This is a genomic window from Pseudomonas sp. PIC25 (assembly GCF_002286785.1).
GTDB lineage: Bacteria > Pseudomonadota > Gammaproteobacteria > Pseudomonadales > Pseudomonadaceae > Pseudomonas_M.
This window is the reverse complement of the sequence record NZ_MUJY01000108.1, coordinates 1-55,815: the sequence shown is the minus strand read 5'-3', so window position 1 is coordinate 55,815 and position 55,815 is coordinate 1. Positions and strand designations below refer to the sequence as shown.

At 65.0% G+C, this 55,815-nt stretch carries 56 protein-coding genes and 1 pseudogene (1 of these 57 only partly in view); 19 read left to right on the top strand and 38 right to left on the bottom strand.

Annotated features, from left to right (window positions below):
- The 3 genes from BZL41_RS13035 to cmoB all read left to right on the top strand — a co-directional run.
- Window positions 1–281: the end of a hypothetical protein gene (locus BZL41_RS13035; RefSeq protein WP_095599691.1), read on the top strand. 292 nt of this gene lie to the left of the window's left edge; the window shows 281 of its 573 coding nt (coding positions 293–573); its start codon lies off the left edge, out of view; its stop codon occupies window positions 279–281.
- Window positions 282–380: 99 nt separating this feature from the next.
- Entirely contained in the window at window positions 381–1,124 is a 744-nt protein-coding gene (gene cmoA / locus BZL41_RS13030) for a carboxy-S-adenosyl-L-methionine synthase CmoA (protein ID WP_095599690.1), read from the top strand.
- Complete coding sequence (gene cmoB / locus BZL41_RS13025) at window positions 1,121–2,080, top strand: tRNA 5-methoxyuridine(34)/uridine 5-oxyacetic acid(34) synthase CmoB (protein ID WP_095599689.1); 960 nt, start codon at window positions 1,121–1,123, stop codon at window positions 2,078–2,080. Before cmoA ends, cmoB begins: the two co-directional genes overlap by 4 nt.
- Window positions 2,081–2,199: 119 nt before the next feature.
- Here the strand turns inward: cmoB and pdxJ are convergent, their stop codons facing one another.
- The 12 genes from pdxJ to rpoE all read right to left on the bottom strand — a co-directional run bounded on the left by pdxJ (window position 2,200) and on the right by rpoE (window position 12,655).
- Window positions 2,200–2,946, bottom strand: coding sequence for a pyridoxine 5'-phosphate synthase (gene pdxJ, locus BZL41_RS13020; RefSeq protein ID WP_084336373.1), 747 nt, complete (start codon window positions 2,944–2,946; stop codon window positions 2,200–2,202).
- Window positions 2,939–3,628 (bottom strand): DNA repair protein RecO, encoded by a 690-nt coding sequence (gene recO / locus BZL41_RS13015; RefSeq protein WP_095599688.1) that lies wholly within the window; start codon window positions 3,626–3,628, stop codon window positions 2,939–2,941. The genes pdxJ and recO overlap by 8 nt, the downstream gene beginning before the upstream one ends.
- A 40-nt stretch (window positions 3,629–3,668) precedes the next feature.
- Window positions 3,669–4,577 (bottom strand): GTPase Era, encoded by a 909-nt coding sequence (era, locus tag BZL41_RS13010; protein ID WP_095599687.1) that lies wholly within the window; start codon window positions 4,575–4,577, stop codon window positions 3,669–3,671.
- Window positions 4,570–5,259 (bottom strand): ribonuclease III, encoded by a 690-nt coding sequence (gene rnc / locus BZL41_RS13005; protein WP_084336376.1) that lies wholly within the window; start codon window positions 5,257–5,259, stop codon window positions 4,570–4,572. The genes era and rnc overlap by 8 nt, the downstream gene beginning before the upstream one ends.
- Window positions 5,256–5,633, bottom strand: coding sequence for a DUF4845 domain-containing protein (locus BZL41_RS13000; RefSeq protein ID WP_095599686.1), 378 nt, complete (start codon window positions 5,631–5,633; stop codon window positions 5,256–5,258). Before BZL41_RS13000 ends, rnc begins: the two co-directional genes overlap by 4 nt.
- Window positions 5,634–5,735: 102 nt before the next feature.
- Window positions 5,736–6,590, bottom strand: coding sequence for a signal peptidase I (lepB, locus tag BZL41_RS12995; protein ID WP_095599685.1), 855 nt, complete (start codon window positions 6,588–6,590; stop codon window positions 5,736–5,738).
- A gap of 5 nt (window positions 6,591–6,595) precedes the next feature.
- On the bottom strand, window positions 6,596–8,395 hold the full coding sequence (lepA, locus tag BZL41_RS12990; protein WP_095599684.1) for a translation elongation factor 4: 1,800 nt from the start codon (window positions 8,393–8,395) through the stop codon (window positions 6,596–6,598).
- Window positions 8,396–8,601: 206 nt separating this feature from the next.
- The gene (locus BZL41_RS12985; RefSeq protein ID WP_095599700.1) at window positions 8,602–10,020 is read right to left on the bottom strand and encodes a DegQ family serine endoprotease; all 1,419 of its coding nucleotides are present in this window, start codon (window positions 10,018–10,020) and stop codon (window positions 8,602–8,604) included.
- Window positions 10,021–10,058: 38 nt separating this feature from the next.
- A complete protein-coding gene (locus BZL41_RS12980) occupies window positions 10,059–10,514 on the bottom strand; it encodes a SoxR reducing system RseC family protein (RefSeq protein WP_095599683.1) in 456 nt (151 codons plus the stop codon).
- Window positions 10,511–11,455: a MucB/RseB C-terminal domain-containing protein gene (locus tag BZL41_RS12975; protein WP_095599682.1), complete on the bottom strand. Its 945-nt coding sequence runs from the start codon at window positions 11,453–11,455 to the stop codon at window positions 10,511–10,513. The genes BZL41_RS12980 and BZL41_RS12975 overlap by 4 nt, the downstream gene beginning before the upstream one ends.
- A 5-nt stretch (window positions 11,456–11,460) precedes the next feature.
- Window positions 11,461–12,042: a sigma-E factor negative regulatory protein gene (locus tag BZL41_RS12970; RefSeq protein ID WP_095599681.1), complete on the bottom strand. Its 582-nt coding sequence runs from the start codon at window positions 12,040–12,042 to the stop codon at window positions 11,461–11,463.
- A 31-nt stretch (window positions 12,043–12,073) separates the two neighbouring features.
- Entirely contained in the window at window positions 12,074–12,655 is a 582-nt protein-coding gene (gene rpoE / locus BZL41_RS12965; RefSeq protein WP_084336383.1) for an RNA polymerase sigma factor RpoE, read from the bottom strand.
- A 350-nt stretch (window positions 12,656–13,005) separates the two neighbouring features.
- Between rpoE and nadB the strand changes: the two genes are divergently transcribed.
- Window positions 13,006–14,622, top strand: a complete 1,617-nt coding sequence (gene nadB, locus BZL41_RS12960; RefSeq protein WP_095599680.1) for an L-aspartate oxidase — start codon at window positions 13,006–13,008, stop codon at window positions 14,620–14,622.
- Here nadB and BZL41_RS12955 read toward each other — a convergent pair.
- Together BZL41_RS12955 and BZL41_RS12950 are read right to left on the bottom strand one after the other, a co-directional pair.
- A complete protein-coding gene (locus BZL41_RS12955; RefSeq protein WP_095599679.1) occupies window positions 14,591–15,043 on the bottom strand; it encodes a protein YgfX in 453 nt (150 codons plus the stop codon). The two genes, nadB and BZL41_RS12955, sit on opposite strands and share 32 nt — an antisense overlap.
- Entirely contained in the window at window positions 15,027–15,281 is a 255-nt protein-coding gene (locus BZL41_RS12950; RefSeq protein WP_084336386.1) for a succinate dehydrogenase assembly factor 2, read from the bottom strand. Before BZL41_RS12950 ends, BZL41_RS12955 begins: the two co-directional genes overlap by 17 nt.
- A 117-nt stretch (window positions 15,282–15,398) precedes the next feature.
- Between BZL41_RS12950 and BZL41_RS12945 the strand changes: the two genes are divergently transcribed.
- The 3 genes from BZL41_RS12945 (at window position 15,399) to BZL41_RS12935 (ending at window position 18,152) form a co-directional block, all read left to right on the top strand.
- Window positions 15,399–16,340 (top strand): folate-binding protein YgfZ, encoded by a 942-nt coding sequence (locus BZL41_RS12945; RefSeq protein ID WP_095599678.1) that lies wholly within the window; start codon window positions 15,399–15,401, stop codon window positions 16,338–16,340.
- 76 nt (window positions 16,341–16,416) lie between these two features.
- Window positions 16,417–17,253, top strand: coding sequence for an HDOD domain-containing protein (locus BZL41_RS12940; RefSeq protein WP_084336388.1), 837 nt, complete (start codon window positions 16,417–16,419; stop codon window positions 17,251–17,253).
- A gap of 146 nt (window positions 17,254–17,399) precedes the next feature.
- The gene (locus tag BZL41_RS12935) at window positions 17,400–18,152 is read left to right on the top strand and encodes an ABC transporter substrate-binding protein (RefSeq protein ID WP_095599677.1); all 753 of its coding nucleotides are present in this window, start codon (window positions 17,400–17,402) and stop codon (window positions 18,150–18,152) included.
- An 8-nt stretch (window positions 18,153–18,160) separates the two neighbouring features.
- On the opposite strand, the gene BZL41_RS12930 is transcribed toward BZL41_RS12935, so the two are convergent.
- A complete protein-coding gene (locus BZL41_RS12930; protein ID WP_095599676.1) occupies window positions 18,161–19,552 on the bottom strand; it encodes a sensor histidine kinase in 1,392 nt (463 codons plus the stop codon).
- Window positions 19,545–20,216, bottom strand: coding sequence for a response regulator (locus tag BZL41_RS12925; protein ID WP_084336391.1), 672 nt, complete (start codon window positions 20,214–20,216; stop codon window positions 19,545–19,547). Before BZL41_RS12925 ends, BZL41_RS12930 begins: the two co-directional genes overlap by 8 nt.
- A gap of 225 nt (window positions 20,217–20,441) precedes the next feature.
- Between BZL41_RS12925 and BZL41_RS12920 the strand changes: the two genes are divergently transcribed.
- The 6 genes from BZL41_RS12920 (at window position 20,442) to BZL41_RS12895 (ending at window position 26,586) form a co-directional block, all read left to right on the top strand.
- Complete coding sequence (locus BZL41_RS12920; protein ID WP_095599675.1) at window positions 20,442–21,707, top strand: OprD family porin; 1,266 nt, start codon at window positions 20,442–20,444, stop codon at window positions 21,705–21,707.
- A gap of 34 nt (window positions 21,708–21,741) precedes the next feature.
- Entirely contained in the window at window positions 21,742–22,719 is a 978-nt protein-coding gene (locus tag BZL41_RS12915; RefSeq protein WP_095599674.1) for a tripartite tricarboxylate transporter substrate binding protein, read from the top strand.
- Window positions 22,720–22,840: 121 nt separating this feature from the next.
- A complete protein-coding gene (locus BZL41_RS12910) occupies window positions 22,841–23,284 on the top strand; it encodes a tripartite tricarboxylate transporter TctB family protein (RefSeq protein WP_095599673.1) in 444 nt (147 codons plus the stop codon).
- A gap of 1 nt (window position 23,285) precedes the next feature.
- The gene (locus BZL41_RS12905) at window positions 23,286–24,797 is read left to right on the top strand and encodes a tripartite tricarboxylate transporter permease (protein WP_095599672.1); all 1,512 of its coding nucleotides are present in this window, start codon (window positions 23,286–23,288) and stop codon (window positions 24,795–24,797) included.
- On the top strand, window positions 24,790–25,818 hold the full coding sequence (locus BZL41_RS12900; protein WP_095599671.1) for an AbrB family transcriptional regulator: 1,029 nt from the start codon (window positions 24,790–24,792) through the stop codon (window positions 25,816–25,818). Before BZL41_RS12905 ends, BZL41_RS12900 begins: the two co-directional genes overlap by 8 nt.
- 240 nt (window positions 25,819–26,058) lie before the next feature.
- On the top strand, window positions 26,059–26,586 hold the full coding sequence (locus BZL41_RS12895) for a DUF4142 domain-containing protein (RefSeq protein WP_095599670.1): 528 nt from the start codon (window positions 26,059–26,061) through the stop codon (window positions 26,584–26,586).
- Between the two features lie 39 nt (window positions 26,587–26,625).
- On the opposite strand, the gene ung is transcribed toward BZL41_RS12895, so the two are convergent.
- The gene (ung, locus tag BZL41_RS12890) at window positions 26,626–27,324 is read right to left on the bottom strand and encodes a uracil-DNA glycosylase (protein WP_095599669.1); all 699 of its coding nucleotides are present in this window, start codon (window positions 27,322–27,324) and stop codon (window positions 26,626–26,628) included.
- 435 nt (window positions 27,325–27,759) lie between these two features.
- Here ung and BZL41_RS12885 point away from each other — a divergent pair, with 435 nt between their 5' ends.
- The 4 genes from BZL41_RS12885 (at window position 27,760) to BZL41_RS12870 (ending at window position 33,113) form a co-directional block, all read left to right on the top strand.
- Entirely contained in the window at window positions 27,760–29,130 is a 1,371-nt protein-coding gene (locus BZL41_RS12885; RefSeq protein WP_095599668.1) for a hypothetical protein, read from the top strand.
- 10 nt (window positions 29,131–29,140) lie between these two features.
- On the top strand, window positions 29,141–31,240 hold the full coding sequence (locus BZL41_RS12880) for a LodA/GoxA family CTQ-dependent oxidase (RefSeq protein ID WP_095599667.1): 2,100 nt from the start codon (window positions 29,141–29,143) through the stop codon (window positions 31,238–31,240).
- Window positions 31,227–32,357 (top strand): tryptophan 7-halogenase, encoded by a 1,131-nt coding sequence (locus tag BZL41_RS12875; RefSeq protein ID WP_168190990.1) that lies wholly within the window; start codon window positions 31,227–31,229, stop codon window positions 32,355–32,357. Before BZL41_RS12880 ends, BZL41_RS12875 begins: the two co-directional genes overlap by 14 nt.
- Window positions 32,358–32,699: 342 nt before the next feature.
- Window positions 32,700–33,113 (top strand): PaaI family thioesterase, encoded by a 414-nt coding sequence (locus BZL41_RS12870; protein ID WP_095599665.1) that lies wholly within the window; start codon window positions 32,700–32,702, stop codon window positions 33,111–33,113.
- 8 nt (window positions 33,114–33,121) lie between these two features.
- Here BZL41_RS12870 and BZL41_RS12865 read toward each other — a convergent pair whose 3' ends face one another.
- Window positions 33,122–34,045, bottom strand: coding sequence for a DMT family transporter (locus BZL41_RS12865; RefSeq protein WP_095599664.1), 924 nt, complete (start codon window positions 34,043–34,045; stop codon window positions 33,122–33,124).
- A gap of 113 nt (window positions 34,046–34,158) precedes the next feature.
- On the opposite strand from BZL41_RS12865, the gene BZL41_RS12860 reads away from it, so the two are divergent.
- Window positions 34,159–34,944 carry a helix-turn-helix domain-containing protein gene (locus BZL41_RS12860; protein ID WP_095599663.1) on the top strand — a complete coding sequence of 262 codons (786 nt, stop codon included), beginning with the start codon at window positions 34,159–34,161 and terminating at the stop codon, window positions 34,942–34,944.
- Window positions 34,945–35,152: 208 nt separating this feature from the next.
- Here the strand turns inward: BZL41_RS12860 and BZL41_RS12855 are convergent, their stop codons facing one another.
- The 6 genes from BZL41_RS12855 to BZL41_RS12830 all read right to left on the bottom strand — a co-directional run bounded on the left by BZL41_RS12855 (window position 35,153) and on the right by BZL41_RS12830 (window position 39,693).
- Window positions 35,153–35,494 (bottom strand): FKBP-type peptidyl-prolyl cis-trans isomerase, encoded by a 342-nt coding sequence (locus tag BZL41_RS12855; protein ID WP_095599662.1) that lies wholly within the window; start codon window positions 35,492–35,494, stop codon window positions 35,153–35,155.
- Between the two features lie 79 nt (window positions 35,495–35,573).
- Entirely contained in the window at window positions 35,574–36,170 is a 597-nt protein-coding gene (locus tag BZL41_RS12850) for a cytochrome c3 family protein (RefSeq protein ID WP_084336405.1), read from the bottom strand.
- 10 nt (window positions 36,171–36,180) lie between these two features.
- Window positions 36,181–36,705, bottom strand: a complete 525-nt coding sequence (locus tag BZL41_RS12845; protein ID WP_095599661.1) for a nitrate reductase cytochrome c-type subunit — start codon at window positions 36,703–36,705, stop codon at window positions 36,181–36,183.
- 11 nt (window positions 36,706–36,716) lie between these two features.
- Entirely contained in the window at window positions 36,717–39,221 is a 2,505-nt protein-coding gene (gene napA, locus BZL41_RS12840; RefSeq protein WP_095599660.1) for a nitrate reductase catalytic subunit NapA, read from the bottom strand.
- The gene (locus tag BZL41_RS12835) at window positions 39,218–39,478 is read right to left on the bottom strand and encodes a chaperone NapD (RefSeq protein ID WP_095599659.1); all 261 of its coding nucleotides are present in this window, start codon (window positions 39,476–39,478) and stop codon (window positions 39,218–39,220) included. The genes napA and BZL41_RS12835 overlap by 4 nt, the downstream gene beginning before the upstream one ends.
- A gap of 38 nt (window positions 39,479–39,516) precedes the next feature.
- Complete coding sequence (locus BZL41_RS12830) at window positions 39,517–39,693, bottom strand: periplasmic nitrate reductase, NapE protein (protein ID WP_084336409.1); 177 nt, start codon at window positions 39,691–39,693, stop codon at window positions 39,517–39,519.
- 185 nt (window positions 39,694–39,878) lie between these two features.
- Between BZL41_RS12830 and BZL41_RS12825 the strand changes: the two genes are divergently transcribed.
- Window positions 39,879–41,507 carry a Na+/H+ antiporter gene (locus BZL41_RS12825; protein ID WP_095599658.1) on the top strand — a complete coding sequence of 543 codons (1,629 nt, stop codon included), beginning with the start codon at window positions 39,879–39,881 and terminating at the stop codon, window positions 41,505–41,507.
- 4 nt (window positions 41,508–41,511) lie between these two features.
- Here the strand turns inward: BZL41_RS12825 and BZL41_RS12820 are convergent, their stop codons facing one another.
- The 14 genes and pseudogenes from BZL41_RS12820 to BZL41_RS12755 form a co-directional block, all read right to left on the bottom strand.
- Window positions 41,512–43,428, bottom strand: a complete 1,917-nt coding sequence (locus BZL41_RS12820) for a DEAD/DEAH box helicase (RefSeq protein WP_095599657.1) — start codon at window positions 43,426–43,428, stop codon at window positions 41,512–41,514.
- A 128-nt stretch (window positions 43,429–43,556) separates the two neighbouring features.
- Window positions 43,557–43,958 (bottom strand): 4-carboxymuconolactone decarboxylase, encoded by a 402-nt coding sequence (gene pcaC / locus BZL41_RS12815; protein ID WP_095599656.1) that lies wholly within the window; start codon window positions 43,956–43,958, stop codon window positions 43,557–43,559.
- Window positions 43,959–44,002: 44 nt separating this feature from the next.
- Window positions 44,003–44,791 (bottom strand): 3-oxoadipate enol-lactonase, encoded by a 789-nt coding sequence (gene pcaD / locus BZL41_RS12810; RefSeq protein WP_095599655.1) that lies wholly within the window; start codon window positions 44,789–44,791, stop codon window positions 44,003–44,005.
- Between the two features lie 10 nt (window positions 44,792–44,801).
- Window positions 44,802–46,181 carry a 3-carboxy-cis,cis-muconate cycloisomerase gene (locus BZL41_RS12805; protein ID WP_168190988.1) on the bottom strand — a complete coding sequence of 460 codons (1,380 nt, stop codon included), beginning with the start codon at window positions 46,179–46,181 and terminating at the stop codon, window positions 44,802–44,804.
- A gap of 183 nt (window positions 46,182–46,364) precedes the next feature.
- Window positions 46,365–47,570: a 3-oxoadipyl-CoA thiolase gene (gene pcaF, locus BZL41_RS12800; RefSeq protein WP_095599654.1), complete on the bottom strand. Its 1,206-nt coding sequence runs from the start codon at window positions 47,568–47,570 to the stop codon at window positions 46,365–46,367.
- A complete protein-coding gene (locus BZL41_RS12795) occupies window positions 47,567–48,364 on the bottom strand; it encodes a CoA-transferase subunit beta (RefSeq protein ID WP_095599653.1) in 798 nt (265 codons plus the stop codon). The genes pcaF and BZL41_RS12795 overlap by 4 nt, the downstream gene beginning before the upstream one ends.
- The gene (locus BZL41_RS12790; RefSeq protein ID WP_095599652.1) at window positions 48,364–49,221 is read right to left on the bottom strand and encodes a CoA transferase subunit A; all 858 of its coding nucleotides are present in this window, start codon (window positions 49,219–49,221) and stop codon (window positions 48,364–48,366) included. The genes BZL41_RS12795 and BZL41_RS12790 overlap by 1 nt, the downstream gene beginning before the upstream one ends.
- A 210-nt stretch (window positions 49,222–49,431) precedes the next feature.
- Window positions 49,432–50,781, bottom strand: a complete 1,350-nt coding sequence (locus BZL41_RS12785) for an MFS transporter (protein ID WP_095599651.1) — start codon at window positions 50,779–50,781, stop codon at window positions 49,432–49,434.
- Window positions 50,782–51,072: 291 nt separating this feature from the next.
- Entirely contained in the window at window positions 51,073–51,915 is an 843-nt protein-coding gene (locus tag BZL41_RS12780; RefSeq protein WP_095599650.1) for an IclR family transcriptional regulator C-terminal domain-containing protein, read from the bottom strand.
- A gap of 95 nt (window positions 51,916–52,010) precedes the next feature.
- Window positions 52,011–52,370: pseudogene (locus BZL41_RS12775) on the bottom strand (AEC family transporter); the annotation flags it as partial.
- A 51-nt stretch (window positions 52,371–52,421) separates the two neighbouring features.
- Window positions 52,422–53,027: a protocatechuate 3,4-dioxygenase subunit alpha gene (gene pcaG, locus BZL41_RS12770; protein ID WP_095599649.1), complete on the bottom strand. Its 606-nt coding sequence runs from the start codon at window positions 53,025–53,027 to the stop codon at window positions 52,422–52,424.
- A 10-nt stretch (window positions 53,028–53,037) separates the two neighbouring features.
- A complete protein-coding gene (pcaH, locus tag BZL41_RS12765; RefSeq protein WP_095599648.1) occupies window positions 53,038–53,757 on the bottom strand; it encodes a protocatechuate 3,4-dioxygenase subunit beta in 720 nt (239 codons plus the stop codon).
- A gap of 120 nt (window positions 53,758–53,877) precedes the next feature.
- Entirely contained in the window at window positions 53,878–54,810 is a 933-nt protein-coding gene (pcaQ, locus tag BZL41_RS12760) for a pca operon transcription factor PcaQ (protein WP_095599647.1), read from the bottom strand.
- A gap of 24 nt (window positions 54,811–54,834) precedes the next feature.
- Window positions 54,835–55,542, bottom strand: coding sequence for a lipoate--protein ligase family protein (locus BZL41_RS12755; RefSeq protein ID WP_095599646.1), 708 nt, complete (start codon window positions 55,540–55,542; stop codon window positions 54,835–54,837).
- Window positions 55,543–55,815: the final 273 nt, after the last annotated feature.

Sequence of the window (55,815 nt, the reverse complement as noted above, 5' to 3'; positions counted from 1 at the left end):
TGCAATGCCTGGAGGCCAAGGACCGCTGCGTCGGTTATGCCTTCGAGTTCTCCAAGAGCGATAGCCAACGGGTGGGCAACTTCTGGGCGGACATCTTCAACTTCCGCAAGAAACGCGAGATCCAGGGCTGGGCGTTCCGCGCCGTGTTCGTCCTGGTGGACGACCGCCTGGTACACAAGGTCAGCAGCGGCGAGCCGAACATCCGCCGCTACGAAGTGAAACGCAATCCGTTGGGGCCGGTGCAGGGCGCCGGGGAGTTCTTTTCCGATCAGTTGAAGTGAACCGCACCGGCAATACGGCGGACGGACACGAAGGAGGGTTTGGCACGCCGTCACTCTTGGCTAAAATGCCGGCCTTTTACGCCAACCCCCGGAACCACCGTGACCCAGGACCCCGATCGTCTTTTCGCGCAGCCCCTCGCCCAAGTACGGGACTTCGTCTTCAACGAAGACGTGGTGCGCGTATTCCCCGACATGATCAAGCGCTCGGTGCCGGGCTACCCGACCATCGTCGAGAACATCGGCGTGCTCGCCGGCCGTTTCGCCCAGCCGCACAGTGTGCTCTACGACCTGGGCAGTTCGCTCGGCGCCGTTACCCAGGCGCTACGCCGGCACGTGAAAACCGATGGCTGCCGGGTCGTCGCGGTGGACAACTCGGCGGCCATGGTGGAGCGCTGCCGGGAGTACCTGCATGCCCAGGACTCGATGTTCCAAGAGCTGCTGCCGGTCGACGTGATCGAGGCGGATATCCTCGCCCTGGATTTCCAGCCCACATCGCTGGTGGCGTTGAACTTCACCCTGCAATTCATCGATCCCGAGCGCCGGCTCGAACTGCTCGGCCGCATTCGCCAGGCCCTGCTCCCCGGTGGCGCGCTGATCCTGTCGGAAAAGCTGCGCTTCGCCGACGATGAGGAGCAGGCGCTGCTCACCGATCTGCATATCGACTTCAAGCGGGCCAACGGTTACAGCGAGCTGGAAATCGCCCAGAAGCGCAGCGCGCTGGAAAACGTCATGCGCCCCGACAGCCTCGAGGTCCATCGCAACCGCCTGTTGGCGGCCGGTTTCCGCAAGGTGGTGCCCTGGTTCCAGTGTCTCAACTTCGCTTCGCTGATCGCCCTGCCATGATCGACCTCACCACTCTCGTCCACCGTCTCGCCGGCACTCCCCTGGCTGCCTGGGCCAATGGCCTGCAGGCGCAACTGGACGCCCGGATGGACATCGGGCACGGCGACCTGGAGCGTTGGCAGGGTGCCCTCGATGCTCTGCCGGATCTGAAACCCACCGAAGTCGAACTGCGCGAACGCTTTCGCCTCGATGCGCCTTGCACAGACGCCACGCGGGCTCAGCTGAGACAGGCCCTGCTCGGTCTGTCGCCCTGGCGCAAGGGGCCGTTCGATCTGTTCGGTGTGCACATCGACACCGAATGGCGGTCGGACTGGAAGTGGGCGCGGGTCGCTCCCCATCTGGAGCTGCACGGCAAGCGCGTGCTCGATGTGGGCTGCGGCAACGGCTATTACCAGTGGCGCATGCTCGGCGCCGGTGCCGACAGCGTGATCGGGATCGACCCCAACTGGTTGTTCTTCTGCCAGTTCCAGGCCATCCAGCGCTACCTGCCGGACCTGCCGGCGTGGCACCTGCCCTTCGCCCTGGAAGACCTGCCGGAGCGCCTGGAAGGCTTCAATACCGTGTTTTCCATGGGCGTGCTCTACCACCGTCGCTCGCCCATCGAGCATCTGCTTGCACTCAAGGATTGCCTGGTCAGGGGCGGCGAACTGGTGCTCGAAACCCTGGTGATCGCCGGCGACGAGCAGAACGTGCTGATCCCGGAAGACCGCTATGCCCAGATGCGCAACGTCTGGTTCCTGCCCTCGGTACCGGCGCTGGAACGCTGGCTGCGCCGCGCCGGTTTCACCGATGTTCGCTGCGTCGATGTGAGCATCACCCGCGTCGAAGAGCAGCGCAGCACCGAATGGATGCGCTTCCAGTCGCTACCCGACTTTCTCGATCCGCACGACCACTCCCGCACCATCGAAGGCCTGCCGGCGCCGATGCGCGCCGTAGTGCTGGCGCGCAAGCCGTAAAGCCGGGCGAGCGATTCGCCGCCCAGACGATCGGACGATGCCATGCAGGGCAAAGAACTCGCCCTGCTGTATGGCCCCTCGCCACACATTAAAGGGGGCCGGCTTTCAGGGAGCGGCTCTTAACCCCGCGCCGCTGCCGCGACGATCAATTGCTTCATCTCCACCACTGCCTGCTTGAACCCCACGAACAGCGCATGGGCGACGATGGCGTGGCCGATATTCAATTCATGGACGCCGGCAATGGCCGCCACCGGCTCGACGTTGTGGTAGTGCAGGCCATGCCCGGCATTGACGATCAACCCATGCCCCAGGCCGAACGCCACGCCGTCGCGAATCCGCGCCAGTTCGCGGGCGGCTTCGGCGGGCGTCTGGGCATCGGCATAACGGCCCGTATGCAGCTCGATGGCCGGAGCACCGATGCGTCGCGCGGCCTCGATCTGCCGTTCTTCGGCATCGATGAACAACGACACCTCGCAACCCAGCTTGCTCAGCCGCTCCACCGCTGCACGGATGCGCTCTTCCTGACCGGCAACGTCCAGGCCGCCTTCGGTGGTCAGTTCCTGGCGGGTTTCCGGCACCAGGCAGATGTGTTCGGGGCGGATGCTTTCGGCGAAGGCCAGCATCGGCTCGGTGACGCCCATCTCGAAGTTCATGCGCGTCTGCAGCATGTCCTTCATGACCCGGACGTCACGCTCCTGGATATGCCGGCGATCCTCGCGCAAATGCAGGGTAATGCCATCGGCACCGGCTTCCTCGGCATCCAGGGCGGCTTTGACCGGGTCCGGGTAGCGCGTGCCGCGCGCCTGGCGCAGGGTGGCGACGTGATCGATGTTGACGCCGAGCAGGATGCGGTTGGCTTCAGTCACGGGGAGGCTCCTTGAGATTCATGAACAACTCGCGGCTGACCAGAGGTCGGCCGCCCAGGTGAGGGGCGAGTGCCTGGCGCATCAGCCGTTTGGCGGCTGCCAGAGCGCCGGGTACCGACCAATCGGCCTCGGCCATGGCCATCAACTCGGCTCCGTGGAACAGGCCGGGCTGCAATTGGCCAACGGGCTCCAGGCCGGCATCCGGCTGCAGGCGATAGAGGCCCTCGGCGACGATGGGTTGGCCGGCGATATCCAGGTCCAGGGCGAAACCATAGCCCAGCTCGTCCAGCAGACGCCATTCGAACGCGCGCAGCAAGGGCTCCAGAGGCCGCCCTTCGGCCAGGGCCAGCAAGGTCGCGGCATAGTGATCGAAGAACGCGGGATGTGGGACTTCGGCCGGCAACAGGCGGATCAACAGCTCGTTGAGATAGAGACCGCTGAACAGCGCATCGCCGTTCAACCAATGGGCGATACCGCTGGCTTCCAGGCGGCTGGCGTTCTTCAGTTCGCCACGCCCGTTGAACTCGACCTCCAGCGGAACGAACGGCCGCGCCAGGCTACCCGCCTTGCCCCGCGCCGAACGCAGGACCGCCCGGAGCCGGCCCTGCGGTGTGAAGAAATCCACCAGCGCACTGCTCTCCCGGTACGGACGGCTGTGCAGGACGAAGGCGGATTGAGGCATAGGAGGCGTTCAGCCAGGTTGTCGGCTCGAAGCCGGAGAATCAAACGTCCAGGTAGCCGAGCGACCGCAGGGCACGTTCGTCGTCCGACCAGCCGCCTTTTACCTTCACCCAGAGGTTGAGCATGACCTTGGAATCGAACATGGTTTCCATGTCCTTGCGCGCATCCTGGCCAATCCGTTTGATGCGCTCGCCCTTGTCGCCGATGATGATCTTCTTCTGCCCCTCGCGTTCGACGAGGATCAGCGCGTGGATGTGCAGGATGCGTCCTTCCTGCTTGAACTCTTCGATTTCCACGGTGATCTGGTAGGGCAACTCCGCCCCGAGCTGGCGCATGATCTTCTCGCGCACCAATTCAGCCGCGAGGAAACGGCTGGAGCGGTCGGTGATCTGGTCTTCCGGGAAGAAGTGATCGCCCTCGGGCAAACGCTCGGCCACCAAGCGCTCCAAAGTGTCGAGGTTAACCCCCTGCTGGGCGGAAATCGGCACGATTTCCGCGTTGGGCAACTGCTGGGCCAGCCATTCCAGATGCGGCAGCAGCTCGGCCTTGTCCTCGATGCGGTCGGTCTTGTTCACCGCGAGCAACACCGGGCACTGCACGTACTGCACCCGCTCGAGCACCATCTGGTCCTCGTCGGTCCAGCGGGTACGGTCGACCACGAAAACGACCACGTCGACGTCCTTCAACGCCGCCGAAGCGCTCTTGTTCATGTAGCGGTTCAGCGCTTTCTCGCTGTTCTTGTGCAGACCGGGAGTATCCACGTAGATCGCCTGGACAGCCCCTTCGGTCTTGATACCCAGCATGTTATGCCGGGTGGTCTGGGGCTTGCGCGAGGTGATCGCCAGCTTCTGCCCGAGAATGTGATTGAGCAAGGTCGACTTGCCCACGTTGGGGCGGCCGACAATGGCTACATAGCCACAGCGGGACACGTCTTCGTCGATCTCACTCATTACCGTTCTCCACGCCCAGGGCGATCAGGGCGGCGGCCGCCGCGACCTGTTCGGCGATACGGCGGCTAGCGCCCTGCCCCTGGGTCTTGTCATTCAAAAGGGTTACCTGGCACTCGACGAAGAACGTCCGGCAGTGTGGTTCTCCCTGGATATCCACGACCTCGTAGCGAGGCAGTTCGCAGGCACGCGACTGCAGGTATTCCTGCAGGCGTGTCTTCGGGTCCTTGTTGGTATCCACCAGCGTCAGGCCGTCCAGCTCGTTGGCGAGCCAATCCAGCACCCGTTCGCGCGCCGCTTCCATGCCCGCATCCAGGTAGATGGCGCCGATCAGTGCCTCCAGCGCATCGGCAAGGATGGATTCGCGGCGGAACCCACCGCTCTTCAACTCGCCGGAACCGAGCCGCAGGTATTCCCCTAGCTCGAATCCACGGGCCAGTTGCGCCAGCGTCTCGCCCTTGACCAGGCGTGCGCGCAGACGCGACAGCTGCCCCTCGCGGGCCTGGGGAAAGCGGGCGAACAGGGCCTCGCCGGCAACGAAGTTGAGGATGGCATCACCGAGGAATTCCAGACGCTCGTTATTGCGCCCGGCGAAGCTACGATGGGTGAGAGCCAGGACCATCAGGTCCTGGTTCTTGAAACTATGACCGAGCTTGCGCTCGAGGCGGCCTAACGTTGAGCTCACGGCATGCGTAACCGAAATTCTTTGTCGAAGCGCACCACGAGATCGAGGTTCTCGATCAGCGGTTCGCGTTTTTCATACTTCAGATGAGCACGGAATTCGTTGTTTTCCACATTCACCTTCAACACTTTCTTCATATCCAGGTCGCGGATGCCGTTGACCTGCATGCCCTTGCTGACATGCTCGTAGAAGTCGCCCACGGTCTGGATATTCAAGGCCTTGTCGGTTTCCACCGAGGAAATGATCTTTTCCATCGACATATAGTCGAGGTAATGCGGAATGATCTTGAACGCAGTACTGGCAAGGAATGCAACAACGGCCAGAACGACCAGCCACCCCAGTATCGACATACCTTTCTGCGAACGCGCAAATGTCATGTTTGACCCCAATGTCAGTGTTATTCGATCACCCGAACGGGCAAGGGCAAGACTATATATAGCGGCCGGCGCTGTCTTGAACAGCGCCGCACAATTTGGGAATCAGTGAATCAACCCGACTCGCGAAAAGTTGGGCAGATTACGCAGTTTGGGATCGGGCCAGCTCATCCACACCGCGAAGGCTTTGCCGACGATGTTGCGGTCCGGCACCATCCCGCGCAGTTCCTTCGGAATCTTGGGATCGTTCCAGTAACGGCTGTCGTTGGAGTTGTCGCGGTTGTCGCCCATCATGAAATAGTGGCCTTCCGGCACCACCCACTCACGACCCGGCTCGATGCGATAGCGGCTCATTTCCTTGCGCACCAGATGCTCCACCGCGCCGAGCTTTTCCTTGTACAACACGGCACTGCCGAGCGTGCCCGGCTCTTCGCCGACAAGGCTTTCGGCAATCGGCTGGTCATTGACGAACAGGTGCTTGTCGCTGCTGTAGCGCACCACGTCACCCGGCAGGCCGACGACGCGCTTGATGTAATTGATGTTCGGGTCGCTGGGATAGCGGAACACCATCACGTCGCCGCGTTGCGGGTTGTCCACCTCGATAACCTTGGTGTCCAGCACCGGCAGGCGGATGCCATAGGCAAACTTGTTCACCAGGATGAAATCACCCACTTCCAGGGTCGGTTTCATCGAACCGGACGGGATCTGGAACGGCTCGACCAGAAAGGACCGCAGCACCAGGACGATGGCCAGTACCGGGAAGAACGACTTGCCGTACTCCACCAGCACCGGTTCCCGGCCGAGCTTTTCCAGCACCTCTTCGTCGGGTTCGCCGACGCGCCCCTGATAAGCAGCGATCGCCGCACGCCGACGTGGAGCCAACAGGACCAGATCCAGCAGTGCCAAGGCGCCGCATACCGCTACGGCGATAACCAACAACAGAGGGAAATTGATTGACATAGACCCTAGCTATCCACTTTGAGCACGGCGAGGAAGGCTTCCTGGGGAATCTCCACGCTACCGACCTGCTTCATCCGCTTCTTACCGGCCTTCTGCTTTTCCAGCAGCTTGCGCTTACGGCTGACGTCGCCGCCATAGCACTTGGCCAATACGTTCTTCCTGAGCGCCTTGACCGTGGTCCGGGCAACGATCTGGCCGCCGATAGCCGCCTGGATCGCCACATCGAACATCTGCCGAGGGATCAGCTCCTTCATTTTCTCGGTCAACGCGCGGCCCTTCTGGTGGGCCCGGTCGCGATGGACGATCAGGGCCAGGGCATCGACCTTGTCGCCATTGATCAGCACATCGAGCTTGACCAGGTTGGCCGCCTGGAAGCGATCGAAGCTGTAGTCCAGGGACGCATAGCCCCGACTCACGGATTTCAGGCGATCGAAGAAGTCCAGCACTACCTCGTTCATCGGCAGGTCATAGCTGACCTGGACCTGGCTGCTGAGGAACTGCATGTCGCGCTGCACGCCACGCTTTTCGATGCACAAGGTAATGACGTTGCCCAGGTGCTCCTGGGGCACCAGGATATTCGCCCGCACGATCGGCTCACGCATCTCGGCGATGGACGCCAGGTCGGGCAGCTTCGAGGGGTTGTCGACGTAGACGGTATCGCCGTTCTTCAGCACGACCTCGTAGACCACGGTCGGCGCGGTGGTAATCAGGTCCAGGTCGTATTCGCGCTCCAGACGCTCCTGGATGATCTCCATGTGCAGCATGCCGAGGAAGCCGATGCGGAAGCCGAAGCCCAGGGCATCGGAGCTTTCCGGCTCATATTGCAGGGCCGCATCGTTCAGCGTCAGCTTTTGCAGGGCCTCGCGGAAATCCTCGAAATCGTCGGAACTAACCGGGAACAGGCCGGCATATACCTGCGGCTTGATCCGCTGGAAGCCCGGCAGCATGTCCACGTCGGGCGTGGTGGAAAGGGTCAGGGTATCGCCCACCGGTGCGCCATGGATGTCCTTGATGCCGGCGATGATGAACCCCACTTCGCCGGCCTTCAGGTCTACCGTCTCGGTATGCTTGGGCGTAAATACCCCGACGCTATCCACCTGATGCATTTTGCCGGTGGATTTCACCAGAATCTTGTCGCCTTTCTTCACCCGGCCGTGCTTGACGCGTACCAGGGAGACCACGCCGAGGTAGTTGTCGAACCAGGAGTCGATGATCAGTGCCTGCAGCGGCGCTTCGATCTCACCTTCCGGCGCTGGAATCACTTGGATCAGACGCTCCAGCACATCGGGCACGCCCATGCCGCTCTTGGCGCTACAGGGGACCGCGTCGGTCGCATCGATGCCGATGATGTGTTCGATCTCATCCTTCACCCGCTCCGGCTCGGCCTGGGGCAGGTCCATCTTGTTCAGCACGGGCATGACTTCCAGGCCCTGCTCGATGGCGGTGTAGCAGTTGGCAACAGACTGGGCCTCGACGCCCTGGCCGGCGTCCACCACCAGCAGCGCGCCTTCGCAGGCGGCCAGGGAGCGGCTGACTTCATAAGTGAAGTCGACATGGCCGGGGGTATCGATGAAGTTCAACTGGTAGGTCTTACCGTCCTGCGCCTTGTAGTGCAGGGTGACGCTATGGGCCTTGATGGTAATGCCACGCTCACGCTCCAGATCCATGGAATCGAGCACCTGGGCCTCCATCTCGCGATCGGCGAGGCCACCACAGATCTGGATGAAACGGTCCGCCAACGTCGACTTGCCGTGGTCGATATGGGCGATGATGGAGAAATTGCGGATATGACTCAGGTCACTCACGTGATCAACACTCAAAAAGGCCGCGGGCAGGCTGCCCACCGAAAATAGCCCGCGAGTGTACCCGATCGAGCGCCTGGGCGTCACGCCCAGGCGCCAGCCGGAGCCATGAAAAGGGCGGTCATGCACAACCCCAACGAAAAACGCCGCACAGCATGCGTACGGCGTTTTTGCGGGGCCGAGGCTAATGCCCTTTTCTGCCCTCGCGATTACTCGGACAGCTTGAACGTGATGAAACTGGCACGTCCCTGCCGCAACACGCGCATGGACACGGAGCGATTCTTCGGCAAATCCTGAGCGACCTTGGTGAACGTCTTGGCCGAATCGATAGCCTGATTGTTCAGGTGAGTGATGACATCGCCCGGACGCAAGCCGATCAAGGCCGCGGGCCCGCTTTCCAGCACCTCGCTGATCACCACGCCGCCTTTCAGGTCGAGGGCCTTCTTCTGCTCGGCGGACAGCTCGGCCACCTTGACGCCCAGGCGGTTGCTGCTGCGCTCGGCACCCGGCACCTTGCCGACGGCGACCTCATCGCCCTCTTCCGGCAACGCACCGATGGTCAGTTGCAGCTTGCGGCGCTCGCCGTCACGCACCACTTCCAGATCGGCCTTGCTGCCTGGCTTGAGGCCGCCCACCAGATGCGGCAAATCGGCGGACATGACGATCGGACGATCATTCAGGCTCAGGATGACGTCACCCACCTGAAGCCCGCCCTTGTCGGCCGGACCACCCTCGAGCACCTGAGCCACCAGCGCACCGGCCGGTTTTTCCAGGCCGAAGGATTCAGCCAGGTCCTTGCTGACCTCCTGGATCACCACACCCAGCCAGCCCCGGCTGACTTTGCCTTCGGATTTCAACTGGTTGGCCACATCCATGGCAACGTCGATCGGAATGGCGAACGACAAGCCCATGAAGCCGCCCGAGCGGGTGAAAATCTGCGAGTTGATGCCGATCACTTCGCCGTCCAGATTGAACAACGGACCGCCCGAGTTGCCCGGATTGATCGCCACGTCGGTCTGGATGAACGGCACATAGCTCTCGTTCGGCAGGCTACGCCCCTTGGCACTGACGATACCGGCGGTGACGGAGTGATCGAAGCCGAACGGCGAACCGATGGCCAGCACCCACTCGCCGACCTTCAGCGCTTCGGAGTTACCCAACTTGACCGTGGGCAGCCCCTTGCCTTCGACTTTCAGCAAGGCCACGTCGGTACGCGGATCGGCACCGACCAGCTTGGCCTCCAACTCGCTACGGTCGGACAGGCGCACGATAATCTCATCGGCATCGGCCACCACGTGATTATTGGTCAGCACGTAGCCATCGTCGGAAATGATGAAGCCGGAGCCGAGCGACTGGGCTTCGCGCTGGCGGCCGCCCGGATTGCGCGGAACCTGCGGAATGCTGCGTTCGAAGAACTCACGGAAGATCGGCGGCAACCCCTCGAGATCGGGAATCTGCGCACTGGCGGTGCTGGCCGGCAGCTTCTGCCGGGTACTGATGTTCACGACCGCGGGCGACGCTTCCTGGACCAGCTCGGTGAAATCCGGCAGATCGGCACGCGCCACCAGCGCCTGGCTCAGCATCAGCAACGCAGCCAGGACGGACAGACAGGATTTCCAACTAGGCATCGACATCACAACTCCCCTGCTCAAACAAGCTTGAAATCTCACCGCTGACCGACAGCCCCGGCGAGCATGGCGCGCAGCACGACCGGCTGCAACGCGGGATCGTCCGCCGCTCGCCGGCTATGCCAGCGAACACCGAACCAGGCCAGGGCGAAACCGCCCAGTCCCGAAAAAATGACTAGAGGTTCGCCCAACGCCAGACGCTCGGCAAGTATCGCGGCCAGGAACAGCCCAAGCAGTGGGAGAAGGTAAACCAGAATGGAACCGCGCAGCAGCAGCTCTTCGCGGATGCCGATGACGACCGGATCCCCCACATCGAGCTGTAAATCGGAAAGGGCCCGGACGTATCCACGCCGGGCCCCCACTCCTAACTTTTCCATGATGCCTTGACCGCACCCGGCACTTGCCGAACAAGCGGTACAGGTACTCTTTCGCAAGGTCTCCACCCAGACGGCGCCGGGCTCTACTGCAATGACCCGCCCCTGCTCTTCGATCATGGTGTCGCCTGTGTCTCGCCGGAGCGCATGGACAAGGCTATTCGCTCGGCCGTACCGAGTGGAATCTCGCCAACCACCGTGACCATGATGTCACCGTCCGCCGTGCTCATGCGCCGTGAAACCGCGACGGTCGGCCCCAGCTGGCTCCGAGCATCCTCGACTGCCGCACCGTGCAACGGCTCGAGGAACACCGAGAAGCGCGCCAGGCCATCGCCATACATCAAGTAGGCCACCGATTCCTTGGATACGGGGCTCGGCGTCTCCAGCGCACTGGTCAAGCTGAAACCGGGCGGCAACCACTCGGAGCGCCAGGCATTGGGAATATCCTTTGCGTCCGCGAGCTGTACCGATTTGCACTCGGTGCCAGGTTGCAGCAATTCGTCTGTCGGCTTCCCGGAGGTATCCAGGCGGGTGAACTGGAAGCGCTCCAGCAACTGCCCCTTCTCGTTCAGCAACAGGGACTTCAAGGGCAGCGCGGTTTCCCGGTCCAGATGCAGCTCGAATCCGTAGCGATGCTGATCACGAGGCAGGATAGCGAGGACGACGGCCGGTCGACCGGCCACACGCGATTCGCCGACGAGGCGCAAGTCATACCAGGCGGAAAGCTGCTTGGGGTCGAGCTTGCGCACGGACCAAGCCTGGCCGTCGGCAACTTCGTCGACCAGGGTTCCGCTCACGCATTGAATCTTGCCGTTGACCCGCACTACTTCCTGCGCGGGGCCATCCAACTGTTGCAGACGCTCACGAACGTTACCTTCTTCCGACCGATGCCAGATGCCATGGGTGGAAAAACTGCCATTACGCTCGTAGACGAATGTGCCTTGGAAACTCTGTTGCTGTTCGGCTTCGGCCAAGCGAAGCAGCCAGTCCTTGGCATCCGCAGCGTGGGCTGGCAAAGCCAGCCAGCCCCCCAGAAGAAGAGAAATAGAAAAGGTGCGCATGTTCCTCAGCGATTTTCCAGACTGGCCGCACGAGCATAGGGTAACGCACTTTCAGCTCCACCCATCGCAGCCTGCTGCGCATGCTGGCGCAGATAGATCGGCAGACGCTGATCATGCCAGCTCGGCGCCGCCTTGGCATCCGATGCGGCACCCGTCTGCTCGACACCCTGACTGTAACCGGCCAGAACCGCGGGCCCCTGGACTTGCGGAGCCGAGATGACGGGCTGAGCGCCCTGCTGGGCCATCTGCACCCCGCCGGCGGCCTCGTCCTGATTGTAGAAACGTACCCCGGCAAGCACCGCCAGCGTCACCGACGCCGCTACGGCCACCCGAGCCAGACCGCGCCAGCGAGGCGCCATCGGCGCAGGAATCTTCTCATCGGCCAAGGCCGCCGAAACCGCCGCGGCGATGTCAAGACGCGGTTCGATCAGTTCCTGATGCATCACCGCGCGGGCGATCTGGTAGCGAGACCAGGTTGCTCTCAGTTCGGGATCGCTACTGGCAGCCAGCACACGGTGCAGTTCCAGTTCATCCGCTTCGTTATCCATCACCGCGGACAGCGATTCCTGCAGGGGTTCACGATTCATGGCAGTTCCTCATTCGGCTATTGCCGCTGTCTCAGGCGTCCCGCAACAAGGGTTGCAGGGCTTTATCGATGACTTCCCGCGCACGGAATATGCGCGAGCGCACAGTGCCAACCGGACATTGCATGACGCTCGCAATGTCTTCGTAGCTCAATCCATCGAATTCGCGCAGCGTCAACGCCGTGCGCAAGTCCTCAGGCAGTTGCTGGATGGTTCGATGCACAGTGACCTCGATCTCATCCCGCAACAAAGCCCCTTCCGGTGACTCGATGTCCTTGAGAGCATGATCGCCCTCATAGAACTCGGCATCCTCGGCCTTTACATCGTTATCCGGGGGACGTCGACCACGTGCCACCAGATGATTCTTCGCCGTGTTGATGGCGATGCGGTACAGCCAGGTATAGAAGGCGCTGTCACCGCGAAAATTACCCAGGGCTCGGTAGGCCTTGATGAAGGCTTCTTGCGCGACATCCTGAGCTTCATGAGTGTCATGCACGAAACGCACGATCAGTCCGAGAATCTTGTGCTGATATTTGAGCACCAGAAGATCGAAAGCTCGCGTGTCCCCGCGCTGAACCCGCTCAACCAACTGCTGATCCTGCTCTTGAGTTAGCATGTGCGCTCCTCGATTCGGGAGTGCTTTACCAACGAGTGGACCAGCCTACCAAGATAGACACGGGCGATGCACAAAAGTTCTCCCCTCCAAGCACGCTTTCCGCAAAAATTCAAATTACATCTTTACGAAAGTGCGCAGCTTTTCACTCATCCAGCTGCGCGGATAATCTTTTTGCAGGGCCAGACAAGCATTTCGAGAACTGGCACCACATCTCTGCACTTATTCCCTATCCGTCTTAGGAACCCGAAAGACTAAGAAAGTTCCAGAGCTCCGCGGTCGGACATAAGCGCGCTATTGTGGCGCCGCCCCCACCTATATACTAGGGGGCGCTTCATCAGTGGATCCGGACCATGAGCCAACACTTTCAGCACGACGTACTGGTGATCGGCAGCGGCGCTGCCGGCCTGACTCTCGCCCTTACCCTGCCTTCGCACCTACGCATCGCCGTGTTGAGCAAAGGCGACCTGGCCAACGGCTCCACTTACTGGGCACAAGGTGGGGTGGCCGCCGTGCTGGACGACACGGACACCGTCGAATCCCACGTCGAAGACACCCTGGTCGCCGGCGGCGGGCTGTGCAAAGAGGAAGCGGTTCGCTTCACGGTAGAACACAGTCGCGAAGCCATCCAATGGCTCATCGGACAGGGCGTTCCCTTTACGCGGGACGAGAAGCACGGCGGCGAAGACAACGGCTTCGAGTTTCACCTGACCCGCGAAGGCGGGCACAGCCACCGACGCATCATCCATGCCGCCGATGCCACCGGCGCGGCCATTTTCAACACGCTGCTGGCGCAGGCCCGGCAACGCTCGAACATCGAACTGCTGGAACAGCACGTGGCGGTGGACCTGATCACCGAGCGCAAGCTCGGCCTGCCCGGGCAGCGCTGCCTCGGCGCTTATGTGCTGAATCGCGGCACCGGCCAGGTCGATACCTATGCCGCACGCTTCACCGCACTTGCCTCCGGGGGCGCAGCCAAGGTCTATCTTTATACCAGCAACCCGGATGGAGCCTGCGGCGACGGCATCGCCATGGCCTGGCGGGCCGGCTGCCGGGTCGGCAACCTGGAGTTCAACCAGTTCCATCCCACCTGCCTGTATCACCCCCAGGCCAAGAGCTTCCTGATCACCGAGGCACTGCGCGGCGAAGGCGCCCTGCTCAAGCTCCCCAACGGCGAGCGCTTCATGCCACGCTTCGATCCGCGCGCCGAACTGGCGCCCCGAGACATCGTCGCGCGCGCCATCGACCATGAAATGAAGCGCCTAGGCATCGACTGCGTTTATCTCGACATCAGCCACAAGCCGGCGGACTTCGTCACCGCGCATTTCCCGACCGTCTACGAGCGCTGTCTGGACTTCGGCATCGACATCACCCGCCAGCCGATTCCGGTGGTGCCGGCGGCCCACTACACCTGCGGCGGCGTGGTGGTCGACCAGCACGGACGCACCGACGTGCCCGGTCTCTACGCCATCGGCGAGACCAGCTTCACCGGCCTGCACGGCGCCAACCGCATGGCCAGCAACTCCCTGCTCGAATGCTTTGTGTACGCTCGCTCGGCAGCGGCGGACATCGTCGGCCAGTTGGAGCAGGTGGCGATTCCCACCCACCTGCCGAGCTGGGATGCCAGCCAAGTGACCGACTCCGACGAAGACGTAATCATCGCCCACAACTGGGACGAGCTGCGGCGTTTCATGTGGGACTACGTTGGCATCGTCAGAACCAACAAGCGTCTGCAGCGCGCGCAACACCGCGTGCGCCTGCTACTCAGCGAGATCGACGAGTTCTACAGCAACTACAAGGTGAGCCGGGACCTGATCGAACTGCGCAACCTGGCGCTGGTCGCCGAACTGATGATTCGCTCGGCCATGCTCCGTCATGAGAGCCGCGGCCTGCATTACACTCTCGACTACCCGGAACAGTTGCCCGAAGCGCGCGACACTATTCTGGAGCCGCCCACCTACGCCGGCTGAATTTCAGCCGTACCCGCAACCGGCGATGCGCGTCCGCCGCCAGCGCGTCGCCGGGAATGCACAGGCCGCGCACGCGGCGCTCGCCGCTCAGACGAAAACGCAATATCACCGCCAGAGGCAGCGCCAGGCTGTCCGGGCGAAGCTGGACGCGCTGCCAGCCATCCCGCGCATTCCACAACTGCCAACCCTCGGCATCGTGCCGCAACCCGCGAAAGGCGCGCGGGCCGCGCAACAATACATGCCGTGGCAGCACCCAACCGGCATGCCCCAGGCAGGCCGCCACGCCAAGCAGAGCGGCCCAGGACGGAATATCGGCAAGCAGGAATGCGCCCAGTGCCAACGCCTGGGCGATCAGATACAGCACCAGCAGGCGCCGCGACGCCTGCCAATGGCACTCGAAGAAATCACTTGGGCTGGACACGGTCCAGAATCATCCGGACCATCCGGCGCAGATCGGGGTCTTCCGGCTCGCCACGCTGCATGAACCAGCCGAACATATCCTGATCCTCGCAGGCGAGCAGCTTGCGGTAGCGCGCCTGGTCCTCGGCATCGAGGTTCGGGTAGACCTCCTTGACGAAGGGCACCAGCAATACATCGAGCTCCAGCATGCCACGGCGGCTGTGCCAGAACAGTCGGTTCAGTTCGATATCGTCGGCCATGGGCGGCTCCTTGAAAGAGGGCGGCATTATACCGGGCCGGACGTTCACGGGCACCCGCTGACAAGTCGGGGCCCGGCGCCCTATGATGGGGCCCCAACTTTATTCCAGCGACTCTCAATGGCCGACTCCGCTTTTTTCTGCCCGTTGACCCACGAGGGCGTACTTGCCGTCCGCGGCCCCGACGCCAGCAAATTCCTCCAGGGTCAGCTGACCTGCAATCTCAACTACCTGAACGACGAACATGCTGGCCTCGGTGCCCGCTGCACGCCCAAAGGGCGGATGCAGTCGAGCTTCCGCATCCTTGGCGAAGGCGACGGTTTCCTGCTCGCCATGGCGATGGAACTGATCGAACCGCAGATGGCGGACTTGAAGAAGTACGCCGTGTTCTCCAAATCCACCCTGAGCGACGAAAGCGCGGCCTGGGTCCGCTTCGGCCTTGCCGGTGGCGACGGTGCCTTGGTCAGCCTGGGCCTCGACCTGCCCCAGGACAGCGATCGCGTCGTACGGGCCAACGGCCTGATTGCCATTCGCCTTAGCGATGGTCGCGCCGAACTCTGGGTCCCGTCCGCCCAGGCCGACACCATCCAGGCGCGCCTGAGCGCGCAGTTGCCGAGCGCAGGACTGGATGGCTGGCTACTGGCCCAGGTACGAGCCGGCATCGGTCAGGTATCCGGGCCGACCCGCGAGCTGTTCATTCCGCAAATGATCAATTTGCAGGCGCTGGGCGGCGTGAGCTTCAAGAAAGGCTGCTATACCGGTCAGGAGATCGTCGCCCGCATGCAGTACCTCGGCAAGCTCAAGCGCCGGCTCTACCGCCTGGAGTTGGAAAGCGGGACGCCTCCGGCCGCCGCGACCGAGCTGTTCTCCCCCGTCCATGGCAGTTCGGTGGGAGAGGTGGTGCTGGCAGCCCCGGCGGACAGCGGTGTCGAGCTGCTCGCCGTACTGCAGGAAGACGCGGCGAACGATGGTCGCGTGCACCTGGGCTCGCTGGAGGGCCCGGCCTTGCGCCTGCTGGAGCTTCCCTACGCGCTGGACCCGGACCGCGAGATCCAGCGCTGAACCCGTTCGACCGGCAGCGACCGGACAACCGCAGACGCGCCCCATCATCGATAACGAGCAGTAGAAGAGAACCGAGATGAATACGCTTGTCGAGAAAGTCCAGAGGGAATTGATCCAGGCCATCGAGAACGATGACTTGGTCCTGCCCACGCTGCCGGAAGTCGCGCTGAAGGTCCGCGAAGCTGCGGAAGACCCGGATATCAGCATTTCCGCCTTGAGCAAGGTGATCGGCAACGACGCCGCGCTCACCGCGCGCATCATCAAGGTGGTGAACAGCCCGCTGCTGCGTACTGCCAAGGAAATCACCGACCTGCAGATGGCGATCAGCCGGCTCGGCATCAACTACACCTGCAACCTCGCCACCGGCCTGGCGATGGAGCAGATGTTCCAGGCCACGTCCGATGTCGTCGATCGCAAGATGCGCGAAGTCTGGAACAAGAGCACCGAGATCGCCGGTATCTGCCATGTGCTCTGCCGCCACTACACCCGCCTGATGCCGGACCAGGCGACCCTGGCCGGTCTGGTTCACCAGATCGGTATCCTGCCGATCCTCACCTACGCCGAGGAGCACAACGAACTGCTCTCCGACTCGATCAGCCTCAACCATGTGATCGAGAAGATTCACCCGATCATCGGCGACAAGATCCTGCGGGCCTGGGAATTCCCCGAGCCGATCGCCATCGTGCCCAGCCAATACCTGGATTTCGAACGCGACTCCGCGAAGGTCGACTACGTGGACATCGTCCAGGTCGCAACGCTGCAAAGCTACCTGGGCACCACGCATCCCTACACGCAACTGGATTGGGGCCGGATTCCGGCATTCGGCAAACTCGGCCTGGACCCGAACGTGGACATGCAGGCCGACGAAGACTTGTCCGCAGCGATGGAAGCGGCCATGAGCATGCTGCAGTAAGCAGCACGGGTGGGCTGACGCGGAACAACCTCGCCAGCCGCTATGGGGCCCCGCCGGGAGCAACCGAAGACTGCCGTCAGAGCGATGGCAGCTATTTTCGAAACGGCACTAGACTCAAGACGTAGCACAGCCTCAGAAGCCTGCCCATGCGCCTGCTCGTCCTGCTGTTCAGCCTATTGCTCGGCAGTCTCGCCGCCGCCGAGGAAATCTACCTGACCAACGGTGAGTGGCCGCCGTATACGGGTGAAAAGCTGCCCCATTACGGCGTGGCCTCGCGCATCGTTACCGAAGCGTTCGCGATTGAAGGCGTCAAGGTCCATTGGGAGTTCTATCCCTGGGCACGGGCCATGCGCCTGGCCAAAGCCGGCCAGCGCCCCGGGACGGCAGCCTGGCTGAACAGCCCGGAGCGCGAGCAGGCGTTCTTCATCAGCGATCCGCTGATCATGAGCGGCTATGTCCTTTTCCATCGCAAGGACGATCCCTTCAACTGGCAGACGATAGACGACCTGCGCGACCTGCGTATCGGTGCGGTCATCGGCTACGACTATGGCGTGCCCTTCGAGCAAGCCGAACGGGACAAGCGCTTGCAGGTACAGCGGGTCAACAACGATGAACAGGCCTTTCGCCTGCTGCTGGCCGGACGCATCGATATCCTGCCGGTGGATCGGCTCGTCGGCCTGGCGCTGCTCCAGCACTTCGACCGCGCGGACCGGGAGCGGCTCACCTACCATCGGCTTCCCCTGCGCAAAGACAACCTTCACCTGCTCCTGTCGCGCCAGATCGAGGGCAACGAAGCGTTGATGGAGCGCTTCAACCGGGGCCTGGCCGAACTGGAGCGCAGCGGCAAGCTCGAGCGCTACCGCCTCGAAGCCCAGCAACTACCCGGCTCGGCCCCCTGAAGACCCGCTCAGATCGAGTCCCCGGGAAACTCCACCCGCACCCGCAAGCCGCCGGATTCCCCCTCATGCAGGCTGATCGTCGCCAGATGAGCCCGGCAGATTTCCCCGACGATGGCCAGCCCCAACCCCGCGCCACTGCCTTGCTGCTTGCGCCGATAGAAGCGGGCAAAGACCTTCTCCCGATCCTCAGGCGGAATACCCGGCCCGTCGTCTTCCACCTCCAGCACACCCGGTTGCAGCACCCGGAGAATCACGTTGCCGCCCTCGGGCGTATGTGCCAGCGCGTTGTCCAGCAGATTGCACAGCAGCTCGTTGAGCAGCGTCGGCTCGCCCTTCAGCCAGACCGGCTGCTCAGCCTCCAGAGCCAGGGCGACACCCCGCTTATAGGCCAGGGGCGCCATGGCCAGCCCCAACTCGCGGGCCAACTGGCTGAGGTCGAGGCGTTCGGCACCGCCCTCGGCGATGGCACGCGCGCCGCTCTCGATTCGGGCCAGGGAGAGCAACTGGTTGGCCAGGTGGGTCAGCTTATCGGTATTTTCCGCCGCGCTTTCCAGAGTGCTGTACCAGACCGCCGGCTCCTTTTCGCGCAACCCCAGCTCGATGCGGGCCTTGAGCGCCGCCAAGGGCGTGCGCAGCTCATGGGAGGCATCGGCGATGAATTGCGTCTGTCGCTCGAACTGGGCCCGCAGCCGTTCGGTGAAATGGTTCAGCGCCAGGACCAGGGGCTTCAGCTCACGCTGCACACTGACCAATGGCAAGGGGCGCAGGTCGTCCGGCTGACGCTCTTCCACCGCCTCGCTGAGCCTCCCCAGGGGACGCAACGCGGCGCTCACCGCCAGCCAGACCAGCAGTAGCGCCCCGATCGCCAGCAGGCCAAGCCGCCACAGGGTGTCGGTCAACAACCCCCGGGCCATGCGCTCGCGCGCCCCCTGAGTCTCGGCCACACGGATTTCCGCCATACCGTTCAACTCGGGCTCGCTGATCGGTTGCAGCAGGCTGACCACTCGCACCCCCTGCCCCAGGTATTCGCCATCGTAGAAACGTGCCAGGGCCGGATAGTCATCGGTCCGCCGCACCTTCGGCGAGGGTGCCGGCAGGTCTTCGTAGCCGGCCACCAGCTCGCCCTTGAAGCCGTTCACCTGGTAATAGACCCGCCCGCCGCTGTCGTAGGCGAAGGCATCCAGGGCCACATAAGGCACGCTGACACCCAGACGACCGCCCCGTGTCGTCAGGCGTTCGGCGATGGCGCGAGCCGACGCCAGCAGGGTGCGGTCGTAAGCCGTGTCGGCGGCAGCGCGACCATTGAGGTAGGCGCTCCAGCCACTGACCGCGAGCAGTACCGCGAGCAACGCGGCAAGCCGCCGCAACAGCCGTCCGCGCAGACTGGACGCTTCACTCACCCTGGGCCTCCAGCAGATAGCCCAGGCCCCGGAAGGTGACGATACGCACCCGGCTGCCTTCCAGCTTGCGGCGCAATCGGTGGACGTAGATCTCGATGGCGTCCGGACTGGCCTCTTCGTCCAGGCCGAAGACCTGCGAGGCGAGCTGTTCCTTGCTCATCACCCGGCCGGGCCGGGCGATCAGCGCGGCGAGCACCGCCTGCTCGCGCGAGGTCAGCGAAAGAATCTCGTCCTTGAGCAGGAAGCGCCGGGTATCCAGGTCGTACACCAGGTCGCCGCACCGCTGCTGCCGCTCGCCACCGAGCAGGCTGCGGCGCAGCAGCGCCTTGACCCGTGCCTCCAGTTCGGAGAGTTCGAACGGCTTGGCCAAGTAGTCATCGGCACCGAGGTTGAGGCCATGCACCCGGTCCTTCACCTCGCCGCGCGCAGTCAGCATCAACACCGGCAGTGTCTTGCCGCGCTCGCGCAGGCGCGCCAGCACTTGGAAACCGTCCAGTCGCGGCAACCCGATATCGAGAATCGCCAGGGCGTAGTCTTCGCTGGCCAATGCCAGGTCGGCGGCTACCCCGTCGTGCAGCACGTCCACTGTCCAGCCGGCGCCCTTGAGGGCCTGAGCCACGCTTTCCGCCAATTGCGGATGGTCTTCGACCAGCAGAATTCGCACCGCTACCTCCCACCACACCCGGATCGAGGCGCGCAGTGTAGCGCCACCCGGCGCGCTGTGAATTGCCCCAAATGCCACCGTTCCCGGCGGCGGAAAAAACTGTCGCCCCTGAAAGCCTGGTGAAAGCTTGCCCGCCTAGGATCGCCTCAAGGTGGCTCGATCCACCTGCCTGAGCGGCCTTGCAGTGGTGCATGGCTGCGACAAAAACAATAACGGAGACCACAGATGTACGAAGCCTCACGCCAGGCCCTGCCGCCTGTCCGCCTGCTCTGCCTGGCCATCGCCGCCACCGGCGCCGCACCCTTCGCCAACGCCGCCTTCATCGAAGACAGCAAGGCTACCCTGACCACTACCAACATCTACCTGAACCGCGATTTCCGCCAGTTCGACGGACAGAACAAGCGCGAAGAATGGGGCCAGGGCTTCCTGCTCGACATCCAGTCCGGCTACACCGAAGGCACCGTCGGCTTCGGTCTCGATGCCCTGGGGATGCTCGGCGTGAAACTGGATTCGGGCAAAGGACGCACCGGTACCGACCTGCTGCCGGTACAGGATGACGGCGGCACCCCGGATGAGTTCGGCCGCCTGGGCCTGACCGCCAAGGTGAAATTCTCCGAAACCGAGCTGCGCTACGGCTCCCACGTCCCCGAGCTGCCGGTGGTCAAGGCCAGCGACAGCCGCCTGCTGCCGCAAGTGTTCGAAGGCGGCCTGCTGACCTCTTCGGAACTGGAAGGCTTCACCTTCACCGGCGGTCGCCTGGACAAGGTGATCGACCGCGCCTCGACCAACTCCGAAGACCTGGTGCTGAACAGCAAGAACCGCCGTTTCGCTGGCGGTGTGACGGCCGACCACCTGGACTTGGCCGGCTTCGACTACCAGTTCGCTCCAGGCCTGACCGGTCGTTACTTCTTCGCCGATCTCGACGACGTCTACCGCCAGCACTTCTTCAATCTGCTGACCAGCCACAAGGTCGGCGCCGGCACCCTGAGCAGCGACCTGCGCCTGATGCTCAGCGACGACAGCGGCGCCGCCAACGCCGGCAAGGTCGATAACCGCGCGCTGAACGCCATGGTCACCTACGGTCTCGGAGCCCACAAATTCGGCCTCGGTTTCCAGGACATGAGCGGCGATACCGGCTATGCCTATATCGACGGCAGCGATCCGTACCTGGTCAACTTCGTGCAGATCAACGACTTCGCCAACGCCGACGAACGCTCCTGGCAGGCCCGCTACGACTACAACTTCGCCAGCCTGGGCGTTCCCGGCCTGACCTTCATGACCCGCTATGTCCGTGGCAGCGATGCCGAGATCGCCGGCTCGGACGATCGCGGCGGCGAATGGGAACGCGACATCGAGCTGAAGTACGTGGTGCAGAACGGCCCGCTCAAGGACCTCTACGTGCGCCTGCGCAACGCCAGCTTCCGTTCCGACTTCGCCCGCGACGCGGACGAGAACCGCATCATCGTCGGCTACAGCCTGCCGATCTGGTAACCACAACCACAATAAGAGTGCGAGGAATCAACTGATGAAAACCGCCTTTACCCGTGTCGCCCTCGCGGCGTCCTGCCTGATGTTCGCCGGCCAGTTGCTGGCGGCCGAACCCAAGCGCCCCGAATGCATCGCCCCGGCCAAGCCGGGCGGCGGCTTCGACCTGACCTGCAAGCTGGCCCAGAGCGGCCTGAAGGACAGCGGCCTGCTCAAGGCGCCGATGCGCGTCACCTACATGCCCGGCGGTGTCGGCGCCGTGGCCTATAACGCCGTGGTCGCCCAGCGCGCCAAGGAGCCGGGGACCATCACCGCCTTCTCCAGCGGCTCCCTGCTGAACCTGGCGCAAGGCAAGTTCGGCCGTTACGACGAAAACGCCGTGCGCTGGCTGGCCGGTATCGGTACCGACTATGGCGCCATCTCCGTCCGCGCCGATTCGCCCTACAAGACCCTCAAGGATCTGGTCGAAGCGGTGAAGAAAGACCCGGGCAGCGTCGTCTTCGGCGCCGGTGCCACCATCGGCGGCCAGGACTGGATGCAGACCGCGCTGATCGCCCGCGCCGCCGGCATCGACGTGCAGAAACTGCGCTATGTCGCCTTCGAAGGCGGCGGCGAAACCCTCACCGCCATGCTCGGCGGCCACGTGCAGGTCACCAGCAGCGGCCTCGGCGAGGTCACCCCGCAACTGGCCGCCGGCAAGATCCGCGTGCTCGCCGTGCTCTCCGAAGAGCGCCTGCCGGGCAAGCTGTCCGACCTGCCAACCGCCAAGGAGCAGGGCTACGACATCACCTGGCCGGTGATCCGCGGCTTCTACATGGGCCCGGAAGTCAGCGACGAAGACTTCAACTGGTGGAAACAGCAGTTCGACACTCTGCTGGCCAGCGAGGACTTCGCCAAGCTGCGCGAACAGCGCGACCTGTTCCCGCTGTCCATGACCGGCGACGAGCTGACCGCCTTCGTCAAGAAGCAGGTGCAGGACTACAAGGCCCTCGCCGGCGAGTTCGGTCTGGTCCAGTAAGCATGCGCCCTCCCGTCCGGGAGGGCATTCGGCGGCCCGGATCGCTCCGGGCCGGGTGAGGGAGCCGGGAGCGACGCTTCGCGGCTCCGCCCACCCCCGAATCACCACTGAGGTACCCGTTATGTACGTACGCCTGTTCGCCGGGATCTGGCTGCTTCTCTGCGCCGCTCTCGCCGTGGTCGCCTGGGGCTTCCAGGCGCCTTTCGCCTATGACCCGGTCGGCCCGCGCGCCTACCCGCTCCTGCTGCTCTCCCTGATGGGCGCCGGAGCCCTGTGGCTGCTGGTCAAGCCCCATGGCGAGCCGACCCCGCCGATCAACTGGACACTGGTGCGCAAGATCGCCCTGTGCATCGCCACGCTGCTGGCCTATGCCCTGCTCTTCGAGCCGCTGGGGTTCATCGCCAGCACCGCGCTGGCCGGCTTCGTGCTCGGCGTGCTGTTCACCGGACGGCCGCTGGCCTGCGCCATCAGCGGCGTGCTGATGGGCGTCCTGCTCTATGGCCTGTTCGACTACCTGCTGGACATTCCGCTGCCGCGCGGCGTGTTGCTGTTCCTGGAGGGCTGAAATGGAAACCTTGAACTTCCTCGCCCAGGGCTTCGATGTCGCCCTGCGCCCCGTCAACCTGCTGGTCGCCCTGTTCGGCGCCTTCGTCGGCACCGTGGTCGGCCTGCTGCCCGGGCTCGGCCCGATCAACGGCGTGGCGATCCTGCTGCCACTGGCCTTCGCCCTCGGCCTGCCGCCGGAAACCGCACTGATCCTGCTCGCCGCCGTCTACCTCGGCTGCGAATACGGCGGACGCATCTCCGCCATCCTGCTCAACGTACCGGGTGACGCCGCGGCCATCATGACCACTCTCGATGGCTACCCGCTGGCCCGCCAGGGCAAGGGCGGTATCGCCCTGTCGCTGTCGGCGGTCAGCTCCTTCATCGGCAGCACCGTCGCCACCTGCGGCGTGGTGCTGTTCGCCCCCCTGCTGGCGCAATGGGCGGTGGCCTTCGGTCCGGCGGAGTACTTCGTGCTGATGGTCTTCGCCATTGCCTGCCTGGGCGGCATGGTCGGCGACAAACCGGTCAAGACCCTGATGTCCGCGCTGATCGGCCTGAGCCTCGCCACCGTCGGGGTGGACGCCACCACCGGCGTCTACCGCTTCACTTTCGATAGCGTCAGCCTGTCCGACGGTATCCAGTTCGTCATCGTAGTGATCGGCCTGTTCAGCGTCAGCGAAATCCTCCTGATGCTGGAAAACACCCACCATGGCCAGCAGGCGGTGAAGGCCAGCGGGCGCATGCTGTTCAACTTCAAGGAATTCTGCCTGACCATCTGGACCACCCTGCGCAGCGCCGTGGCCGGCTTCGTCATCGGCACCCTGCCGGGCGCCGGCGCGACCATCGCCAGCGCCGTGACCTACATGAGCGAGAAGCGCATGGCCGGCAGCTCGGGGCGTTTCGGCGAAGGCGACTTGCGCGGCGTGGCAGCCCCGGAAGCGGCCAACAACGCCTCGGCCTGCGGCTCGCTGATCCCCATGCTGACCCTCGGCGTGCCGGGCTCGGGCACCACCGCGGTGATGATCGGCGCCCTCACCCTCTACAACATCACCCCTGGCCCGCTGCTCTTCGAGCAGCAGCCCGACGTGGTCTGGGGCCTGATCGCCTCGCTGTTCATCGGCAACGTCATCCTGCTGGTGATGAACATCCCGCTGGTCGGCCTGTTCGCCCGCATGCTGTCCGTGCCGAACTGGATCCTGGTGCCGGCCATTACCGTGGTCAGCCTGGTCGGCGTCTACGCCGTGCACAGCACCACCTTCGACCTGGTGCTGATGATCGGCCTCGGCGTGTTCGGCTACCTGCTGCGCAAGCTGGACTTCCCGCTCTCCTCGTTGATCCTCGGCTTCGTCCTCGGCGAGATGATGGAAGACAACCTGCGCCGCGCCCTGTCGATCTCCAACGGCGAACTGTCGATCCTCTGGACCAGCCCGATCACCCTCGCCCTCTGGGCGCTGGTGGTGCTCATGCTGGCCCTGCCGGGCATCCGCTGGCTGCGCGCGCGCCAGAAGAAGGCCAAGCTGGCCCATGCCTGATCCACGTCGCCTGCCACACTGGCTGGCCACACCGCTGGTCGGTGCGGCCGGCGGTTACCTGGCCAGCCTCGCCGGCTGGCCGCTGCCCTGGATGGTCGGCTCGCTGCTGGCGGTGATCCTGGTCCGCTGCGGCGGCTGGCTGATCACCGAGGTTCCCCATGGTCGCCAGGCCGGTCAGTGGCTGGTGGCCAGCGGCATCGGCCTGCACTTCACCGCCGAGGTGATGGAGCAGGTGGTCGCCCACTTCGGCGCCATCCTCGCCGGTGCCATCGGCACCCTCCTCCTCAGCCTGATCGGTATTGCCGTGCTGCGGCGCGCCGGCGTCGACCGCGCCACCGCGTTCTTCGCCAGCATGCCGGGCGGTGCCAGCGAAATGGTCAACCTGGCGCTGCGTCACGACGCCCAGCCGGCGCGCGTCGCCGCCGCCCATAGCCTGCGCCTGCTACTGGTGGTGCTGATCGTCCCGGCCGTGTTCACCTGGACCCTGCCCCCCGTGGAAGCGCCGGCCCCGGCACCGACGGACTGGGCCTGGCTCGCCGTGCTGCTGCCCGCCGGCGGATTGCTCGCTCTGCTGTGGAAGAAACTGGGCCAGCCCAACCCCTGGATGCTCGGCCCGTTGGTGGCCTGCGCCTTCGCCAGCGCGACCTTCGACCTGCATGTGGGCCTTCCCCATGGAGCCGGTCCGCTCGGCCAGTGGTTGATCGGCTGCTCGCTGGGCTGCCATTTCGACCGCCCGTTCTTCCGCAGCGCGCCCGACTTCCTGCTGCGCATCCTGCTGTTCACCCTGCTCGCCATGTTCACCGCCGCCCTGCTGGCGGAAGGGCTCGGCTGGCTGACCACGCTGAACCAGACGTCGCTGATGCTGGGCATGATGCCCGGCGGCATCACCGAACTCTGCCTGACCGCCGAAGCCCTGCAGCTTTCGGTGGCGCTGGTCACTGCCTTGCAGGTGCTCCGATTGTTCCTGGTCATGTTCCTTGCCGAACCGGTCTTCCGGCTCTGGCAGAAAGCCCACGCTTGACCCGCTTCGGCGGGTTCTTTTTTGCCGCTCCCCGCCTCGCTGTCCCTGCTTCACCGGACAACCATCCGCCCGCACCGCCTGAACTGCTCGTGCTGCCGTCAGTCACAAAAAGTACGGCGGTATCGCCGATATCCGCGCCGTACTTGTGTCGCCGGCAAGGAACCAGCCGCTCTACGACGGGCCCGGACGCACCCACACAAGCATGCGGACTCAACGCTGGAAAATGCACAGGAGAATGTCATGAGCCGAACCATCAACGCTTTCTTCGCGGGCTTCTTCGCCCTACTGCTCAGCGCTGCCGCCTCTCTCGCTTACGCCAACGAAGCGACGGATTTCGTCGATGAAGCCTCCGCCAAGGGTGTCGCCGAGATCGAAACCGCCAAGATGGCGCTGGAGAAAGGCACCTCGGCGGATGTGAAGGAATTCGCCCAGATGATGATCGACGACCACACCGCCGCGAACCAGAAACTCCAGGCCCTGGCCCAGGGTAAGAAATGGGAAGTGGCCAGCGAGGCCGACCTGATGAGCAAGGCCAAGGCCATGATCCTCAAGCTGCGCGATGGCGAATCCTTCGACCAAGCCTACGCCAACAACCAAGTAGTCGCCCACGAACAGACCATCGAGCTGTTCCGCAAGCAGGCTCAGGAAGGCCAGGATGCCGACCTCAAGGCATTCGCCAACGAAACCCTGCCCAAGCTCGAACAGCACCTGCAACACGCCAAGGAACTGGCCGCCGCGCACGGCGGCGACGCTGCCAAGAAGGAGTGAGGCAGGCAGCCCGGCGCCGCGTAACGGCGCCGGGCCGTTTCAGGCCACCTCGGGCAAACGCCAGTCGATCGGTTCCAGCCCGTTTTGAGCGAGGAAGGCATTGGTCCGGCTGAAATGACCATTGCCGAGGAAGCCGCGATGAGCGGACAACGGCGACGGATGCGCCGAGCGCAGGACCAGATGCTTGGTGGGATCGATCAGCCGCTGTTTGCTCTGAGCATGGGAGCCCCAGAGCAGGAACACCAGTTTCGGCCGCTGTTCGCTGACCACCTGGATCACCCGGTCGGTAAAGTGCTGCCAGCCCTTGTCGGCATGCGAGCCGGCATTGCCCCGCTCCACTGTCAGCGAGGTGTTGAGCAGCAACACGCCCTGCTCCGCCCAATGTTGCAGATAGCCATGGCGCGGCGGGTCGATGTTCAGGTCGCGCTTGAGTTCCTTGTAGATGTTCTGCAGCGACGGCGGCGCCGGCACGCCCGGCTGCACCGAGAAACACAGGCCATGCGCCTGGCCGGGTCCGTGATAAGGGTCCTGCCCGATGATCACCACCTTCACCCGCTCCAGCGGCGTCGAATTGAGTGCGTTGAAGATCAGCGGCCCCGGTGGATAGATCTCCTTACCCGCCGCCTTCTCGCGACGCAGGAACTCGCCGAGTTCCTTCATGTAGGGCTTCTCGAATTCATCGAGCAGCACAGCCTTCCAGCTGGGCTCGAGCTTGATGCGGTCTTCTTGGGCAGTCATGGCGGGTCCGTCGGAAACTGACCGCGGCACCGTAGAAAAGCCTACCCGCCTTGTCAATCGAGCAATTCCCAATACGTCCCACGCCGGCCGTCCCCTCCTCGTACTTTTTTGACGGTGGCAACTTGACGCACCCACAAGCGGGGCTAGTTTTCATTGCATGAATGGATGCAGTACTGGGTAAACAGGGATTCCCACCACCCAGATTCCAAGGCCGATTCCCATCGCACCGTCGGGCAAACCCGCCCGGGGCGTCGCGCACCCGATCGGCGTGTACCCCGGCCCCGCCATGCGGACGGCCGGCACGGACCCAGGACTCGAAAGGAAGGACCCATGCTCGGCACAGCTTCGGTCGCCCCCGATATCACCTCCTCTCGCCTCGACTCCGGCTGTGGAACAAGCCGGCGATACCCACCCCGCCAACAAGGAAGCACCTTCATGCGCATTCGCCACACCCTCTACCGGGGCCTCCGGCTGTTGCCCCTGCCCTTGCTGCTGAGCGTCGCGGCCCCGGGCTTCGCCGCCGAAAAATCGCCGGTATCCAGCGGTTGCCAGGCATTGAGCGACTGGTTCCCGACCACGCCCTTCCCGGACGGCAACGACTTTCCGCAGAGCGGTACGCTGAACAATTGCGCGTTCCACCAGTGGGCATACCAGATGTTCCTCTGGCTCGGCGAACCGTCCTCCAGCGACGCGGACGCCCCGCTGAACTTCGAGACCCTCGCCGCCCCGGACAAGGTGCTGCGTCCCGGCGGCCCGGACAAGCCCTACCCCGGCCGCGCCGCCGGCGAGCAGCCGCGCATCATGGTGCGCCTGGCCAAGTCGAAGCAGACCGTGGATGCCAACGACATCTTCCAGGCCGGCCCCGGCGCCCAGGTGCTGGTGGATCAGGCCGGCAACGTCGTCTACTACACCGGGCTGCTGAACGAGGACTTCTGGAATTTCGTCACCGCCAACAAGCTCTACGACCTGAGCGCCCTGACCAGCATCTCGCCGACCCAGGACTTTCCGGTCAACACCCTGGAACTGAAGCTGTCCTGGCGCGTGGCGGCGATCCTCGACGATAACGATCAGCCGCAGAAGGTGTTCATCCCCAACGCCAGCACTCTGTTCCACACCGAGAAGCAGACGGTGCCGGTGGTCGAGGTGATCAACGGCAAGGTCACCGACAACACCGGCAAGACGATGCGCGCCGAACTGGCGCTGATCGGCATGCACGTGGTGGGCGTAGTCAAGAACCACCCGGAGTTCATCTGGGCCACCTTCGAGCACAAGGCCAACGCACCGGATTGCAGCGCCGTACCCACCGGCAGCACCTCGCCGGTCGCCGGGCTGCCCTGGTCGCTGTACACCCCCAACAGCCCGGTGACGGTGCAGAACCAGTTCGACGTGAACAACCCGCTGGCGGTGATCAGCAGTTGCCGCATGACGCCCTACGGCGGCGGCAACGAGCAGAACACCGGCAACATCCAGAGCCTCAACGCCAGCGTCGCGCCCCACCTCAGCGGCAGCGTCTGGGCCAACTACGAGCTGGTGGGCGCCCAATGGACTGGCGGCAACGACGCGATCCCCGGCCCCAACGGTGCGCCGCTGAGCATCCAGATCGGCTCCCTCGACCTGGCCAACACCACCATGGAGACCTTCACCCAGGACACCAACTGCTTCGGCTGCCACAACGGTGGCGTGCACACGGTGACCGTGGGCAACTCCGGCCAGATCGTCCCGGCCAAGCACCTCAACCTGTCGCACTTCATCGTCAACTACCAGGCCTGGCTGCAAGCCATGCAGGCCAAACAGAACAAACAGTGAGGAGCCGAACATGAGCAGCAACTTCCGCATCCACCCGGCCATCGGCTTCGCCCGCGTCGGCAACAGCAGCGAGTACTACCTGGAACCGAACACCCAGGCGGCCCTGCCGATTCCCGGCGACACCACGGGCAGCGCCACCGGCGGCCTGCCGGTCAAGGCCGGCACCGAGAACGACACCATCACCTCCAGCGACCTGCGCGACGCCAGCGGCGCGCTCAAGCGCCAGGCCGCCCGCTTCAAGATCTACGCCTACCCGGCGCAGACCAGCGAGACCTACCCGATGGGCGTGGAGGGCACGGAGATCCGCATCGGCAGCCAGATCGACGGCAAGACCGTGAGCAACATCGTCTGGACCGTGCACCTGGCCAACAAGAAGTCCAACTGGTACATCATCCCGGAAGACTTGGGCATCGATAACTACAAGAACGGCGAGACCCCGGCCCTGCGCAACGACGTCGCACCCTTCTCGTCGGATATCAACGACCCGACCCGCCTGCGCCAACTGATCATCGACCCCGGCCCGCGCACCGTACAGGGCGCCAGCGCCGCACCGGTGGCCTTCGACCAGACCACCCCCTCCAGCAGTTGGGTGGACGGCAAGGGCGTGGTGCAGTGGCCGAACTATCCGAAGTCCTTCCCCGGCGATTTCTTCCCGAACATGGATTGCCCGAACGGGCCCATCGACACCCTCGGCGAGCTGCAGACCGACCAGTACGGCCGCCTGATCGTCACCGGCGGCTACGGCCGCGCCTGCGGCATGATCGACCCGAACACCAACAAGCCCTATGAGCTGAACAGCGACATCGACAACGACGGCTGGTTCGACGACGGCAGCGATGGCCCGGTCTACGCCGTGCTGCAATTCAGCGACGGCACCACCCAGGAAGTGCAGGGGCATGCCTGGGTCACCGCCACCGACCCGGCCTATGCACCGCAAACGCTCAACACCGTGTCGTTGTGGGATGACATCTACGACATCTGGGTACGCCACATGGCCCTGCAACCATCGCTGTTCGCCAACGGGAAGTTCCAGACCAGCTACCAGCCCTCGTTCAGCGACGAGTTGTTCCCCATCTTCCGCGCCGCCGCGATGCAGATGTGGAACACCAACCTGAGCATCACCGGCACGACCGCCCATGGCGCCGTGGACGAGATCCAGCCGGATACCGATCCCGCCACCACCCTGCTCGGCGGCCTTGGCTTCATTCGCGATCCCAACGACGCCTCGCAACTGCAGAACAGCCGGATGATGCCGCTGTCCCTGGGCGACGCCGGCCAGTCCTTCCTCACCCTGCGCAAGACCCAGTACTTCTTCCTGCAGCAGTGGGACCAAAAGCAATACAGCCAGACCGGCACCGTCACCCTCAACGCCGGCGAGTACCTGGACAAGACCATGCTGGTGAACTGCCTGGGCGGGCGCTTCAGCCCCGGCATCGACCTCACCTTCATCGTCCGTGACCCGGCGCTCTACGTGCAGAACTGGCAGACCTCCGGCACCGGCCCGTTCCGCATCCAGCCCAAGCCGCTGGACTACAGCCAGGCAGTCGCCGGCCAGGCCTTCCTCACCGCCGGCTATACGCCGAACATCCAGAACAACCCGCTGGGCGACCAGCAGCCCATCGACACCAACCCCGGCAGCCCCGGCCTGGAGCCCGGCGACGCCTCCAAGTTCATGGCGCTGCCCTGGCACACCGACTACAACTCCTGCGCCACCCATCAGCCGGACCCGCTGCCTCCGTTCAACAACACCCTCTACTGGTCCTGGCCGGCGCAGCGCCCGGTGGCGGTGTACGTCGCCAAGGACCTGAGCGGCAGCAACAGCCAGTTGCCAGCCCAGCGCTTCTCGGTGCGTGGCGAGGGGACCGCAACCAACCCGTTCGATCCCGCCCAGGTCGGCCGCTACCAGCAGCGCATCGACATGGTGGACAACTGGCACAAGATCGGCGTGGTGATCCAGGGCAATGCCATCGATGCCAGCGATGGCGGGCCGTTCAGCGCCAAGTATTACCTTGAGGTGCAAAGCCAGTTGGATAACGGCGGCGACCCGGTGGTGCCCTGGCCGAACACGGTGTCGCCGTCCACCAACGAAAAGACCGATGGCAAATCCTGAAACCCACACCCGGCCCATGCCGGGCAGCACCTGCCGGGTCGCCATCGTCGGCGGCGGCCCGGCGGGGTGCGCCGCCGCCCTGGCCCTGCTGCAACGGGGCCTGGACGGCGTTGTGCTGATCGAGGCCGGCGACTATGGCCGGCCGCGCGTCGGCGAAAGCCTGCCGCCGGATACTCGCGAGCTGCTCATGCGTCTCGGGTTATGGGAGGCCTTCCGGCAACAGGGCCATGATCCGTGCCTGGGCAGTTGCTCCGCCTGGGGCGACGACCAGATCGGCTACAACGATTTCATCAGCAACCCGCATGGCAGCGGCTGGCATCTGGATCGCCAGCGCTTCGAGCGTTGGCTCGCCGACGAAGCCATTGCCCGCGGTGCCCGCCTGCTCGGCGGAACCCGCCTGAATGCCTTGGAATCCACCGCCCAGGGTTATCGCCTGCACCTGCGCGGCCAGGCTCCGCACACCTTGCACACCGACTACCTGATCGACGCCAGCGGCGGCCACGCACGCGCCGCACGCCTGCTCGGCGCACGCGTCCAGGAGCTGGACCAGTTGATCTGCCTCTACGGCTTCTTCACCCGCCCGGCCACCGTCGCCGCCAACCACCTGACCCTGCTCGAAGCGGCCGAGTACGGCTGGTGGTACCGCGCCAGCCTGCCCGACGGCCAGCTCTGCATCGCGCTTGCCTGCGATCAGACGGGCCTGCGTGAACTGGGAGCGAACGACTGGCGCCGCTGGCTCAACCTGCTGGCCGATACCCGGCATGTCGCAGCGAACCTGGAGGGCCATGGTTTCGATCCCTCCCGCATGCTCACCAGCCCCGCGCCTTCTTGCCGGCTGGACCGGGTTACCGGCCACCGCTGGCTCGCCGTGGGCGATGCCGCCAGCCGCTTCGACCCGCTGCTGGCTCGCGGCATCCATAAAGCGCTGGAAGATGGTATCGCCGCCGCCGAGGTCATCGCCGGCTGGCTCAGCGACGACGATGAACCGGCGCGGCACTACGAAGAGCAGATCCAACAGCGCTACCAGGAATTCCGCGACATGCGCCGCTACCTCTACGCCCAGGAACGCCGCTGGCCCGAATCGCCCTTCTGGCAGGCCCGGCATGGCCTGGCCTGAGTCATCGACGGGATTGTCATGAGTATTCCGTAGAAACCAGCTCTGTTGGCGAAACCCCTCCACCAGCCATTTGCGAGCAGCGCTCGCTCCTACAACGGTAAAGCCGACATCGCGGGCTAATTCATTCGCGACAACCAAAGGCCCTCTTCGCGGATAAACCCCTCCAACACCGGCCCGCTTTTCGTAGGAGCCAGCTCTGCTGGCGAAGCTTTGGTTGGCCCCCTTTCGCGAACGGCGCTCGCTCCTACAACTGATAACCACCCATCACCTCCCTGGATGCAGATTGCCGAAGCCTTGGCCACGGCCAAGACTGGATTCCGGCCCGCCCAAGGAGACACACCGATGAACGCCCCCGCCGCCCTCACCCGCGAACGCCTCGAAGAAGCCCTGGAACATTCCCCCTTCGCCCAACTGGTCGGGTTTCAGCTCACCGACTTCGGCCCCGGCCGGGTCGCCATGGAAGTCCTGCCGCGCCGCGAACTCACCCAGCATCACGGTTTCGTACACGGCGCGGTGGTCGGCTTCATGATCGACAGCGCCTGCGCCTGGGCCGCCGCCTCGTTGGTGGGCGATGTGGTCACGTCGGAATACAAGGTCAACCTGCTGGCCCCCGCCATCGGCGACAAGCTCATCTGCCGCAGCGAAGTGATCAAGGCCGGGCAGCGCCAGGCGGTCAGCCGCGCCGACGTGTTCGCCGTACGCGACGGCCAGGAGAGAATCATCGCCACCGGCCTGGCTACCATCGCCAGGGTCTGAACCGAACGCTACGCCGCTCGACGGCCGTGCAGCAGGGCCTTGAGCCAACCGTGTCCGCTCACCAGCAGGATGCCGAGCAGGACGAACACGGCGCCCATCAGGAAGCCCTGCTCGATGGCCTCGTCGAGCAGCCAGGCGCCCAGCACCACGCCGAACAGCGGGGTCAGGAAGGAAAACACGCCGAGCCGGGACGCCAGGTAGTGGCGCAGCAACCAGAACCAAGCGAGAAAACTGACGAAGGACACCACCACCGCCTGGAACGCCAGGCTGCTCCAGGCCAGCGGCGTGGGATTGAAGCCCCACTGCCCGAGCGCGACGGCAGCAGGGGTCAGCAACAGGAAGGCCGCCGCCAGTTGATAGAACAGCGTCAGGGCCGCCGGCGTGCCCGCCAGGCGTGAGCAGCGGATCACCACCGTAGTCGCGCCCCAGGCGATCCCACCCAACAGGCCGAGCAGATCCCCCCAAAAGGCGTCGCCGGAAAAGCCACCGCCATGATCGCCGCCGAAGAACGCCAGGGCGATCCCGGCGAATGCCAGCAGGATGCCCAGCCACTGCAACGGCACCAGCCGCTCGGATGGCAGCCGCCATTGCAGGCCGAGCGCCGCGAAGATTGGCGCGGTATAGAGAAACACCACCATGTGCGAGGCGCTGGTGTAGCGCAGCCCTTCGCCCACCAGCAGATATTCCAGGGCGAACAGGAACCCCACCAGCAAGCCGGGGCGCCAAGTGCCGGCCAGCGACAGCCGCTCGCGCCGGACCAGCATCAGCAACCCCACCAGCGCCGCCGCGGCACCCGAGCGCAGCGCGATCTGCAACAGCGGCGCGATATCTGGGGCAGCCGCCTTGATCGCCACCTGCTGGAGTCCCCAGACCAGGCACAACACGACCATCAACCCCGCCGCCCGGCCATCGAGCGCCTTGCGCATCTCCATCACCCGCTCCTCGCTTCAGTGGAGCGCGCATTATGGTTGTGACGGCTTTACTCGATATAGTGAGAACCGGACAACCCATAGCCACAACCCGCCAAGCACTCCCAGGAGACCTCATGGCCAGTGCCCGCCACGTCCGGCTTCCGCCATTCAGCGAAACATTGCCGGCGCCGATCTTCTTCCGTACCGCCTGCGTGCCGGCCGAGTCCACCTATCCGCGGCATCGACATGCCTGGGGCGAGTTTGTCTATTCGTTCAGCGGGGTGATGGAGGTCAAGCTGGCGGACCACCATTACCTGGCCCCGCCGCAATACGGCATCTGGCTGCCGCCGAACGTGGAGCACCGCGGGTTGAACCGCTACGAGGCCTGCCACTGCTCCCTATACATCGCCGCAGACCTGAGCACCGCACTACCCGCCAACCCCTGCGCACTCACCCTCAGCCCGCTGATCCGCGCCCTGCTCGACCACCTGCGCCAGCACCCACCGGGCCTGCCCCGCACGGAGGCAGACGAACGCCTGCTGCGTGTCCTGGTGGACCAGCTCGCAGCGGCACCCCGGGCCGGCAGCTACCTGCCGACATCCGACGACCCGCTGCTCGGGCCCGTGCTCGATGCGCTCAGCGCCAACCCCGCCGACAACCGGACCCTGCCGGAGCTGGCCCGGGAGGCGAACACCACCGAGCGCACGCTCATGCGCCGCTGCCAGCGCGACCTCGGCATCTCCTTCGCGGAATGGCGCCAACGCCTGCGGGTGGTGAGGGCCATGGCGTTGCTGGAGGCTGGGCAGACCGTCGAATCCATCGCCCTCGACCTCGGCTACGCCAGCGCCTCGGCCTTCATCGCCATGTTCCGCCGGCTGATGGGCGTGACGCCCGATGAGTTCCGACGCGGTACGGCGTGAGTCCGGTCGTATGTCGAATCGACCAGGACAAATGAATTCGCCCCGGTAGCGCAGCATCGGAAAGCCCCCATTCGCGAGCAGAGCTCGCTCCTACAGGTCTCCGAACCTCCGCTCCCACAATTGACGCAGCATGCCGCCCCGCTTTCGTAGGAGCCAGCTCTGCTGGCGAAGCGGTATGCCTCTTTCGCCCGAGCACGCCTGAGCCGCCTCAATCATCCCGCGTCAGCACTTCCAACAGCTCGATCTCGAAGACCAGGTTGGAATGCGGCTTGATGTGCGCGCCGATCTGGCGTTCGCCGTAGGCCAGATGGGCAGGGACGAAGAGTTTGCGCTTGCCGCCGACCTTCATGCCCATCAGTCCCTGGTCCCAGCCCTTGATCACGCGGCCGGTGCCGATCACGCACTGGAACGGCTTGCCGCGGTCGTAGGAGGAATCGAACACGGTGCCGTCCTCCAGGGTGCCCCGGTACTGGGTGGTGATCAGGGCGCCTTTCACCACGGCCTTGCCGTCGCCCACCTGGATATCTTCGATCTGCAATTCGCCGCCCATGTTCGCTCCCGTTCTCATGCGCCCCCTTGGGCGCGGGCGGCGTTTTTCGCAGGATTCGCCGCGCCTGGCAAGCCGGCCATCACCAGCCTGGCACGCCGCGCATGTCCGGGAGGCGGTGGGCGATGCCCTTGTGACAGTCGATACAAGTGGCCTCGCCGTTGGCCAATGCGGTGGAGTGGAACTGCGCGGCGCGCGGGCTCTGGCGGGTGAAGTCCATATAGTCGAAGGCGTGGCAGTTGCGGCACTCGAGGGAGTCGTTGGCCTTCAGCCGCGCCCACTCGTGCTCGGCCAGTTCGCGGCGCATGGCGAGGAATTTATCGCGGGTGCTGATGGTGCCGAAGATCTTGCCCCACACCTCCTTGGAGGCCTGCATCTTGCGAGCGATCTTGTCGGTCCACTTGTGCGGCACGTGGCAATCGGGGCAGGTGGCGCGCACCCCGGAGCGGTTGCTGTAGTGGATGGTGTCCTTGATCTCCACGTACACGTTGGAACTCATCTCATGGCAGGAGATACAGAACGCCTCGGTGTTGGTGGCCTCCAGCGCGGTGTTGAAGCCCCCCCAGAAGAAGATCCCGGCGATGAACCCACCCAGGGTCAGGGTGCCCAGGCTGTAATGCACACTGGGCCGGCGCAGCACCACCCAGTAACGCTTGAGGAAGGCGATAAGGGCTTTCATCCGATCCCCCTCAGCGCTGCCGGTTGCTGCTCGGCGGCAGCTCGTGCTGCAACAGCACGTCGATGTTCTTGAAGCCGTTCTCGACCAGCGGCTTCACGTCCTGCTGCGGCACGTGGCACTGGGTGCAGAAGTAGCGGCGCGGCGCCACCGCCGCCAGGGTCTGGCCCTCGCGGTCGGTGTAGTGGGTGATGCTGATCATCGGCGCCTGGGCCTGCACGCTGGCGGCGCGGCTATGGCAAGCCAGGCACTTGTTGCCGTTGATATCCACTTGGTAGCCGCGGATGGCGTGGGGGATGGTCGGCGGCTGCTCCGGGTAGTTGCGCTCGCGGCGGATGTCTTTGTTCTCCTCGTCATGCAGCGGCGGCGGAGTGAATTCCTGGGTGAGGGTCCCGCCGGGGCGACGGCCGGACGGCGCCGGCGCATCGAGGGGATAGTCGGGGGCGGCGGCCACCGGCTTGCCGGTCGGTTGTGGATCGGCGGCGATGGCCAGGCCCAAGGCGGCGAACAGCAGGACAGGCAGGTAATGGAGCTTCACGGCGTGTCTCCTCAGGCAAGGCTGACCACTTCGATCTTCACCGCGCACTTCTTGTAATCGGTCTGCTTGGAGATCGGGTCGGTGGCGTCGAGGGTGACCTTGTTGATCAGCTTGTTGGCGTCGAAGAACGGCACGAACACCAGCCCTTGCGGCGGCTTGTTACGGCCGCGGGTCTCGATCCGCGCCTGCATCTCGCCGCGCCGGCTGATCACTTTCACCACGCTGCCGCGCCGGGCGTTGAGCTTGCGCGCGTCCTCCGGGTGCATATAAACCAGCGCATCGGGCACCGCACGGAAGAGTTCGTCGACTCGCTGGGTCATGCTGCCGGTGTGCCAGTGCTCCAGCACCCGGCCGGTGCTGAGCCAGAACGGATATTCCTCGTCCGGCACCTCGGCGGGCACTTCGTAGGGCAAGGCGAAGATGATCGCCTTCTTGTCCGGCTGGCCGTAGAACTGCACGCCGCTGCCCTTGGCCACGTAGGGATCGTAGCCCTCGCGGTAGCGCCAGCGCGTCTCCTTGCCCTCCACCACCGGCCAGCGCAGCCCGCGTTCCTGGTGGTAGACGTCGAAGTCCGCCAAGTCATGCCCGTGGCCCCGGCCGAAGGCGGCGTATTCCTCGAACAGGCCCTTCTGGATGTAGAAGCCGAACGCCTCGGCCTCGTGGTTACGGTAGTCCTTGGCGATCTCGGTCTTCGGAAAACGATCCACCTGGCCGTTGGCGAACAGCACCTGGTACAGCGTCTTGCCCTTGTACTCCGGTGCCTTGGCCAGCAGCTCCGCCGGCCAGACCTCGTCGGTAGTGAAGCGCTTGGAGAATTCCACCAGTTGCCAGAGGTCCGAGCGCGCCTCGCCGGGAGCGTCCACCAACTGGTGCCAGAACTGCGTGCGCCGCTCGGCGTTGCCATAAGCCCCCTCCTTCTCCACCCACATGGCGCTGGGCAGGATCAGGTCGGCGGCCTGGGCCGAGACCGTCGGGTACACGTCGGAGACGATGATGAAGTTCTCCGGGTTGCGCCAGCCGGGCAGGATCTCCTGCATGATGTTCGGCCCGGCCTGCATGTTGTTGCAAACCTGCGTCCAGTACACCCGCAGGGCACCGTCCTTAAGCTGACGGCTCTGCTCCACCGCATGGAAGCCGGGCTTCTCCTGGATGGTCCCGGCCGGCAGCTTCCAGATTTTCTCGGCGGTCGCGCGGTGCTTGGCGTTGGCCACCAGCATGTCGGCAGGCAGGCGGTGAGCGAAGGTACCCACCTCCCGCGCCGTGCCGCAGGCCGAGGGCTGGCCTGTGAGTGAGAAGGGGCTGTTGCCCGGCTCGCTGATCTTGCCGGTGAGCAGGTGCAGGTTGTAGATCAGGTTGTTGGCCCACACGCCCCGGGTGTGCTGGTTGAAGCCCATGGTCCAGAACGACATGACCTTCACCTTCGGGTCCGCATACAGCTCGGCCAGCGCCTTCAGCCGCTCGGCCGGCACGCCGGTTTCCTTGGCCGCGTGCTCCAGTGTGTAGGGCTTGAGAAATTCCACGTACTGGTCGAAATCGATGTCGCTCCAGGTGTTGGCCACCGCTGCGTTTTCCGCCTTCAGCTCCAGCGGATCGGTGGGGCGCAGGCCGTAGCCGATGTTCTGCGCGCCCTTGGCGAAACGGGTGTACTTCTGCACGAAATCACGGTTCACCGCGCCGCTCTGCACGATGTGATTGGCGATGTAGTTGAGGATCACCAGGTCCGTCTGCGGCTTGAACACCATGGGGATATCGGCGAGGTCGAAGCTGCGGTGCTCGAAGGTGGACATCACCGCCACCTTGACGTGGGGCGCGCCCAGGCGCCGGTCGGTGACCCGCGTCCACAGCACCGGGTGCATCTCCGCCATGTTCGAACCCCAAAGCACGAAGGCATCCGCCGCCTCGATGTCGTCGTAGCAGCCCATGGGCTCGTCCATGCCGAAGGTGCGCATGAAGCCGAACGCCGCCGAGGCCATGCAGTGCCGGGCGTTGGGGTCGAGGTTGTTGGAGCGGAAGCCGGCCTTCATCAGCTTGTTCGCCGCATAGCCTTCCCAGATGGTCCATTGCCCCGAGCCGAACATGCCGATGGCCTGGGGCCCGCCCTGGGCCAGGGCGGCCTTGTACTTCTCCGCCATGATGTCGAAGGCCTGGTCCCAGCTCACCGGCTGGAACTCGCCCTGCTTGTCGTAGCGGCCGCCCTTCATCCGCAGCAGCGGCTGGGTCAGGCGGTCCACGCCGTACATGATCTTCGACAGGAAGTAACCCTTGACGCAGTTGATGCCGCGATTGACCTCCGCCTTCATGTCGCCGTGGGTCGCCACCACGCGGTTGTCCCGCGTCGCCACCATCACCCCGCAGCCAGTGCCGCAGAAGCGACAAGGCGCCTTGTCCCACTTGAGGTTGGTGGCATCCGCCTCGGTGACCAGGTTGCTGGCGCTGGTGACCAGGGGAATGCCGGCCACGCTCGCCGCGATGGCGGCGGCATTGGCCTTGGCGAACTGGCGTCGGGTCAGGCTCATCGGGCTTCTCCTTCGTGATCGAGGAGTTCGTGGTAGACCAGCACGGCATTGAGTACGCCGGGCAGGCTCTGGATCTGGTCGAGCCGTTCGAGAATGCGGCTCTCGTGCTCCGCCTCCAGCACCACTACCAGCTTGCCGGCCGGGCTTTCCTGATGCAGCTCCAGATCGGGCAGCAGACGCAGGTTGTCCTTCAGCGCGGCAAGCGCCTCGGGACGGCAATGGACCAGCAGACTGGCGATATGCAGGACGTCATCCATGAGGATTCCCTGACGGTATGGGGCTTTAGCGAGGACGATCAACCCGGCCCGGGCGGGCCGAAGATCAGCATCTGGAAAATCCATACGACGAACCCGTAGGCCGCCACCAGCACGACGCTGAGGATCGGGAACAGGAACACGATGAGAAAAATGAAGAGACGGGTTTCCGCTTGCTTGCTATCGGGTGCAGGACGGCCTTGGGGGGTCGAATGCATGGTCGAGGCTCGCGCAGGTCGTTTCGGGAAAGCATAGTTGCCCGGCGTGGCACGCAAGTCCTTCCTTTCTCCAACTGGACGAACGGTCAGGTTTTGCACCTTCCCCGGCTATTCTTACGTCCGTTACCAGATTCATTGCGCCAAGTCATGGAGCCGGTCTCGCCCGCCGTATAGAGTCGCCGCCAATGGATATTCTCAACCTCATCTTCCTGCTCCTGCTCGCCGTCGCCATCAGCCGCATCGTGGCGAACGTCTTCCCCGTACCGCTGCCGATCCTGCAGATTCTCATGGGCTGCGCCATCGCCCTGCCGCCGTTCGGCATGCAGGTGGAACTGCACCCGGAACTCTTCATGCTGCTGTTCATTCCGCCGCTGCTGTTCTATGACGGCTGGCGGATACCCAAACGCGAGTTCCGCGACCACGGCGGGCAGATCGCCGCCATGTCTCTGCTGCTGGTACTGATCACGGTGGTGGTGGCCGGCTATGTCATCCATTGGCTGCTGCCGTCGATTCCACTGGCCGCCAGCTTCGCCCTCGCCGCCATCCTCTCGCCCACCGACGCGCTGGCGGTGATCGCCATCGCCCAGGGCCGGCTGCCGCGCCACATGAGCCATCAGCTCGAAGGCGAAGCGATGATGAACGACGCCACCGGCCTGGTGTCATTCAAGTTCGCCGTCGCCGCCGCGGTGACCGGCAGCTTCTCGCTTTCTTCAGTGGCCGGCGGCTTTCTCCTGGTCGCCCTCGGCGGCCTGGCCATCGGCGCCGGGCTGAGCTGGGCGGTCGGCAAGCTCAAGCAGTGGATGACGTCGCACAAGCTCTACGACCCGTCGAGCTACGTGGTCACCATGCTGCTGTTGCCCTTCGCCGCCTTCTTCCTCGCCGAGCACGCCGGCATGTCCGGCATCCTCTCGGCAGTGGCCGCCGGCATGGTGCAGAGCCGGGTCGACATGCTGCCGGTGAAGACCAGCACGCGCATCATCAACCGCAGCATCTGGGAGATGCTCGATTTCAGCTTCAACGGCCTGGTGTTCCTGCTGCTCGGCCTGCAATTCCCGCGCATCATCGAGCGCGTCTGGATGAACGCCAGCGGCGAGAGCTACAACCTGCCCCTGCTGATGCTCTATGCCGTGCTGATCATGGTGCTGCTGCTGGTGATCCGCTACGCCTTCGTCTACGCCTACCACCACTGGGAGGCGCTGGTCGCCCGCCTGCGCGGCAAGCCTCGCGAACCGCAGCCGGTGGCCCTGCTCTCCGCACTCAGCTCGGTGGCCGGCGTGCGCGGTGCCATCACCCTGGCGGGCGTGCTCTCGGTGCCGCTGATGATCGGCGATGCACCCTTCCCCGGCCGCGATCCGATGATTTTCATCGCCGCCGCGGTAATCATCCTCTCCCTGGCCATCGGCAGCTTCGGCGTGCCCTACTTCCTCCGGTTCCTGCCGATGAACGACCTGGAAGAGCACGAACAGGAACTGCGCAAGGCCCGGCGCGCCGCGGCGCAGGCGGCGATCCGCTGGCTGGAAGGCTGGAAACAGTCGCACCCCAGCGGCGACGCCGACGCAGCACTGCGGGTCAACGAGGTCACCACCGGGGTGATCGAAGCCTACCGTCACAACCTCGAAGTACTGATGGACCGCCACGACATGGCCAACCAGGCCCGCCGCACCAAGGCCCTGGAGACGGAAATCCGCATCAAGGCGATCCAGGCCGAACGCAAGGAGCTGTACCGCCTGCGCAAACGCCATGTCATCGACGACCAGATGCTGCAGGAACTGATCCGCGAGCTGGACTATGCCGAGGCGGCGCTGATGGGGTGATGCCTCAGCGACCGCGCTGCGCCAGTACCTGCGTCGCGCCCTGTACTTTCGCGGTGAACCAGAGCACCCGGCTCACACCACGGGTGATCGCCACATAGGCCAGGCGCAGCGCCTCGTCGGCCATGGCTTGGTCGTAGCTGTTGCGGAAGAACCCGGAGTGCGCGTAGAGCGCGTTGCGCAGCGGGTGTTTTTCCGGTGGCATGCAGTCGTCGACGATGATCGCCACCTCGGCCTGCAACCCCTTGGCACGGTGAATGGTATAGCCCTTCACCGGCAGCGCTTTCTTCAGTTGCGCCTGGATCTGCTGCAACGGCTCATTGCGCCGGCTCAGCAGCAGTACCGCCGTGCGCTCGGCCGAGCCCTTGGCGGCGACGTGCTCGCACTGCGCATCGATCTCCGCCAGCAGCTCCGGCAACCGCGCCTTGAGATCGAAGCGCGGCACCAGCTTCACCCCGTGATCGCCCGGCTGCATCGCCTTGAACGCCTTGCTCGTCTTGGCCTGCTTGAACGCCACGCCGTCCAGCACCGCCTCGGCATCGCGGATTACCGGCTCGATGGAGCGGTAGTTGGTTTCCAGCAGCAGCACGGCACTCTTGCGCTTGCCCTTCGACGGGAAGTGTCGGTCGAAATCCATGAACAGTTCCGGCGAGCTGCCGCGCCAGCCGTAGATCGACTGCCAGTCGTCGCCGATGGCCATCAGGCTGACCTTCTCCTTCTCGCGGACGAGCCGCCGATGGACCGCCTGCAACCAGAGGACGATCTGCGGGGAGATGTCCTGGAACTCGTCGATCAGCAGATGGCTGAGCGGCCGCAGGGCCTCGGCCGGAACACGGCCGCCGTCTTCCAGGGTATCGGTGAGCCGTTGGAAAGCGCCGTTGAAGGTCGTCAGGCCCTGCTCCGTCAGCCGCGTTTCGAAGCGCTGCCAGAACAGCGCCAGCGCCTCGACGAAACAACGCTCCCGCGGCGAGCAGGATAGCGCTTGGGCAACGATCCGTCCGGGGCGCAGACCGATGCTTTCCATGAACCCCGCCTGTACATAGAAGGCCTCGAACAATGGCAGCGCGGCGAACTCGCCGGCGAGGGCGAAACCGTCCAGTGGCGCCTTGGGCTTGCCCTTGGCCTCCTCCGGGGGAGGCGGCAGGTCCAGCAGGCGGTGCACCCGTTCGCGGAAGGCCGGGTCCTTGGCATAGGCGTCCTGGTAGACCTGCTTCAACAGCCGCTGCTGAGCCGGACGCAAGCGGCCGGATAGCAACGGGTTGTCCAGCTCGCCTTCCGCAGCGGGCTCGTCCAATTGCTCGAACCAGGCCGGATTGCCGAGCACCTCCTTGGCCAACGTGCCCATGGCCGAATGGAAGGTACGCACGCATTTGCGCGCCTGCGCGGCGTCGAACGGAAAGCCCCAGAAGCCGAGCACCTTCAGCAACTGCTCGCGTAGTTGAGCGCAGGAGGCATTGGTGAAGGAGATCACCGTCAACCGCCCCGGCTCGATGCCCAGGTGGCAGAGCATGAACACCACCCGCAGCACCAGGGTGGTCGACTTTCCCGACCCCGCCCCGGCGAAAATCCGCGTGAGCGGCGCGCGCCCCAGGATCATCGCCCACTGCTCGTCCGACGGCGCACTCACAACCCCCGCCCGCACCGCCTCGGCAACCCGCTCGCGCATCGCCTGCACCTGCGCCGCTGCCACCGGCATCAGCGTTGCCGGGTAGATGCCAGTACTCGCCGGCTTGGGCTTGGTATCGGCGGTTTTCCTTGCGCGGGGCTTGGCGCTCCTGGCTCCGGCTTTCTTGCTGCGCGAACGCGGCTTCGCCTGCGCAGCCGCCGCCTCGCGCTCGGTCCGCAGATAGGCCGTGGTACGCGGGAAATAACGGGCCAGCATCCCGGACAGGAGCGCCTTGTAGCGCTCGACAGCAGATGGCATTCGGCTATCTCAAAAATGGGCTAAGACGCGGAATGATAAGGGTTTTTTGTTGGATGGTGCGGAATGGATGGGGTGTTTGGTCCGTCTGGTAGGGTGAGCCTGGCCAAGCGACTGTCCACCCCGTCCGCTCATCCCTCCGGCCGCAGCGACTCCACCCCCAGTTCGTCCCAGACTTCCTCGGCCAGGTGGAAAGTGGCGTTGGCCGCCGGGATGCCACAGTAGATTGCGCTCTGCATCAGCACTTCCTTGATCTCGTCGCGGGTCACGCCGTTGTTCTTCGCGGCTCGCAGGTGCAGCTTCAACTCGCCCTCGCGGTTCATGCCGATGAGCATGGCGATGGTGACCAGACTGCGGGTATGGCGCGGCAAGCCCGGCCGGGTCCAGATGTCGCCCCAGGCGTGGCGGGTGATCATTTCCTGGAATTCCTGGTTGAACGGCGTCAGGTTCTTCAGGCTGCGGTCGACATGGGCATCGCCCAGCACCGCGCGGCGGACCTGCATGCCGGCTTCGTAGCGTTCTTTTTCGTCCATTTTTCAGTCCCTAGGAATCAAATTCGCCCACAGAAGCCAAACAATCAACCCAGCAGGAAATCCAGCACGCGACGAGTGAACCGGTCGCCCGCCTCGACGTTGGAAAGATGCGCGGCGGTGAATTCGGCCAGTTCGGCACCGGCGATGCGCGCCTGCATGAAGCGGCCATTCTCGGTGGTGGTGACCGGGTCCTGGCTGCCACAGACGATCAGTGTCGGCGCGGCGATCGCACCCAGCGTCTCGCGGAAGTCCGCATCGCGCACGGCGGCGCAATTGGCGGCGTAGCCTTCCGGCGAGGTGGCGGCGAGCATCGCGGTGATGTGCGCGGCCTGGACCGGCTGCGCTTCGGCGAAGGCCGGGGTGAACCAGCGGGCGATGGAGGCATCGCGCAGGTCGCGCATGGCCTGCTGGCCGCCCTTGAGCACGATGTCGATGCGGGTGTTCCATACCTCATCGTTGGCAATCTTCGCCGCCGTGTTGCACAGCACCAGCTTGCTCAGACGCTCGCCGGCATGGATGCCCAGCCACTGGCCGATCAGCCCGCCCATGGACAGGCCGCAGAAGTGCGCCCGGGGAATGTCCAGCGCGTCCAACAGGGCCAGCACGTCGCGGCCGAGCTGTTCGACGGTGTACGGCCCCGGCGTCACCCCCGATGCGCCATGGCCACGGGTGTCGTAGCGCAGCACGCGGAAATGCTCGGTGAAGGCCGGCATTTGCACATCCCACATATGCAGATCGGTGCCCAGGGAGTTGGACAGCACCAGCACCGGCGCGCCGGCCGGGCCTTCCAACTGGTAGTTCAGGTCGCCATCGGCGAGGTGGAGATCAGCCACGAAACGCTCCTCAACGGGACAAGGCTTGGTGTTCGGCCAGGGCGCGCTCGACCCAGCGGCGCGCCTGGCCCAGGTAGTGGGCCGGATCGAACAGGCGATCCAGTTCGGCGGCGGAAAGCTGTGCGGTGACTTCGCCGCTGTTGCCGAGCACCGCGCGCAGATGGCGCTGTTCGGCGACGGCCTGGCGGCAGCAGCGCTCGACCAGCTGATGAGCCGCCTCGCGACCGATGCGCTGGGCCAGGGCGATGCTCACCGCCTCGGCCAGCACCAGGCCCCGGGTCAGTTCGAGGTTGGCGCGCATCCGCGTGACGTCTACTTCCAGGCCAGGGACGATAACCAGGGCATGCTGCAGAGCGCCGGATACCAGGCAGCAGAGTTCCGGCAGAGTCTCCCACTCGGCATGCCACAGTCCGAGGCTGCGCTCATGCTCCTGTGGCAAGGCGGCCAGCAGGGTCGCGACCAGCCCCGGCGCGCGGGTGGCGGCACCGATCAGCACGGCGGCGCCCACTGGATTGCGCTTGTGCGGCATGGTCGAGGAACCGCCCTTGCCCGGCGCGGAAGGCTCGAAGGCCTCGCCCACGTCGGTCTGCATGAGCAGGCTGAGGTCGCGGCCGAGCTTGCCCAAAGTACCGGCGACCAGGCCGAGCAGCGCGGCGAACTCGGCGAGGCGGTCGCGCTGGGTGTGCCAGGGTTGGTCCGGCAGGTTCAGGTCCAGCTCGCGGGCCAGGGCCTGGCTCACCGGCCAGGCCTGTTCGCCCAGGGCGGCGAGGGAGCCGGAGGCGCCGCCGAATTGCAGGCAGAGCAGGCGTGGTTCGATTTCGGCGAGGCGCTGGCGATGCCGGGTGATGGCGCCGAGCAGGCCGGCGAGCTTCATACCCAGGGTCACCGGAGTGGCGTGCTGGAGCCAGGTGCGCCCGCTGAGCACGGTATCGGCGTGACGCTCGGCCTGTTCGGCCAGCGCCTCGGCCAGTCGCGCCAGATCGCCGTTCAGCAGGCCAAGAGCCTGGCGCAGTTGCAACACCAGGCCGGTGTCCATGGCGTCCTGGCTGGTGGCACCGAAATGGACGTAACGCTCGGCGTCGGCATCGCGGGTAGCGATGCGCTTGCCCAGCGCCTTGACCAGCGGGATCGCCGAGTTGCCCGCACTGACGATGGCTTCGGCTAGGTTGGCAGGGTCATAGAGATCGGCCTTGCAGGCGGCCTCGATGGGTTCCACGGCTGCGGCCGGGATCACCCCGCAACGCGCCTCCGCCCGCGCCAGGGCGGCCTCGAAATCGAGCATGCCCTGCAAGCGGCCGGCATCGGAAAACACCGTGCGCATGGCCGGAGCGGTGAAATAGGCATCGAAGAGTTGGTTGGTCACGTTGGAGTTTCCACAGGTGTTCGCCATTTCAGCCTAGGTTCGCAGCACGGCGGCGGCGAATCCACCGGTTGGTGAGATCGGTCGAGCCAAGGGGCATCGCGAATGAATTCGCTCCCACAAAAAAACGGTGCCCGACGAGGCCGAATCACGCTTATCAGAAGGCCGGCCCGAGCCCCGTAGCCTTTCCATCGGCCCGGACCGGCCAAACCGTCAAATCCGCTCGATGGCCAGGGCCAGGCCCTGCCCTACCCCCACGCACATGGTCGCCAGACCGCGGCGACCGCCGGATTTTTCCAACTGGTGCAGCGCGGTCAAGACCAGGCGCGCGCCGCTCATACCCAGCGGATGGCCGAGGGCGATGGCGCCGCCGTTGGGGTTGACCTGCGGGGCGTCGTCGGTTAGGCCGAGGTCGCGCAGCACGGCCAATCCCTGGCTGGCGAAGGCCTCGTTGAGCTCGATGACGTCGAAGTCGGCGATCCGCAGGTCGAGGCGCGCCATCAGCTTGCGTACCGCCGGCACCGGGCCGTAGCCCATGATGCGCGGCGCGACGCCGGCGCTGGCCATGCCGAGCACCCGGGCGCGCGGCCGCAGGCCATGCTTTTCCACCGCTTCGGCCGAGGCCAGGATCATCGCCGCCGCGCCGTCGTTGACGCCCGAGGCATTGCCGGCGGTGACCGTCTTGTCCGCACCGTTGACCGGCTTGAGCCTGGCCAGGGCCTCCAGCGTGGTGTCGGCACGCGGATGCTCGTCGTGCTCGACCAGCGTCTCGCCCTTCTTGTGGACGATCCGCACCGGCACGATCTCTTCGGCGAAGAACCCCGCCTCCTGGGCCGCCGCCGCACGTTGCTGGCTGCGCAGGGCAAAGGCGTCCTGGTCGGCGCGGGAGATGCCGTACTCATCGGCCACGTTGTCGGCGGTCTCCGGCATCGAGTCGACGCCGTACTGCTGCTTCATCAGCGGATTGACGAAACGCCAGCCGATGGTGGTGTCCTCGATCTTCATGTTGCGCGAGAAAGCGGCATCCGCCTTGCCCATGACGAAGGGCGCACGGGACATGCACTCCACGCCCCCGGCCAGGGCCAGCTCCATCTCGCCGGCGGCAATGGCGCGAAAGGCGGTGCCCACCGCGTCCATGCCCGAGGCGCAGAGGCGGTTCAGGGTGACGCCCGGCACGCTTTCCGGCAGCCCGGCCAGCAGCAGTGCCATACGCGCCACGTTGCGGTTGTCCTCGCCGGCCTGGTTGGCGCAGCCCATGAACACTTCGTCGATGGCCGCCGGGTCCAGGCGCGGGTTGCGCTCCAGCAAGACTCTCAGCGGGATGGCTGCCAGATCGTCGGCGCGCACCGCCGAGAGTGCGCCGCCGAAGCGGCCGATGGGCGTGCGCACGGCGTCGCAGATGAACACCTCGCGGCTCATTCCTCACCCCCTTGCTGACCGTGTGCCGCCGCCGTGCGGGCTTCCAGGGCGCGCAGAGCGCTCAGCTCGGTCTCGTCGGGCGCGGGCGTCTCGGCGACGATGGGCGCGAAGCGGATCGGCCAGCCAGTGGCTTCGATCACCTGTTCGCGGGTCACTCCGGGGTGCAGCCCGGTGACAATGAATTCGTTCGTGCCGGCTTCCGGCTCCATGATGCAAAGGTCGGTGATGATCGCCACCGGCCCCTTGCCCGGCAGGCCGAGTTGCTGGCGATGATCGCCGCCCTCGCCATGGCCGACCGAGGTGACGAAGGCCAGCTTGTCGACGAAGGTGCGATGCGACTGCTTGAGGATGATCAGCACCTCCTTGGCCGAACCGGCGATCTCCGGCGCACCGCCGGCACCCGGCAGGCGCACCTTGGGCTGCCGGTAGTCGCCGATCACGGTGGTATTGATGTTGCCGTACCTGTCCACCTGGGCGGCGCCGAGGAAACCCACGTCGATACGCCCGCCCTGCAGCCAGTAGCGGAAAATCTCGCCAGTGGGCACCACAGTGTCGGCGGTCTCGGCCAGCTCGCCGTCACCGATGGACAGCGGCAGCACCGACGGCTTGGCGCCGATGGGGCCGGATTCGTAGATCAGCACCACATCCGGCGACGAGGTCAGGCGCGCCAGGTTGGCCGCCTTGGACGGCAGGCCAATGCCGACGAAGCAGACCGCGCCGTTCTTCAGGCGGCGGGCGGCGGCCACGGTCATCATTTCGTTGGTGCTGTAGTCACTGGTGGAGAGAGCGCTCATCACGGGGCCTCCTGCTGCGCGGCCAATTTGTTCAGGTGCTCGGCGTAGTCGGCGGTGCCGCGGATGTATTCGTCGATCCAGGCACTGAAGCTCTCGCGGCTGCGGGCGATCGGGTCCCAGGCCTGGTAGAAGCGGTTGTCGCGCTCGTAATAGCCGTGGGCGTAGGACGGACGGGCGCCGCCCGGCACGTGGCAGACGGCGGTGAGTGCCCAGGTCGGCAGCACGCAGGCGTTCATCGGCGCGTTCAGGCCGTCGACGATCTCTTCCACGGTGACGATGCAGCGCTTGGCCGCCAGGGCCGCTTCCTTCTGCACACCGAGGATGCCCCAGAGCAGCACGTTGCCCTTGCGATCGGCCTTCTGCGCGTGGATCACGGTGACGTCCGGACGCACGCTCGGCACCGCCGCCAGCACCTCGCCAGTGAACGGGCAGGTAACGGTCTTCAGCATCGGGTTGACCTTCGGCAGGTCGGAACCGGCATAGGCGCGCAGAACCGCGAACGGCAGGCCCGAGGCGCCGGCGACGTAGGCATTGGCCAGGTCGGCGTGACTGTGCTCCTCGATCTCCAGCGGCTGCGGCCAGCCCTTCTCCACCGCGTCGCGCAGACGGTGCAGCGAACCGACGCCAGGATTGCCGCCCCAGGAGAAGATCAGCTTCTTCGCGCAACCGGCGCCGATCAGCAGGTCGTAGACCAGGTCGGGAGTCATGCGCACCAGGGTCAGGTCTTTCTTGCCCTGGCGGATAAGCTCGTGGGAGGCGGCAGTGGGAATCAGGTGGGTGAAACCTTCGAGGGCGACGGTATCGCCGTCGTGGACGAAGCGTCCGACCGCTTCGCGGAGGGTGAGTAACTCAGCCATGGTCGATCTCTTGTGCTATCCGGCGCGACAGAACCGGGTTGAGACAAACACTAGGCGGAGCGACTCGGGCAAACAATCCGATAATCGACTATCCGTGCGAATATCGAACACTTCTTCAGATTCACCCGAGCCCTGAAACGACGACGCCCCGGCACGCCGGGGCGTCTGTCCTGCGGCTCTAACGACGCGCAGCAGGTATTGAACAGGCCCTCAAGTGGCGTCGGCGTGACTCACCATCCCCTTCACCAATACCGCCAGGGTCGCCAGAGCCGCAGGCACCACCAACGCCGTGAGGACCTGTTCGAAGCTCCAGCCCAGCCCCAGCAGGGTGGCGCCGATCCAAGCACCGAGGATGGCGCCGAAGCGGCCGATACCGATCATCCAGGACACCCCCGTTGCCCGTCCCTGGGTCGGGTAGAAGCGCGCCGCCAGCGACGGCATGGCCGATTGCGCACCGTTGATGCACATGCCCGCCAACAGCACCAAGGTAGCCAGCAGCGCCATTTCGCCGAGGCTCTGGCCGACGCAGTAGGCGAATACCCCGGCCATCAGGTAGAAGGCGCCGACCACCTTGTGCGGATCGATCCGGTCCATCGCCCAGCCTACCCCCACCGCGCTGAGCACACCTCCGAACTGGAACAGCGCGCCCATGAGCGCCGCCTGTTCCATGCTCGCACCGCTGTCGCGCATCAGGGTCGGCAGCCAACTGGTGAGCAGGTAGATGATCACCAGCCCCATGAAGTAGGTCATCCAGAGCAGCAGTGTGCCGGCGCTGTAGGTGCCGGAGAAGATCACCCGGAACATGTTGCGGCTCTGTACGGTTTTCTGCTCCGGCACGCTGAAGCTGCCGGCCATGGAGACCTCGGCCGGCGCGATGGGTGCCAGGGCCCGGCGAATCCGCTCCGCGTCATGGTTGCGCACCACCAGGTAACGCGCCGATTCCGGCAGCCAGAACAGCAGTGCGACGAGCAGTGCCAGTGGCAGCACCCCGCCAACGAACAACAGGCTTTGCCAGCCGAAGGTCGGGATCAGCGCGGCGGAGATGAAGCCGCCAGATGCCATGCCCAGGTTGAACCCGCAGAACATGCCGGTGACCAGCAGCGACTTGAGGCGCTCCGGGGTGTACTCGGAGACCAGCGTGCCGGCATTGGGCATCGCCGCACCAAGGCCGAGCCCGGTGAGGAAACGCAGCACGATCAACTGTTCGAGGTTGGCACTGAAGGTCGCCATCAGACTGAACACACCGAACAGGAACACCGCGCCGATCAGCACCAGCTTGCGCCCGAAGCGGTCGGCCAGCGGCCCGGAGCCGAGCGAGCCGAATACCATACCGCCCAGCGCAGCGCTCATCACCGGGCCGAGGTTGGCGCGATCGATGCCCCAATCCTGGGTCAGCGCCGGAGCGATGAAACCCATGGCCGCGGTATCCAGGCCATCGAGGAATACGATCAGGAAGCACAGCACCACGATCCGCCACTGATAGACGGAAAGTGGCTGGGTATTGATGAAGTTCTGCACGTCCAGGTGGACGGCAGCCGGCATGTCGGCGGGGCTGTTCATGCGTTCGATTCCTGTGGAGGGCGAGGGAAACGCGGACGACCGGCGGCGGTGTCAGCGAAAGCGACAGGAACGGGTGTGAAGCCTGGCGGCCGCAGGGCGATGCCGCGTAAGGGTGTGGTCATGCTGACTCTCGTTGTTCTTGTTGTGGTCATGCCGCGCATCACCGCAGCAGGCGCGCGGACGAAAACGGCCGTCCCAGACACTACGAAGAGGCAACGGAGAGTTCAATTCGATAATCGCCAAAACGTTCGATCAGCGAACGCTTTGACGATTCAAGGGTTGCCTGAAGGATCAGGCATAGAGCCGCGTGCTCAATTCGCGGCTGGCCACCAGCAATGCCGGGAGGAAGCGGTTTTCCAGCTCCTGCCGGCTGACCCGGCCGGCATGAGTGCCGACGTTCAGCGCCGCCAGCACCTGCCCGGAAGAGTCGCGCACCGGCACCGCCAGCGAGCGCAGGCCGACTTCCAGCTCCTGGTCGATGATCACCCAGCCCTGCCGGCGGATGTCCTCGATGCTGGCGCGCAGCGCCTCGGGTGTGTGCAGGGTGCGGCTGGTCTTCACCTGCAGGTCGGCATGGCTGAGGTAGTCGTCCAGCGCGGCATCGTCCAGCGCCGCCAGCAGGATGCGGCCCATGGACGTGCAGTAGGCCGGCAACCGGCTGCCGACGCTGAGGTCCACCGAAATCAGCCGCTGCGGCGTCGCCGAGCGGGCGATGTAGAGAATCTCGTCGCCCTCCAGGGTGGCCATGGAGAAGGCTTCGTGGAGTTGCTCGCTGAGGCGGTCGAGGATCGGCTGGGCGGTGACCGCCAGCGGCGTCGAGGACAGGTAGGCGTGGCCGAGGGTGAGCACCTTGGGCAGCAGCGAATAGCTGCGTCCGTCGGTAGTGACGTAGCCCAGCTTCATCAGCGTGTGCAGGCAGCGGCGCACGGCGGCGCGGGGGATTTCGGTGCGGTGGCTGATCTGCGCGATGGTCAGGTGGCGCTTGCGCTCCTGGAAGGCATGGATCACCGCCAGGCCCCGGGCCAGGGAGGTCATGAAATTGGGATCGCCGGTGAAGGCCTCGATGCGCTTGGCCGGCGACGCAATGATCGGCGGCGCCAGGGTGGACAGGCTGGGGCGGGAATCGTCGTGCATGGTGGTAATCCCGGTTGGCGAGGGCTGGGCCGATTATCGAACCGAGGTTCGATAATCGCAACCAGCCGCTTCGCCATCCCTCGGCAGTGCGGTCGTTACCGCAACAGGCCGACGAAGACACTGATCGTGAGGAACGACAGCACGGTACAAACCACCAGCGCCGCGGCACAGCGGCCCTCCAGACCGTAGCGCTGGCCGAGGATGGGGAAAATGCTCATCATCGGCGCGCAGGCGAACAGGACAGCCGCCGTGCGCAACGCCTGATCGGCGGCCGGCAACAGCCCGAAGGAAATGGCCAGGATGATCGGGTGGCGCAGCAGGCGGCGGAAGGTTCCGATCAGCGCCCCACGCAGGCCCTCGCCGCACTGCCGGCCCAGTTCGGCCAGCGCCAGGGCCAGCGGGATCATCAGCAGGTTCTCCACCATCATGCCGAGGGCGCCTCGAACTGCCGCCGGACAGGTTGCGGGATGGGTTCGACAAGTCCGTCCCGGCCGGGCTCTTCAGGCCTAGAAGTCAAAGAAGACGGTTTCCCCTTCCCCCTGGATGCGGATATCGAAGCGGTAGGCGGTCTTGCCGTCCACCTCGCAGCGCCGGGCCACCAGCGTCTCGCGCCGTTGCGGCTGCTCGATCAGGTTGAGCACCGGGTCGGCGGCATTGGCCGTGGCCTCGTCGTCGAAATAGATCCGCGTCTGCAAGTGAATGTTGATGCCCCGGGCGAACAGCGCCACGTTAATGTGCGGCGCCATGGGAACACCGGCAGCGTTTTTCGCCACGCCCGGTTTCACCGTATGCAACGCCCACTCGCCGGCGTCGAAGGTGGTAGCGGTGCGGCCGAAGCAGTTGAACGGCTTTTCCAGGTCGTAGGCCTCATCGTAGCGGCCCTGGTGATCGGCCTGCCAGAACTCGAGAAAGGAGTCGCGCACCAGGTGGCCGTTGCCGTCGAACACCTGGCCGATGAGCAGGATGTGCTCACCCGGGGCGTCCGCCTTGGCCATGCGGTTCCAGATTTCCTGGTCGCGGGTCGGGTTGCCGGCGGCGGCCAGGGCCAGGCCTATGTGCACGTAGGGGCCGGCGGTCTGCGAGGGGGTTTCCGGCAGCAGGTCGAAGTTCATGGTCGGCACCTCACTGGTTCTCGAAGAAGGTCTTGCGCTGGCCGCGCAGCACGATGTCGAAGCGGTAGGCCAGGCAGTCCATCGGGTTGGCCATGCTCATGTCCAGGCGGGCGATCAACGTCTGCACCGCGTCCGGGTTGGCGATGGATTTGACGATGGGGCACTTCGGAATCAGCGGGTCCCCTTCGAAGTAGAGCTGGGTGATCAGCCGCGTCGAGATCGACGGGCCGGTAATGGAAAAGTGGATGTGCGCCGGCCGCCAATCGTTCGGGCCGTTGCGCCAGGGGTACGGGCCCGGCTTGATGGTGCGGAAGTAATAGTGGCCGTCGCCATCGGTCAGGGTGCGACCGACACCGCCGAAATTCGGGTCGAGCGGTGCCAGGTAGCGGTCGTTCTTGTGCCGGTAGCGTCCGCCGGCATTGGCCTGCCACATCTCCACCAAGGTATGCGGAATCGGCTTGCCGTACTGGTCCATCACCCTGCCGGAGACGATGATCCGCTCCCCCACCGGCAGGCCGCCGTTGTTGAAGTTGAGCAGCAGGTCGTTGTCGTGGCGGCCCATTTTCAGGTGGGAGAAATCCGGTCCGCTGGTTTCCGAAACGGACTGCGGAATACTCACCAGGGCCTGGCGTGGCGAACGCGGCACCGAAGTCTTGTAGTCGGGGGTGAAGGCTTTCGGATGCCAATTGCGGTCACGGATGATGAACCGGCGGTTGTCCGCATCGTGCATGTCGCGCACTCCTCTTGTTGGACTTGTGGAGTCGGCCTGGCGAGCAGGCGGTCCACGCAGTGTCCGGCAAAGCGGTGCACGGGAAAATTGAAAAGCTGCCGGGCGTCCATAACCATTTGGTTATGGAAGAGCCCCCTCGCGGTACTCTGCCGCCACCTCACGCAGCACCTCGCAGAAACGCAGCGCTGCAGGCGGCGGCGTCAGCGCGGCGTTGCTGCAGATGCCCACCGAGCCGCCCGGCTCGCGGATGCCCAGGTCCAGTTCCATCAGTTCGCCCTGGCGCAGGTCCAGGCGCACCGCGTCCAGCGGCGCTACCCAGAGTGCATCGCTGCACAGCACGTAGCGCCGGCTCAACGCCACCGAGATTGTCTCCAGGCGCTGGCGCGGCTGGGCCACGCCGCATTGCACGAACAGGCTGTCGGCATACTTGCGGATGGTGGTGCCGGCCAACGGCAGTACCAGCGGGTAATCGCCCAGGCGCTCGAGATCGGCCGGTGCACGCGCCAGCAGCGGATGACCGGGGCGCACCACCAGGGTCATGGATTCGCTGTACAAGTGCTCGAAAGTCAGGCCCTGGATTTCCGGGCTGTCGGTCATGCGTCCGACCACCAGGTCCAGCTCTCCGACTCGCAGTTGCGCCAGCAGGAAGGCGCTGGGCCCGGTGGCAACACTGACCACCAGCGCCGCGTGGCGCTCATGCAGTCGGCGCACCACCTCCGGGATCAGCAGGCTCTCCACCGTGGACAGCACGCCGACCCGCACCAGCCCCGCCTCATGGGCACCGCCACGGAGCACGTTCACCCCGTCGCGCAGGGCCTGCACACAGGGGCCGGCATAGCGCATGAAGTCGACGCCCGCGGCGGTCAGCGTCACTCCGCTCCTGCCGCGCTCGAACAGGCTGGCGGCGAGAATCTCCTCCAGTTCCTTGAGTGTCTTGGAGATCGCCGGTTGGCTCACCGCCAAAGCATCGGCGGCCTTGGCGAAACTGCGCTGGCGGGCCACCTCGAGGAAGCAGACCAGGTGGCGAAACTTGATGCGGGTGTCGATGTTCATCGTGGGCGGCACTCGTCCCCGTGGTCAGTCGCGCAGGCCGAGGCCGCCCAGAGCGGTGCGGTAGCGCTGCCAGAGATCGGCGCTGCGCGGCCAGACCTCGTCCAGGCATTCGTCCAGGGCTATGTGGGCATCCACCCGGCAGCGGTCGTCCAACCCACAGCGCTCATAGAACGCATTGACCAGCTCCACCATCGCCTGCCGCTGGTTCTCCATCAGCACTGCGCCATGGGCCAGCACCACGTTGCGCCCATCGCCCGGCCGGCGCCGCCAGCGCTGCGCCGTGCCGACCAGCTTGCGGCCGCGCAGATTGACGTTATAGCGGCCGTCGCAGAACGCCCCCTCCACCTCGCCCAGCCCCGGCTCCAGACCAGCCGCACGCAGCCAGTCGCAGAGCGGATCGCACAGGCGCAGGTAGGCGGTCTCCAGGCGTGTCAGCTCGCTCTCCTCGCGCGGCACCGCATAAGCCAACGCCACGTTCAGCACCGCCGGCGACTGCGGCACCGGTTCGCCGCCGGTATCGCGCAGCGCCACCGGCCAGCCGAGTGCCTGGCAATGCGCCTGCGCCGCCTCGAAGCCGGCCAGCCGGCTGAGCCGCCGCGGCATCACCAGGGCCTGCTCCAGCGGGCGCCAGAACAACAGCCCGCAATCCCGCTCGCCGCTGTGAATGCCATCCAACAGAGCACGCTCGGCATCGAGCCCGGCTTCGACCGGATGGCGCTGGATAAACGTCATGGGCAGGCCCCTGGGTAGGAAAAGCGCATGATCATACAAGACCGCTGCGCTGTCGCCGTCCAGACTGAATGCCCACCATCAGGAACCGATGAACATGACCGATTACCGTCCCATCAACCTCGCCGCGAAACTTGGTCTCATCCACGACCACTGGGCTCCCAGGGTCGTCGCGGAAGTAAACATCCACGTTCGTAGAACGTGGACTTGCTTTTGGCCCCCTAGAAGGGGGCACGGCCAGCCCTCAAAGAAGGCTGGCCGTCCATATCACGCTAT

What these genes read in the sequence shown, in the direction of transcription:
- cmoB (WP_095599689.1), top strand. Translation starts at nt 1,121, where the DNA reads ATGATCGACCTCACCACTCTCGTCCACCGTCTCGCCGGCACTCCCCTG.
- recO (WP_095599688.1), bottom strand. Translation starts at nt 3,628, where the DNA reads ATGCCTCAATCCGCCTTCGTCCTGCACAGCCGTCCGTACCGGGAGAGC.
- era (WP_095599687.1), bottom strand. Translation starts at nt 4,577, where the DNA reads ATGAGTGAGATCGACGAAGACGTGTCCCGCTGTGGCTATGTAGCCATT.
- BZL41_RS13000 (WP_095599686.1), bottom strand. Translation starts at nt 5,633, where the DNA reads ATGACATTTGCGCGTTCGCAGAAAGGTATGTCGATACTGGGGTGGCTG.
- lepB (WP_095599685.1), bottom strand. Translation starts at nt 6,590, where the DNA reads ATGTCAATCAATTTCCCTCTGTTGTTGGTTATCGCCGTAGCGGTATGC.
- BZL41_RS12985 (WP_095599700.1), bottom strand. Translation starts at nt 10,020, where the DNA reads ATGCCTAGTTGGAAATCCTGTCTGTCCGTCCTGGCTGCGTTGCTGATG.
- BZL41_RS12980 (WP_095599683.1), bottom strand. Translation starts at nt 10,514, where the DNA reads ATGATCGAAGAGCAGGGGCGGGTCATTGCAGTAGAGCCCGGCGCCGTC.
- BZL41_RS12975 (WP_095599682.1), bottom strand. Translation starts at nt 11,455, where the DNA reads ATGCGCACCTTTTCTATTTCTCTTCTTCTGGGGGGCTGGCTGGCTTTG.
- BZL41_RS12970 (WP_095599681.1), bottom strand. Translation starts at nt 12,042, where the DNA reads ATGAATCGTGAACCCCTGCAGGAATCGCTGTCCGCGGTGATGGATAAC.
- rpoE (WP_084336383.1), bottom strand. Translation starts at nt 12,655, where the DNA reads ATGCTAACTCAAGAGCAGGATCAGCAGTTGGTTGAGCGGGTTCAGCGC.
- nadB (WP_095599680.1), top strand. Translation starts at nt 13,006, where the DNA reads ATGAGCCAACACTTTCAGCACGACGTACTGGTGATCGGCAGCGGCGCT.
- BZL41_RS12950 (WP_084336386.1), bottom strand. Translation starts at nt 15,281, where the DNA reads ATGGCCGACGATATCGAACTGAACCGACTGTTCTGGCACAGCCGCCGT.
- BZL41_RS12945 (WP_095599678.1), top strand. Translation starts at nt 15,399, where the DNA reads ATGGCCGACTCCGCTTTTTTCTGCCCGTTGACCCACGAGGGCGTACTT.
- BZL41_RS12940 (WP_084336388.1), top strand. Translation starts at nt 16,417, where the DNA reads ATGAATACGCTTGTCGAGAAAGTCCAGAGGGAATTGATCCAGGCCATC.
- BZL41_RS12935 (WP_095599677.1), top strand. Translation starts at nt 17,400, where the DNA reads ATGCGCCTGCTCGTCCTGCTGTTCAGCCTATTGCTCGGCAGTCTCGCC.
- BZL41_RS12920 (WP_095599675.1), top strand. Translation starts at nt 20,442, where the DNA reads ATGTACGAAGCCTCACGCCAGGCCCTGCCGCCTGTCCGCCTGCTCTGC.
- BZL41_RS12915 (WP_095599674.1), top strand. Translation starts at nt 21,742, where the DNA reads ATGAAAACCGCCTTTACCCGTGTCGCCCTCGCGGCGTCCTGCCTGATG.
- BZL41_RS12910 (WP_095599673.1), top strand. Translation starts at nt 22,841, where the DNA reads ATGTACGTACGCCTGTTCGCCGGGATCTGGCTGCTTCTCTGCGCCGCT.
- BZL41_RS12905 (WP_095599672.1), top strand. Translation starts at nt 23,286, where the DNA reads ATGGAAACCTTGAACTTCCTCGCCCAGGGCTTCGATGTCGCCCTGCGC.
- BZL41_RS12900 (WP_095599671.1), top strand. Translation starts at nt 24,790, where the DNA reads ATGCCTGATCCACGTCGCCTGCCACACTGGCTGGCCACACCGCTGGTC.
- BZL41_RS12895 (WP_095599670.1), top strand. Translation starts at nt 26,059, where the DNA reads ATGAGCCGAACCATCAACGCTTTCTTCGCGGGCTTCTTCGCCCTACTG.
- ung (WP_095599669.1), bottom strand. Translation starts at nt 27,324, where the DNA reads ATGACTGCCCAAGAAGACCGCATCAAGCTCGAGCCCAGCTGGAAGGCT.
- BZL41_RS12885 (WP_095599668.1), top strand. Translation starts at nt 27,760, where the DNA reads ATGCGCATTCGCCACACCCTCTACCGGGGCCTCCGGCTGTTGCCCCTG.
- BZL41_RS12880 (WP_095599667.1), top strand. Translation starts at nt 29,141, where the DNA reads ATGAGCAGCAACTTCCGCATCCACCCGGCCATCGGCTTCGCCCGCGTC.
- BZL41_RS12875 (WP_168190990.1), top strand. Translation starts at nt 31,227, where the DNA reads ATGGCAAATCCTGAAACCCACACCCGGCCCATGCCGGGCAGCACCTGC.
- BZL41_RS12870 (WP_095599665.1), top strand. Translation starts at nt 32,700, where the DNA reads ATGAACGCCCCCGCCGCCCTCACCCGCGAACGCCTCGAAGAAGCCCTG.
- BZL41_RS12865 (WP_095599664.1), bottom strand. Translation starts at nt 34,045, where the DNA reads ATGGAGATGCGCAAGGCGCTCGATGGCCGGGCGGCGGGGTTGATGGTC.
- BZL41_RS12860 (WP_095599663.1), top strand. Translation starts at nt 34,159, where the DNA reads ATGGCCAGTGCCCGCCACGTCCGGCTTCCGCCATTCAGCGAAACATTG.
- BZL41_RS12855 (WP_095599662.1), bottom strand. Translation starts at nt 35,494, where the DNA reads ATGGGCGGCGAATTGCAGATCGAAGATATCCAGGTGGGCGACGGCAAG.
- BZL41_RS12850 (WP_084336405.1), bottom strand. Translation starts at nt 36,170, where the DNA reads ATGAAAGCCCTTATCGCCTTCCTCAAGCGTTACTGGGTGGTGCTGCGC.
- napA (WP_095599660.1), bottom strand. Translation starts at nt 39,221, where the DNA reads ATGAGCCTGACCCGACGCCAGTTCGCCAAGGCCAATGCCGCCGCCATC.
- BZL41_RS12835 (WP_095599659.1), bottom strand. Translation starts at nt 39,478, where the DNA reads ATGGATGACGTCCTGCATATCGCCAGTCTGCTGGTCCATTGCCGTCCC.
- BZL41_RS12830 (WP_084336409.1), bottom strand. Translation starts at nt 39,693, where the DNA reads ATGCATTCGACCCCCCAAGGCCGTCCTGCACCCGATAGCAAGCAAGCG.
- BZL41_RS12825 (WP_095599658.1), top strand. Translation starts at nt 39,879, where the DNA reads ATGGATATTCTCAACCTCATCTTCCTGCTCCTGCTCGCCGTCGCCATC.
- BZL41_RS12820 (WP_095599657.1), bottom strand. Translation starts at nt 43,428, where the DNA reads ATGCCATCTGCTGTCGAGCGCTACAAGGCGCTCCTGTCCGGGATGCTG.
- pcaC (WP_095599656.1), bottom strand. Translation starts at nt 43,958, where the DNA reads ATGGACGAAAAAGAACGCTACGAAGCCGGCATGCAGGTCCGCCGCGCG.
- BZL41_RS12805 (WP_168190988.1), bottom strand. Translation starts at nt 46,181, where the DNA reads ATGGCGAACACCTGTGGAAACTCCAACGTGACCAACCAACTCTTCGAT.
- pcaF (WP_095599654.1), bottom strand. Translation starts at nt 47,570, where the DNA reads ATGAGCCGCGAGGTGTTCATCTGCGACGCCGTGCGCACGCCCATCGGC.
- BZL41_RS12795 (WP_095599653.1), bottom strand. Translation starts at nt 48,364, where the DNA reads ATGAGCGCTCTCTCCACCAGTGACTACAGCACCAACGAAATGATGACC.
- BZL41_RS12790 (WP_095599652.1), bottom strand. Translation starts at nt 49,221, where the DNA reads ATGGCTGAGTTACTCACCCTCCGCGAAGCGGTCGGACGCTTCGTCCAC.
- BZL41_RS12785 (WP_095599651.1), bottom strand. Translation starts at nt 50,781, where the DNA reads ATGAACAGCCCCGCCGACATGCCGGCTGCCGTCCACCTGGACGTGCAG.
- BZL41_RS12780 (WP_095599650.1), bottom strand. Translation starts at nt 51,915, where the DNA reads ATGCACGACGATTCCCGCCCCAGCCTGTCCACCCTGGCGCCGCCGATC.
- pcaG (WP_095599649.1), bottom strand. Translation starts at nt 53,027, where the DNA reads ATGAACTTCGACCTGCTGCCGGAAACCCCCTCGCAGACCGCCGGCCCC.
- pcaH (WP_095599648.1), bottom strand. Translation starts at nt 53,757, where the DNA reads ATGCACGATGCGGACAACCGCCGGTTCATCATCCGTGACCGCAATTGG.
- pcaQ (WP_095599647.1), bottom strand. Translation starts at nt 54,810, where the DNA reads ATGAACATCGACACCCGCATCAAGTTTCGCCACCTGGTCTGCTTCCTC.
- BZL41_RS12755 (WP_095599646.1), bottom strand. Translation starts at nt 55,542, where the DNA reads ATGACGTTTATCCAGCGCCATCCGGTCGAAGCCGGGCTCGATGCCGAG.